Source organism: Enterobacter sp. MGH 37, from assembly GCF_000534515.1.
GTDB classification, from domain to species: Bacteria; Pseudomonadota; Gammaproteobacteria; order Enterobacterales; family Enterobacteriaceae; genus Enterobacter; species Enterobacter kobei.
On sequence record NZ_KI973205.1, the window covers coordinates 2,273,060 to 2,330,730 of the forward strand.

At 55.6% G+C, this 57,671-nt stretch carries 51 protein-coding genes (2 of these 51 running past the window's edge); 25 read left to right on the forward strand and 26 right to left on the reverse strand.

The window, feature by feature from the left end; translation table 11 throughout:
* A protein-coding gene (locus L383_RS12945) for a sensor histidine kinase (RefSeq protein WP_014884544.1) crosses the window boundary here: on the reverse strand, positions 1 to 1,633 show its 5' portion. 53 nt of this gene lie to the left of the window's left edge; only the first 1,633 of its 1,686 coding nucleotides appear in the window; the start codon lies at positions 1,631 to 1,633; its stop codon lies beyond the left edge, outside the window.
* A gap of 217 nt (positions 1,634 to 1,850) precedes the next feature.
* Between L383_RS12945 and mlrA the strand changes: the two genes are divergently transcribed.
* Both mlrA and L383_RS25005 read left to right on the forward strand, forming a co-directional pair.
* Complete coding sequence (mlrA, locus tag L383_RS12940; RefSeq protein ID WP_014884545.1) at positions 1,851 to 2,591, forward strand: HTH-type transcriptional regulator MlrA; 741 nt, start codon at positions 1,851 to 1,853, stop codon at positions 2,589 to 2,591.
* 69 nt (positions 2,592 to 2,660) lie between these two features.
* A complete protein-coding gene (locus L383_RS25005; protein ID WP_010433613.1) occupies positions 2,661 to 2,774 on the forward strand; it encodes a protein YohO in 114 nt (37 codons plus the stop codon).
* Here the strand turns inward: L383_RS25005 and L383_RS12935 are convergent.
* From L383_RS12935 to bglX, 5 genes are all read right to left on the reverse strand, one after another.
* Positions 2,749 to 3,486 carry an ABC transporter permease gene (locus tag L383_RS12935; RefSeq protein ID WP_023330914.1) on the reverse strand — a complete coding sequence of 246 codons (738 nt, stop codon included), beginning with the start codon at positions 3,484 to 3,486 and terminating at the stop codon, positions 2,749 to 2,751. The two genes, L383_RS25005 and L383_RS12935, sit on opposite strands and share 26 nt — an antisense overlap.
* Complete coding sequence (locus L383_RS12930) at positions 3,470 to 4,420, reverse strand: ABC transporter ATP-binding protein (RefSeq protein WP_023330915.1); 951 nt, start codon at positions 4,418 to 4,420, stop codon at positions 3,470 to 3,472. Before L383_RS12930 ends, L383_RS12935 begins: the two co-directional genes overlap by 17 nt.
* The gene (locus L383_RS12925) at positions 4,413 to 5,570 is read right to left on the reverse strand and encodes an ABC transporter permease (RefSeq protein ID WP_014884548.1); all 1,158 of its coding nucleotides are present in this window, start codon (positions 5,568 to 5,570) and stop codon (positions 4,413 to 4,415) included. The genes L383_RS12930 and L383_RS12925 overlap by 8 nt, the downstream gene beginning before the upstream one ends.
* A gap of 12 nt (positions 5,571 to 5,582) precedes the next feature.
* Positions 5,583 to 6,500 carry a glycine betaine ABC transporter substrate-binding protein OsmF gene (locus tag L383_RS12920; RefSeq protein ID WP_014884549.1) on the reverse strand — a complete coding sequence of 306 codons (918 nt, stop codon included), beginning with the start codon at positions 6,498 to 6,500 and terminating at the stop codon, positions 5,583 to 5,585.
* 147 nt (positions 6,501 to 6,647) lie between these two features.
* Positions 6,648 to 8,945 (reverse strand): beta-glucosidase BglX, encoded by a 2,298-nt coding sequence (gene bglX, locus L383_RS12915; RefSeq protein WP_023330916.1) that lies wholly within the window; start codon positions 8,943 to 8,945, stop codon positions 6,648 to 6,650.
* Between the two features lie 187 nt (positions 8,946 to 9,132).
* Between bglX and dld the strand changes: the two genes are divergently transcribed.
* Both dld and L383_RS12905 read left to right on the forward strand, forming a co-directional pair.
* Positions 9,133 to 10,881 carry a D-lactate dehydrogenase gene (gene dld, locus L383_RS12910; RefSeq protein ID WP_023330917.1) on the forward strand — a complete coding sequence of 583 codons (1,749 nt, stop codon included), beginning with the start codon at positions 9,133 to 9,135 and terminating at the stop codon, positions 10,879 to 10,881.
* Positions 10,882 to 10,993: 112 nt separating this feature from the next.
* Complete coding sequence (locus tag L383_RS12905; protein WP_014884551.1) at positions 10,994 to 11,548, forward strand: GNAT family N-acetyltransferase; 555 nt, start codon at positions 10,994 to 10,996, stop codon at positions 11,546 to 11,548.
* 93 nt (positions 11,549 to 11,641) lie between these two features.
* On the opposite strand, the gene pbpG is transcribed toward L383_RS12905, so the two are convergent.
* Together pbpG and L383_RS12895 are read right to left on the reverse strand one after the other, a co-directional pair.
* Complete coding sequence (gene pbpG, locus L383_RS12900; protein ID WP_014884552.1) at positions 11,642 to 12,565, reverse strand: D-alanyl-D-alanine endopeptidase; 924 nt, start codon at positions 12,563 to 12,565, stop codon at positions 11,642 to 11,644.
* A 167-nt stretch (positions 12,566 to 12,732) separates the two neighbouring features.
* Positions 12,733 to 13,320: a Yip1 family protein gene (locus L383_RS12895; RefSeq protein ID WP_014884553.1), complete on the reverse strand. Its 588-nt coding sequence runs from the start codon at positions 13,318 to 13,320 to the stop codon at positions 12,733 to 12,735.
* Between the two features lie 157 nt (positions 13,321 to 13,477).
* Here L383_RS12895 and L383_RS12890 point away from each other — a divergent pair, with 157 nt between their 5' ends.
* Positions 13,478 to 14,050, forward strand: coding sequence for a DedA family protein (locus L383_RS12890; RefSeq protein WP_014884554.1), 573 nt, complete (start codon positions 13,478 to 13,480; stop codon positions 14,048 to 14,050).
* 60 nt (positions 14,051 to 14,110) lie between these two features.
* On the opposite strand, the gene L383_RS12885 is transcribed toward L383_RS12890, so the two are convergent.
* From L383_RS12885 to dusC, 3 genes are all read right to left on the reverse strand, one after another.
* Positions 14,111 to 14,875, reverse strand: coding sequence for an SDR family oxidoreductase (locus tag L383_RS12885; protein WP_023330918.1), 765 nt, complete (start codon positions 14,873 to 14,875; stop codon positions 14,111 to 14,113).
* A 50-nt stretch (positions 14,876 to 14,925) separates the two neighbouring features.
* Positions 14,926 to 16,344 carry a multidrug resistance outer membrane protein MdtQ gene (gene mdtQ, locus L383_RS12880; protein ID WP_023330919.1) on the reverse strand — a complete coding sequence of 473 codons (1,419 nt, stop codon included), beginning with the start codon at positions 16,342 to 16,344 and terminating at the stop codon, positions 14,926 to 14,928.
* Between the two features lie 151 nt (positions 16,345 to 16,495).
* A complete protein-coding gene (dusC, locus tag L383_RS12875) occupies positions 16,496 to 17,428 on the reverse strand; it encodes a tRNA dihydrouridine(16) synthase DusC (protein ID WP_023330920.1) in 933 nt (310 codons plus the stop codon).
* Between the two features lie 168 nt (positions 17,429 to 17,596).
* Here dusC and L383_RS12870 point away from each other — a divergent pair, with 168 nt between their 5' ends.
* From L383_RS12870 to L383_RS12850, 5 genes are all read left to right on the forward strand, one after another.
* Entirely contained in the window at positions 17,597 to 17,992 is a 396-nt protein-coding gene (locus tag L383_RS12870; RefSeq protein WP_014884558.1) for a CidA/LrgA family protein, read from the forward strand.
* Positions 17,989 to 18,684 carry a CidB/LrgB family autolysis modulator gene (locus L383_RS12865; protein ID WP_014884559.1) on the forward strand — a complete coding sequence of 232 codons (696 nt, stop codon included), beginning with the start codon at positions 17,989 to 17,991 and terminating at the stop codon, positions 18,682 to 18,684. The genes L383_RS12870 and L383_RS12865 overlap by 4 nt, the downstream gene beginning before the upstream one ends.
* A 129-nt stretch (positions 18,685 to 18,813) precedes the next feature.
* The gene (gene cdd / locus L383_RS12860) at positions 18,814 to 19,698 is read left to right on the forward strand and encodes a cytidine deaminase (RefSeq protein WP_014884560.1); all 885 of its coding nucleotides are present in this window, start codon (positions 18,814 to 18,816) and stop codon (positions 19,696 to 19,698) included.
* A 127-nt stretch (positions 19,699 to 19,825) separates the two neighbouring features.
* On the forward strand, positions 19,826 to 20,545 hold the full coding sequence (gene sanA / locus L383_RS12855) for an outer membrane permeability protein SanA (RefSeq protein ID WP_014884561.1): 720 nt from the start codon (positions 19,826 to 19,828) through the stop codon (positions 20,543 to 20,545).
* A 120-nt stretch (positions 20,546 to 20,665) separates the two neighbouring features.
* The gene (locus L383_RS12850) at positions 20,666 to 22,054 is read left to right on the forward strand and encodes a glutamine synthetase family protein (protein WP_032629318.1); all 1,389 of its coding nucleotides are present in this window, start codon (positions 20,666 to 20,668) and stop codon (positions 22,052 to 22,054) included.
* 48 nt (positions 22,055 to 22,102) lie between these two features.
* Here the strand turns inward: L383_RS12850 and mglC are convergent, their stop codons facing one another.
* The 7 genes from mglC to L383_RS12815 form a co-directional block, all read right to left on the reverse strand.
* Positions 22,103 to 23,113: a galactose/methyl galactoside ABC transporter permease MglC gene (mglC, locus tag L383_RS12845; RefSeq protein ID WP_013097952.1), complete on the reverse strand. Its 1,011-nt coding sequence runs from the start codon at positions 23,111 to 23,113 to the stop codon at positions 22,103 to 22,105.
* Positions 23,114 to 23,128: 15 nt separating this feature from the next.
* Positions 23,129 to 24,649, reverse strand: a complete 1,521-nt coding sequence (mglA, locus tag L383_RS12840; RefSeq protein WP_014884563.1) for a galactose/methyl galactoside ABC transporter ATP-binding protein MglA — start codon at positions 24,647 to 24,649, stop codon at positions 23,129 to 23,131.
* Positions 24,650 to 24,728: 79 nt separating this feature from the next.
* Positions 24,729 to 25,727, reverse strand: a complete 999-nt coding sequence (mglB, locus tag L383_RS12835) for a galactose/glucose ABC transporter substrate-binding protein MglB (RefSeq protein ID WP_014884564.1) — start codon at positions 25,725 to 25,727, stop codon at positions 24,729 to 24,731.
* Between the two features lie 295 nt (positions 25,728 to 26,022).
* The gene (gene galS, locus L383_RS12830; protein WP_023330922.1) at positions 26,023 to 27,045 is read right to left on the reverse strand and encodes an HTH-type transcriptional regulator GalS; all 1,023 of its coding nucleotides are present in this window, start codon (positions 27,043 to 27,045) and stop codon (positions 26,023 to 26,025) included.
* A gap of 155 nt (positions 27,046 to 27,200) precedes the next feature.
* Complete coding sequence (gene yeiB, locus L383_RS12825; RefSeq protein ID WP_023330923.1) at positions 27,201 to 28,358, reverse strand: DUF418 domain-containing protein YeiB; 1,158 nt, start codon at positions 28,356 to 28,358, stop codon at positions 27,201 to 27,203.
* An 18-nt stretch (positions 28,359 to 28,376) separates the two neighbouring features.
* Positions 28,377 to 29,045 (reverse strand): GTP cyclohydrolase I FolE, encoded by a 669-nt coding sequence (folE, locus tag L383_RS12820; RefSeq protein ID WP_023330924.1) that lies wholly within the window; start codon positions 29,043 to 29,045, stop codon positions 28,377 to 28,379.
* 102 nt (positions 29,046 to 29,147) lie between these two features.
* Entirely contained in the window at positions 29,148 to 30,296 is a 1,149-nt protein-coding gene (locus L383_RS12815; RefSeq protein WP_023330925.1) for a YbfB/YjiJ family MFS transporter, read from the reverse strand.
* A 138-nt stretch (positions 30,297 to 30,434) separates the two neighbouring features.
* On the opposite strand from L383_RS12815, the gene fghA reads away from it, so the two are divergent.
* Both fghA and L383_RS12805 read left to right on the forward strand, forming a co-directional pair.
* Positions 30,435 to 31,262 (forward strand): S-formylglutathione hydrolase, encoded by an 828-nt coding sequence (gene fghA, locus L383_RS12810; protein WP_023330926.1) that lies wholly within the window; start codon positions 30,435 to 30,437, stop codon positions 31,260 to 31,262.
* A 259-nt stretch (positions 31,263 to 31,521) separates the two neighbouring features.
* A complete protein-coding gene (locus L383_RS12805; protein WP_023330927.1) occupies positions 31,522 to 33,507 on the forward strand; it encodes a ligand-gated channel protein in 1,986 nt (661 codons plus the stop codon).
* 54 nt (positions 33,508 to 33,561) lie between these two features.
* On the opposite strand, the gene lysP is transcribed toward L383_RS12805, so the two are convergent.
* Together lysP and yieE are read right to left on the reverse strand one after the other, a co-directional pair.
* Entirely contained in the window at positions 33,562 to 35,031 is a 1,470-nt protein-coding gene (lysP, locus tag L383_RS12800; RefSeq protein ID WP_014884571.1) for a lysine-specific permease, read from the reverse strand.
* A 170-nt stretch (positions 35,032 to 35,201) separates the two neighbouring features.
* Positions 35,202 to 36,068: a DNA-binding transcriptional regulator YeiE gene (yieE, locus tag L383_RS12795; protein ID WP_023330928.1), complete on the reverse strand. Its 867-nt coding sequence runs from the start codon at positions 36,066 to 36,068 to the stop codon at positions 35,202 to 35,204.
* A 97-nt stretch (positions 36,069 to 36,165) separates the two neighbouring features.
* On the opposite strand from yieE, the gene L383_RS12790 reads away from it, so the two are divergent.
* The gene (locus L383_RS12790) at positions 36,166 to 37,212 is read left to right on the forward strand and encodes a YeiH family protein (protein WP_014884573.1); all 1,047 of its coding nucleotides are present in this window, start codon (positions 36,166 to 36,168) and stop codon (positions 37,210 to 37,212) included.
* Between the two features lie 64 nt (positions 37,213 to 37,276).
* The gene (nfo, locus tag L383_RS12785; protein ID WP_014884574.1) at positions 37,277 to 38,134 is read left to right on the forward strand and encodes a deoxyribonuclease IV; all 858 of its coding nucleotides are present in this window, start codon (positions 37,277 to 37,279) and stop codon (positions 38,132 to 38,134) included.
* A 45-nt stretch (positions 38,135 to 38,179) separates the two neighbouring features.
* Here the strand turns inward: nfo and fruA are convergent, their stop codons facing one another.
* The 3 genes from fruA to fruB are packed head-to-tail and all read right to left on the reverse strand — an operon-like array spanning position 38,180 to position 41,956.
* Positions 38,180 to 39,871: a PTS fructose transporter subunit IIBC gene (gene fruA, locus L383_RS12780; protein ID WP_023330929.1), complete on the reverse strand. Its 1,692-nt coding sequence runs from the start codon at positions 39,869 to 39,871 to the stop codon at positions 38,180 to 38,182.
* Between the two features lie 16 nt (positions 39,872 to 39,887).
* Positions 39,888 to 40,826: a 1-phosphofructokinase gene (gene fruK, locus L383_RS12775; RefSeq protein ID WP_008500936.1), complete on the reverse strand. Its 939-nt coding sequence runs from the start codon at positions 40,824 to 40,826 to the stop codon at positions 39,888 to 39,890.
* Positions 40,826 to 41,956, reverse strand: coding sequence for a fused PTS fructose transporter subunit IIA/HPr protein (fruB, locus tag L383_RS12770; RefSeq protein WP_023330930.1), 1,131 nt, complete (start codon positions 41,954 to 41,956; stop codon positions 40,826 to 40,828). The genes fruK and fruB overlap by 1 nt, the downstream gene beginning before the upstream one ends.
* Positions 41,957 to 42,317: 361 nt before the next feature.
* Here fruB and setB point away from each other — a divergent pair, with 361 nt between their 5' ends.
* Positions 42,318 to 43,499 (forward strand): sugar efflux transporter SetB, encoded by a 1,182-nt coding sequence (gene setB / locus L383_RS12765; RefSeq protein WP_023330931.1) that lies wholly within the window; start codon positions 42,318 to 42,320, stop codon positions 43,497 to 43,499.
* Here the strand turns inward: setB and L383_RS12760 are convergent.
* Positions 43,496 to 43,750, reverse strand: coding sequence for a YkgJ family cysteine cluster protein (locus L383_RS12760; protein ID WP_023330932.1), 255 nt, complete (start codon positions 43,748 to 43,750; stop codon positions 43,496 to 43,498). The two genes, setB and L383_RS12760, sit on opposite strands and share 4 nt — an antisense overlap.
* 161 nt (positions 43,751 to 43,911) lie before the next feature.
* On the opposite strand from L383_RS12760, the gene yeiP reads away from it, so the two are divergent.
* Complete coding sequence (gene yeiP, locus L383_RS12755; RefSeq protein ID WP_014884579.1) at positions 43,912 to 44,484, forward strand: elongation factor P-like protein YeiP; 573 nt, start codon at positions 43,912 to 43,914, stop codon at positions 44,482 to 44,484.
* 116 nt (positions 44,485 to 44,600) lie between these two features.
* On the opposite strand, the gene uxuA is transcribed toward yeiP, so the two are convergent.
* On the reverse strand, positions 44,601 to 45,791 hold the full coding sequence (gene uxuA, locus L383_RS12750) for a mannonate dehydratase (RefSeq protein ID WP_014884580.1): 1,191 nt from the start codon (positions 45,789 to 45,791) through the stop codon (positions 44,601 to 44,603).
* A gap of 205 nt (positions 45,792 to 45,996) precedes the next feature.
* On the opposite strand from uxuA, the gene L383_RS12745 reads away from it, so the two are divergent.
* From L383_RS12745 to yejF, 9 genes are all read left to right on the forward strand, one after another.
* Positions 45,997 to 47,463 (forward strand): mannitol dehydrogenase family protein, encoded by a 1,467-nt coding sequence (locus tag L383_RS12745; RefSeq protein ID WP_023330933.1) that lies wholly within the window; start codon positions 45,997 to 45,999, stop codon positions 47,461 to 47,463.
* 123 nt (positions 47,464 to 47,586) lie between these two features.
* On the forward strand, positions 47,587 to 48,573 hold the full coding sequence (locus L383_RS12740) for a CobW family GTP-binding protein (RefSeq protein WP_014884582.1): 987 nt from the start codon (positions 47,587 to 47,589) through the stop codon (positions 48,571 to 48,573).
* A 33-nt stretch (positions 48,574 to 48,606) separates the two neighbouring features.
* Positions 48,607 to 49,320: a phosphatase PAP2 family protein gene (locus L383_RS12735; RefSeq protein WP_014884583.1), complete on the forward strand. Its 714-nt coding sequence runs from the start codon at positions 48,607 to 48,609 to the stop codon at positions 49,318 to 49,320.
* A gap of 415 nt (positions 49,321 to 49,735) precedes the next feature.
* Entirely contained in the window at positions 49,736 to 50,305 is a 570-nt protein-coding gene (gene mepS / locus L383_RS12730; RefSeq protein WP_014884584.1) for a bifunctional murein DD-endopeptidase/murein LD-carboxypeptidase, read from the forward strand.
* Between the two features lie 127 nt (positions 50,306 to 50,432).
* The gene (locus L383_RS12725; RefSeq protein ID WP_023330935.1) at positions 50,433 to 51,989 is read left to right on the forward strand and encodes a cyclic di-GMP phosphodiesterase; all 1,557 of its coding nucleotides are present in this window, start codon (positions 50,433 to 50,435) and stop codon (positions 51,987 to 51,989) included.
* A 74-nt stretch (positions 51,990 to 52,063) separates the two neighbouring features.
* Positions 52,064 to 53,869: an extracellular solute-binding protein gene (locus tag L383_RS12720; RefSeq protein WP_023330936.1), complete on the forward strand. Its 1,806-nt coding sequence runs from the start codon at positions 52,064 to 52,066 to the stop codon at positions 53,867 to 53,869.
* A gap of 9 nt (positions 53,870 to 53,878) precedes the next feature.
* A complete protein-coding gene (locus L383_RS12715) occupies positions 53,879 to 54,973 on the forward strand; it encodes a microcin C ABC transporter permease YejB (RefSeq protein ID WP_023330937.1) in 1,095 nt (364 codons plus the stop codon).
* Positions 54,973 to 55,998, forward strand: coding sequence for an ABC transporter permease (locus L383_RS12710; protein ID WP_014884588.1), 1,026 nt, complete (start codon positions 54,973 to 54,975; stop codon positions 55,996 to 55,998). The genes L383_RS12715 and L383_RS12710 overlap by 1 nt, the downstream gene beginning before the upstream one ends.
* A 1-nt stretch (position 55,999) precedes the next feature.
* Positions 56,000 to 57,589 carry a microcin C ABC transporter ATP-binding protein YejF gene (gene yejF / locus L383_RS12705; RefSeq protein WP_023330938.1) on the forward strand — a complete coding sequence of 530 codons (1,590 nt, stop codon included), beginning with the start codon at positions 56,000 to 56,002 and terminating at the stop codon, positions 57,587 to 57,589.
* 3 nt (positions 57,590 to 57,592) lie between these two features.
* Here the strand turns inward: yejF and L383_RS12700 are convergent, their stop codons facing one another.
* A protein-coding gene (locus L383_RS12700; RefSeq protein ID WP_014884590.1) for a YejG family protein crosses the window boundary here: on the reverse strand, positions 57,593 to 57,671 show its end. 266 nt of this gene lie beyond the right edge of the window; only the last 79 of its 345 coding nucleotides appear in the window; its start codon lies beyond the right edge, outside the window — the gene reads right to left on this strand; it ends in the stop codon at positions 57,593 to 57,595.

Sequence of the window (57,671 nt, forward strand, 5' to 3'; positions counted from 1 at the left end):
CCGGCTCACAGGCCACGGTAATACCGCAGTCGTCGCCAAAGTGGGCACGCAGACGTTTATCCACCAGGCTCATCCCTAGCCCGCCCGACGTGGAAGGCTGATAAAGCCCGGCATTATCTTCAATATCCAGCACCAGATGATGGTTAAAACGGCTGGCAGCAATCGTGATCTCTCCGATCCCGAGCAGCTGCGAAGTTCCATGTTTGATGGCATTTTCCACGATAGGCTGCAGGGTAAAGGCCGGAAGATGCTGATACGCCAGGTCATCCGGGACGGAAAGCGACACCTGCAGGCGAGACTGGAAACGCGCCTGCTCAATCTGCAGATAGGCGTTCACGTGCTCAATCTCATCGGACAGGGTCACTATCTCTGACGGACGTTTCAGGTTCTTGCGGAAAAAGGTCGACAGAAACTGCACCAGCTGCGCGGCCTGATCGCTGTCGCGGCGGATCACCGCTTTAAGCGTATTCAGGGCATTAAACAGGAAATGCGGATTAACCTGCGCATGCAGGAGCTTAATCTCAGACTGCGTTAAAAGAGCTTTCTGCCGTTCATACTGCCCGGCGAGGATTTGCGCTGACAGCAGCTGAGCGATCCCCTCCCCCAGCGTGCGGTTGATGGAGCTGAACAGGCGGTTTTTCGCCTCATACAGCTTGATGGTGCCCATCACCCGCTGATTTTCACCGCGCAGCGGAATGACGAGCGTGGAGCCCAGCTTACACTGCGGATGCAGCGAGCAGCGATAAGGCACTTCGTTACCATCGGCATACACTACTTCGCCGGTTTCAATGGCCCGCAGCGTATAGGTTGAGGAGATAGGTTTGCCCGGCAGATGGTGATCGTCTCCGGTGCCGGTAAACGCCAGCAGCTTTTCGCGATCGGTGATGGCGACCGCGCCGATATCGAGCTCTTTGTAGAGCACCTGCGCCACCTTCATGCTGTTCTCCTCGTTGAACCCCTGGCGCAGGATCCCTTCGGTCGAGGCGGCAACCTTCAACGCCGTGGCAGAAAAGGCCGAGGTGTACTTCTCAAACATGGCGCGTTTATCAAGCAGAATGCGCATAAACAGCGCCGCGCCGACAGTGTTAGTCACCATCATCGGGGCCGCAATACTGCTGACCAGGTGCAGCGCATCGTCAAAGGGACGGGCAATCAGCAGGATGATCGCCATCTGCGCCATTTCGGCCACAAAGGTGATCGCCCCGGCAGTGAGCGGGCTAAAAACTTTATCCGGGCGGCCACGCTTGATCATGTAGCTGTGTACCAGGCCGCCAAGCAGCCCTTCCACGATCGTAGAGATCATACAGCTGAGCGCCGTCATCCCACCCATGGAATAACGATGCAGCCCGCCGGTTAACCCCACAAGGCCACCGACGACGGGGCCGCCAAGCAGCCCGCCCATCACCGCGCCGATCGCGCGCGTATTGGCGATAGAGTCTTCGATATGAAGACCAAAATAAGTCCCCATTATGCAAAAAATAGAGAAGGTGACGTAGCAGAGCAGCTTATGCGGCAGACGTACGGTGACCTGCATCAGCGGGATAAAAAGACGCGTTTTGCTCATCAGCCAGGCGATGACCAGAAACACGCACATCTGCTGAAGCAACAGCAGCACCAGATTAAACTCGTACATACTCAAAACCGCACACGCTAAAAACGCGTAACATACACTGTTGCAGGTTTGCTTTCTTTGAAGCATCCCAAAAAAGCGCAAAATCGTGTCCGTTATCACACCTTTTTCCGATCATCGCGCATCCTTCGCATTATTTGTTCAAAAATCAATCAATCCTTCCTGGTTCGGCAAAGTGGGTCTACAGTTAAGCTGGGAACGCGTAAGCCAGGGGGCAAATATGGCGCTTTACACGATAGGTGAAGTGGCACTCCTTTGTGATATCAATCCCGTTACCCTACGGGCGTGGCAGCGACGGTATGGATTGCTTAAACCGCAGAGAACGGACGGCGGACATCGCCTGTTCAACGATGCCGATATCGACCGAATCCGCGAAATTAAAAGCTGGATAGACAACGGCGTGCAGGTCGGTAAAGTGAAGTCCTTGCTGAGCCACGACGACCCGGACACGCAGCACCTCTGGCGCGAACAGCAGGAAACCCTGCTGCGGCTCCTGCAGGCGGGTAATGTGCAGCGCCTGCGCGCATGGATCAAAGAGCAGGGCCGCGATTATCCGGCACAGACGCTCATCGCCCATCTTTTCATTCCGCTCCGTCGACGCCTGCAATGTCAGCAGTCCACCCTGCAGGCGCTGCTCAGCATGCTCGACGGTGTGCTGATTAACTACATTGCCGTCTGCCTCGCCTCGGCGAAGAACAAGGCCGGAAAAGATGCGCTGGTGGTCGGCTGGAACGTGCACGACACCACCCGCCTGTGGCTGGAAGCGTGGATTGCCACCCAACAGGGCTGGCGCGTGGATGTCCTTGCGCACTCGCTGGCGCAGCTTAAGCCTGAGTTTTTCGACGGCCAGACTCTGCTGGTCTGGTGTGGCGAAGTGCCGTCCGCCACGCAGCAACAGCTGCTGACGGAATGGCGTGAGAATGGGTATCCGGTTTATTCCCTTGGCCCGGATGAGCCATAACGGCATTTAATGGTTCATTAACAGCCGCGCTTCACCGTATAATTGTTCCGTTAACAACAGGAGCACATGATGAAGGCAACCAAACTGGCCGTGATTACCCTTTTTGTCCTGATGGCCGTAAGCGGTATCGGCGGCGTAATGCTGGCAGGGTACTCGTTTATTGTTCGTGGCGGTGTCGGCTGAGGTACATCGCCAGCCGCTCAAAAAGGCGATCGACGACGATAGCCGCCAGCGCGACCAGCACCGCCCCCTGCACAATATAAGCCGTGTTAAACCCGCTTAAGCCGATAATGATCGGCGTTCCCAGCGTATTGGCCCCCACCGTAGACGCAATGGTCGCCGTCCCGATGTTAATAATCACCGACGTGCGGATCCCGGCAATGATAACCGGTGCTGCAAGCGGCAGTTCCACCTTGCGCAGCCGCTGCCAGCGACTCATCCCCATCCCTTCTGCCACGCTTAACACCGATGCCGGGACAGCCGCAATACCCGCCAGCGTGCCCTGCAGAATGGGCAACACCCCGTATAAAATCAGCGCGATAAGCGCAGGCTGCTGACCAAATCCCATGACAGGCACCGCAATGGCCAGCACCGCCACCGGCGGAAACGTCTGTCCAATAGCCGCGATGGTTTCCACCAGGGGACGAAACTCCCGCCCGGCAGGCCGGGTCACCGCGATACCCGCGCCGGTGCCCAGCACAATCGCGACAGTGCTGGAGAGCGCCACCAGCCAGAGATGCGCCACGGCGAGATTAATAAAGCTCTCCTGCTGGTACACCGGGCGCGGCAGCCCAGGGAAAAGTGCGCTGAACAGTACCGCGCTGTGAGGCATCAAAAACAGTAAGGCGACAAACAGCGCTACCAGCCAGAGGAGCGGATCACGCAGAGCCTTCACGCGTCACCTCCCCGGCCAGCAGATCGCGAAAATGTAAGCTTCCGCACGGTTCCCCCCGGGCATCCGAAACGGGTAGCACTTCACACTGGCGCGCCACAAACGCGGAGAGGGCATCCCGCAGGGTCATTTGCGTCTGTAGCGGTTCACCGGCGAGCGACGTATCCTGTCGACGCATATAGTCACTGACCGTTCGCAGGGAGAGCAACCTGACGCCCAGCTCGCTACGGCCAAAAAACTCACGCACAAAGTCGTTCTTCGGGCTGGTCAGCAGCGCGAGCGGCGCGCCCTGCTGCACCACTTCGCCGTGATCCATAAGGACCAGATGGTCAGCCAGACGCAGAGCTTCATCAATATCGTGCGTCACGAGGACAATCGTCCTTCCGAGAATGCGGTGAATACGGGTCATTTCAGTCTGCAGCGCCCCGCGCGTCACCGGATCCAGCGCACCAAAGGGTTCGTCCATCAGCAACACCTGCGGATTGGCCGCCAGCGCGCGCGCCACGCCCACTCGCTGCTGCTGCCCACCGGAAAGCTGGTGCGGATAGCGGTCGCGCAAGGCAGGCTCTAACCCCAGCAGAGACATCAGTTCCTCCACCCGGTCAGCCGTTTTAGCCCGCGACCATTTCTCCAGCTGCAGCACGGTGGCAATGTTTTGCGCCACCGTCCAGTGGGGAAACAGTCCGATGGACTGAATGGCATAGCCCATCCGACGGCGCAACTCCAGCACCGGCAGACTGCGGATCTCTTCCCCGGCAAAGCGGATCAGCCCACTGTCATGCTCGACCAGACGGTTGATCATCTTCAGCGTGGTGGATTTTCCCGACCCTGACGTACCAATCAGCACGGAAAACGCGCCTTCGGCAAAGTTCAGGTTGAGATGGCTCGCCGCCGGGCGACCCGCAAAGGTTTTACTGACATCATGAAATTCAATCATTGGCGCTTCTCCTGAGCAGCGCGAGCCATAAGGCAAACAGCGCGTCGACAACCACCGCCAGCGCAATCGTGGGCACCACGCCCAGCAACACCAAATCGAGAGCACTGCTCAGCAGCCCCTGGAACACCAGCGCACCAAAGCCACCCGCGCCAATCAGCGCGGCGATCACCGCCATGCCCACGGTCTGAACGGCAACTACCCGCAGGCTACGCAGCAGCAGGGGTAGCGCCAGCGGGAGCTGTATCTTCCAGAAACACTGCCGCGCGCTCATCCCCATGGCATGGGCGCTTTCCAGCACATCCGGCGCGACCTGGCTTAACCCCGCGACCACGCCGCGCACCAGCGGCAACAGTGCATAGAGCACCAGCGCGATAAGCGCCGGGGTTAATCCCGTTCCGGCGATGCCTGCCGCGCCCAGCACCGGAAACGACTTCACCAGCCCGGCCAGCGGGGCAATCAGCAGGCCAAACAGCGCAACGGAAGGAATCGTCTGGATGACGTTGAGCACGGCAAAAATGCTGCCCTGGCGGGAAGGATGGCGGTAACACCACATGCCCAGCGAAATCCCGAGCAGAAGCGCCGGAAGGAGCGTGCCGAAGAGGATCGTCAGGTGTTGCGCCAGGGCATCATCAAATACCTCCTGGCGGTTGGCGTACTCTTTTAACAGCGAGAGATTGTTCAGCTCCCCGCTGAACAGCAGGAACAAGGGTATACACCAAATCTGCGCATTCAGTACCCAGCGCCAGACGGCACTGGAGATGAGTCGACGAATCGCATCGCTGCAGGCCAGCAAACAGAGCGCCAGCCACAGCCAGAGGCCGCTGCCTATAGAGGTCCTCGCCAGTGGACTTTCCGCCGACGCCATATGCGTCGCCGCCAGTCCGGCACTCCAGAACAGGAGAATAAACAGCCCTTCGGAGAGGAGCAGCGTCAGCCACTGCGCCGGGCGTCCCTGACAGAGCGACAGGATCACCCAGGCGCCCAGCGACGCCGCCAGCCACCCCGGCGTAAACGACCAGACCTGCCAGAGCGCTTTTCCCTCCCCCGACATCAGGCGGTTAGGGGCGACATTCACAAACGGTAACGCGACCGCCGCGATGGCCGTGCAGGCCAACAGCAGCAGTACGCGGTTATGACATTTTATTGGCACAGCCCTTTCCCGTTACTTCACAAGCCCTTGTTGTTTCAGGAAGTCGGCGGCCACTTTTTTGGCATCCAGTCCCTCGACGGCAATGCTGGCATTCAGCTGCTGCAGCGTTTTTTCATCCAGCTTTTCGAAGACCGGCTTGAGCCAGTCGGCAATCTCCGGATGGGCTTTCAGCACCGCCTCACGCACAACTGGGGTCGGGGCGTAAATCGGCTGAACGCCTTTAGGATCGGTCAGGGTCTGCAGGCCGAGCGCCGCCACCGGGCCATCGGTACCGTAGGCCATGGCCGCATTAACACCCGAGGTTTGCTGCGCTGCGGCTTTGATGGTCACCGCAGTATCCCCGCCCGCCAGAGAGAGCAGCTGCGCCTGGTCGAGTTTGAAACCGTAGGCTTTTTCGAACGCGGGCAGCGCGTCAGGACGCTCGATAAACTCTGCGGACGCCGCAAGCTTAAAATCACCCTTCTCTTTCAGGTAGCGGCTAAGATCCGTCAGTGAGGTCAGCTTACCTTTCTCCGCCACATCTTTGCGCACAGCGATGGTCCAGGTATTGTTGGCCGGAGCCGGGGTCAGCCAGACAAGTTTGTTCTGTTCCGCGTCGAGTTTTTTGACTTTCTCATACCCGGCTTTGGCGTTTTTCCATGCCGGATCGTTTTCATCTTTAAAGAAGAATGCCCCGTTGCCGGTGTATTCCGGGTAGATATCCAGTTCGCCGGAGGTAATCGCCCCGCGCACCACGGGCGTGGTGCCGAGCTGGACTTTATTGACGGTTTTCAGACCGTGGCTTTCCAGCACCTGCAAAATAATATTCCCGAGCAGCGCGCCTTCGGTATCGATCTTGGAACCCACTTTTACCGGCTCCGCCGCCTGTAACGGCACACTCAGCGCCGCCAGTAATGCCGCCGATCCCAACATCCCCTTAATAATCGTCATTCCGCTATCCTCATTTTTTTGCTGCCTTTTTCAGAGGCTTGAGAGAAAAGCGTAGCTTAAAACGGCAGAATTAACCGTCAAAATGCCTTTTTAGCATAAGGTAAGATGCATCCCCCGCAGGACGGGGGGATGCAAAGGCAGGAAAGGTTACAGCAGTTCGAACTCGCCTTTATTCACGCGAGCGGAGTCCACCCCGATAAACACGTTAAATTTGCCGGGTTCCGCATCATATTTCATCTGCTGGTTCCAGAACTTCAGCGCATCCACGTCAATCGGGAAGCTGATGGTTTTGGTTTTACCCGGTTTCAGGTCAACCTTTTCGAAACCACGCAGCTGCTTCACGGGACGACTCATCGACGCAGTGACATCCTGCACGTACATCTGAATCACCGTTGCCCCTTCGCGCTTGCCGGTGTTGGTCACCTCGACGCTGGCGGTAACTTTGCCATCACGCTTCAGGGTCGGGGCCGACATTTTCACCTCGGAGACCTTGAAGGTGGTGTAGCTCAGACCATAACCAAACGGATACAGCGGGCCGTTGGCTTCATCGAAGTAACGTGACGTGTACTTGTTCGGCTTGTCGGCGTTGTACGGGCGACCGGTGTTCAGGTGGCTGTAATAAACCGGGATCTGCCCGACGGAGCGCGGGAAGGACATCGGCAGCTTGCCGGACGGGTTGTAATCGCCAAACAGCACGTCGGCGATAGCGTTACCGCCTTCGGTACCGGCGAACCAGGTTTCCAGAATGGCATCTGCCTGCTGGTCTTCTTTCACCAGCGCCAGCGGACGACCGTTCATCAGCACCAGCACCAGCGGCTTGCCGGTGGCTTTCAGGGCGGCAATCAGATCGCGCTGACTCTGCGGAATAGTGATATCGGTACGGCTGGAAGCTTCATGCGCCATCCCCTGCGCTTCGCCCACGACCGCGACAACAACGTCCGACTGCTTAGCCGCGTTTACCGCTTCGTCGATCATCTCTTTCGGCGTGCGCGGATCGACCTTCACCGCTTCCTCGTACTGGTTGAGGAAGGTGACGATGTCTTTATCATTGGTGACGTTTGCCCCTTTGGCGTACACCACTTTGGCGTTTTCACCGACGGCGCTCTTGATACCGGTCAGCACGGTCACGGACTGATCGGCGACGCCTGCCGCAGACCAGCTGCCCATCACGTCGCGTTTGCTGTCAGCCAGTGGGCCCACCACGGCAATGGTGCCGGACTTTTTCAGCGGCAGCGTGTCGAGGCGGTTCTTCAGCAGCACCAGGCTTTCGCGCGCCACATCACGCGCTTCTTTGCGGTGCAGGCGGCTTTCAGCATTGGTGTCCGCCGGGTCGGAATCCTTTGGCCCCAGGTGGCTGTAAGGATCGTTAAACAACCCCATGTCATATTTCACGTTCAGCACGTGGCGCGTGGCATCGTCCAGCTCCGCCATCGTCACCTTGCCGCTCTTCACCAGCCCCGGCAGGTATTTGCTGTAGTATTCATCGCTCATGCTCATGTTAATGCCAGACTTCAGCGCCACGCGCACGGCGTCTTCCGGGTCGGATGCAGTGCCGTGTTTGATCAGCTCTTTAATCGCGCCGTGGTCAGACACGGTGATGCCCTTAAAGCCCCACTGGTCACGCAGCACGTCTTTCAGCAGCCACGAATCGGAGGTCGCCGGCGTGCCGTTCAGCGAGTTAAGCGCCACCATCACCGCGCCGCTGCCTGCATCCAGCCCTGCCTTGTACGGCGGCATATAGTCGTTGAACAGGCGCTGCGGGCTCATGTCGACAGTGTTGTACTCTTTACCGCCCTCCACTGCGCCATAGGCCGCGAAGTGTTTGACGCTGGTCATCACCGAATAGCGGTCTGCCGGGCTTTTGCCCTGCATCGCTTCCACCATGGTTTTGCCCATCGTGGCGGTTAAATACGTATCTTCACCGAAGCCTTCCGATGCACGGCCCCAGCGCGGATCGCGCGAGACATCGACCATCGGAGCCCAGGTCATGTTCAGGCCGTCATCCGCCGCTTCATAAGCCGACACGCGACCGACGGTTTTCACCGCATCGAGGTTAAAGGAGGAGGCCAGGCCGAGACTGATAGGGAAGACGGTGCGCTGGCCGTGTACCACGTCATAGGCGAAGAAGAGAGGGATCTTCAGGCGGCTAAGCGCCATTACCTGATCCTGCATTTTGCGGATATCCTGGCGGGTGACGGTGTTAAAGATGGCGCCCACCTGGCTTTCTTTGATCATCTCCCGGATGGCCTCTTTCGGGTTATCCGGGCCGACGCTTATCAGACGCAGCTGGCCGATCTTCTCATCAACCGTCATCTTTTTAAGCAGTTCCGTGACAAATGCGTCCCGGGCTTCAGGCGTAAGCGGGTGATTGCCAAACAACTCATCTGCCAGCGCAGGCTGCAGCGCCAGGCTGACGGCGACACCTAAAGAACATATCCATCTCATGTCGTTACTCTCTCATCATTAACCGCCGGAAGAAGGCCACCGGTCCGGGCGAAAAGCGCAGTGTGCCATAAACCCTCTTTTGCTTGCAGGGTTATTCTCTGATTTTTCTCATGAATAGTAGACCGCGAAACTGTTAATCGCGCTATGCTTTACAGCGAGAAATTTGCCCCACCACAAGGAGTGGAAGATGTCTTCTGTTCGAACTGACGATAACAAAACATTCATTAACGAACTGTCGCGCCTGGTTGGCTCCTCTCACCTGCTCACCGACCCGGCTAAAACCGCCCGCTACCGTAAGGGTTTCCGCTCCGGTCAGGGCGAGGCGCTGGCGGTGGTCTTTCCGGGCACGCTGCTGGAACTGTGGCGCGTGCTGAGCGCCTGCGTTGCCGCCGACAAGATTATATTAATGCAGGCGGCCAACACCGGCCTGACCGAAGGTTCTACGCCGAACGGCAACGATTACGATCGTGACATCGTGATTATCAGCACTCTGCGCCTCGACAAGCTGCATCTGCTGGATAAAGGCGAGCAGGTACTCGCCTTCCCTGGTACCACTCTTTACTCGCTGGAAAAAGCGCTTAAGCCGCTGGGACGCGAACCGCATTCGGTGATCGGCTCCTCGTGCATTGGCGCCTCGGTCGTCGGTGGGATCTGCAATAACTCCGGCGGCTCGCTGGTGCAGCGCGGCCCGGCTTACACCGAGATGTCGCTGTTTGCCCGTATCAATGAAGACGGCAAGCTGACGCTGGTGAACCATCTGGGTATCGACCTGGGCGTCACGGCGGAACAGATCCTCAGCAAGCTCGACGACGATCGCGTGAAGGATGAAGACGTTCAGCACGATGGCCGCCACGCGCACGACCATGACTACATTACCCGCGTGCGCGATATTGAAGCCGATACGCCGGCGCGCTATAACGCCGACCCGGACCGTCTGTTTGAGTCCTCCGGCTGTGCGGGCAAGCTTGCCGTTTTCGCGGTGCGTCTCGACACCTTCCCGGCAGAGAAAAAGCAGCAGGTGTTTTATATCGGCACCAACCAGCCTGAAGTGTTAACCGAAATCCGTCGTCATATTCTGGGCGAATTCACCCACCTGCCGGTGGCGGGCGAATATATGCATCGGGACATTTACGACATTGCCGAGCGTTACGGCAAAGATACGTTCCTGATGATCGACAAGCTCGGCACCGACAAAATGCCGTTCTTCTTCACCATGAAGGGCCGCACCGATGCGATGCTGGAGAAAGTGTCGCTGTTCAAACCTCACTTCACCGACCGCTTTATGCAGAAGCTGGGCAACGTTTTCCCGGCGCATTTGCCGGAGCGAATGAAAACCTGGCGTGATAAGTACGAACATCATCTGCTGCTGAAAATGGCCGGGGACGGGATTGCCGAAGCGCAGGCCTGGCTCACCGACTTCTTCAAAACCGCCGAAGGGGATTTCTTCGCCTGTACCCCTGAAGAGGGCAGCAAAGCCTTCCTGCACCGTTTTGCCGCGGCGGGAGCCGCTATCCGTTACCAGGCAGTACACTCTGACGAGGTGGAAGATATCCTGGCGCTGGATATTGCCCTGCGCCGTAACGACACCGAGTGGTTTGAGCATTTGCCGCCGGAAATTGACAGCAAGCTGGTGCATAAGCTCTATTACGGCCATTTTATGTGCTATGTCTTCCATCAGGATTACATTGTCAAAAAAGGGGTTGATGCCCACGAACTGAAAGAGCAGATGCTCGCCCTTCTTCACGAGCGTGGCGCACAATATCCTGCGGAACACAACGTCGGGCATCTTTATAAAGCTCCTGACGCACTTAAGCAGTTTTATCGCGAGAATGACCCTACAAACAGCATGAACCCCGGCATTGGTAAAACAACGCGGAAGAAATACTGGAAAGAGAGCCCAGACGCGGAGCAGCACTTAACGCAAGCGTCTGATTAATTCCTACAGCCAAATTTGAGAGATTGTTTAGCGCTTGTTAATCGTAATAGAGTAACGGTCTGTCGCCGGAGAAACGTTTCTCCGGCATGCGATCACGAGGAGCAGGCACATCATGTCGGCTGTTGACGTTTTATCCGAAACCGAACTGGAAGTGCGCGACGCCCTTCCCGATGATGTGCATGCCATCACCGCAATTTATGCCTGGCATGTGCTTCACGGACGCGCGTCCTTTGAAGAAGTCCCCCCGACTATCGACGAAATGCGCCAGCGTATGAAAAGCGTGGCTGAGAACGGTTTACCGTGGCTCATCGCGCTGTATCGCGGCATCGTGGTGGGTTACTGCTATGCCAGTCCTTACCGACCGCGACACGCCTACCGCTATACCCTGGAAGAGTCGATTTACGTGGACGCCAGCACCACCGGCCGCGGTTTTGGCACAGCATTAATGGATGCGCTTATCGCACGCTGCGAACAAGGCCCGTGGCGGCAGATGATTGCCGTAGTGGGAGATGGCAATAACAACGCCGGTTCGTTGCGGCTGCATAAAAAGCATGGCTTCGAGATTGTCGGTCAGCTGCGCAGCGTGGGATACAAGAAAGGCGACTGGCGGGATACGGTGATTATGCAGCGCCCGCTCAACGACGGGGACTGGACGCTGCCGGAATAAAAGCAAAACGGTAACCTGGGTTACCGTTTTTAGTGTGTTCTCCCTCTCCCTGTGGGAGAGGGTTGGGGTGAGGGCATCAGCGCGCAGAGGTACCTAATCGTTCTGCGCCGTCGCCATCTGCTCCGCTTTCTGCTTTTTATACGTCAAAGCCGCGGCCGGTACAGGCTGCACTTTCCCGGTCTCAATCCAGGTCCGCAGGCGGCTCGCATCCGCAAAGTGAGTATATTTCCCGAAGGCATCCATCACCACCAGCGCCACCGGCTTACCGTTAAACACGGTGCGCATCACCAGACAGTGTCCTGCCGCGTTGGTGAATCCGGTTTTCGTTAGCTGAATATTCCAGTTATCCCGGTAAACCAGATGGTTAGTGTTGCGGAACGGCAGCGTATAGGCCGGGTTGGCAAAGGTCGCCATCTCTTCACGGGTCGTGCTGAGCTGGCCAATCAGCGGATACTGCTTGCTGGCAATCAGCAGTTTCGTCAGATCGCGTGCCGTCGAGACGTTGTTAATCGACAGACCCGTCGGTTCAACATAGTGCGTATTGTTCATCCCCAGCGCTTTGGCTTTGGCGTTCATCGCGCGAATAAACGCGTCGTAACCGCCAGGATAGTGGTGTGCCAGGCTCGCGGCCGCACGGTTTTCGGATGACATCAGCGCCAGCAGCAGCATGTTTTTACGGCTGATTTCGCTGTTCAGGCGCACGCGAGAGTAGATCCCTTTCATCTCTGGCGTGTGGCTGATATCCACTTTCAGTTTTTCGTCCAGCGGCAGATGGGCATCAAGCACCACCATCGCGGTCATTAATTTGGTTATTGAAGCGATCGGGCGCACCAGGTCCGGATGGCTGGCGTAAATCACCTTATTGGTGTTGAGGTCGACAATCATCGCGCTGCCGGATGCAATTTGCGGCTGGGCAGCAGCAGTGGTCACCGCGGGCGTTTTAGCGACGGCTGGCACAGCAGCGGACGCCCCCAGCAACAGCGCCAGGCTAAGTAAAGAGACTCGGAATTTCAGCATGGTGAGACTTCTGATAATTATTCACGCACGTAATGACGTACACCGCCTGCGTCGACGGATAAACGCAGGCTGGCTTCGGCATCATAGCCGTCACAGTGCTTTGTCGCCAGCGGATAATCGTGAACAGATGCTGCATTGCTGGCATTTACGCCAGCAATGCAGTGAGCTTAGAAGAGACGGTATCCATAACCCCAAAGAATAACCGTCAGTGCCAGTAACGCCTCCAGCACCAGCACACCGATAGCCAGTGTTGAGCTGGAGAAGCTCAGCCCCTCTTCTTTGTTGATATTCAGGAAGGTTGGAACTCCCAGATACAGCAGATAACCTGTGTAACAGAGAGCAATCGTACCGATCAGTGCGCACAACCAGACCAGTGGATACAGTGCAACAATACCGCTTAAGAACAGCGGGGTCGCGACGTATCCAGCGAAGACCATACAGCGCGCCAGCGATGGACGTTGCGGATAGTTACGTGCCATCCAGTGAATGACACGCCCCATGACCGCCACGCCCGCCAGCATCAGGCCATAAAAGAGAATGGCAAGATAAAGCCCGGTAAACCAGGAAAGCTGAACCACGGTGCCGTCACCGAAATTCCAGCCGATTTGTGTTGTGCCAATAAACGCGCATATTACCGGCACCGCGGCCATCAGCAGCACATGGTGGGTGTAATGATGCGAGACCGTTTCGTTCTCACTTTTGATGACATGCATTTCACGATCGGGATGGGAGAAAAGTCCCCAGACATGGTTCATAGCGCCCCCTTGTTGTCGGCCCGTCAGCGATACCTTAAGTATAATGCAGGCTTTAGATTATTTTATGTACAGTGGGAAATTTCCGTTGATTTCCCCGCTGTTGATTCATGGGGTATATGATTAAACCAGGTACGCTGAGGGAGATAACATTTACGTAATGGATATTAACGCACTCATTGAACAATATGGCTATGCCGCGCTGGTCATTGGTAGCGTGGCAGAAGGTGAAACCATCACGCTGTTAGGCGGCGTCGCCGCGCATCAGGGCTTACTGAAATTTCCGCTGGTCGTCGCTGCGGTCGCGCTGGGCGGCATGATTGGCGATCAGCTACTCTACTTTCTGGGTCTGCGCTTTGGTCCGACGCTTCTCAAGCGTTTCGCTAAACACAAAAAGAAAATTAACCGCGCGCAGCGCCTGATCCAGCGCCACCCTTACCTGTTCGTCATAGGCACCCGTTTTATGTACGGCTTCAGGATAATCGGGCCGATACTGATTGGCGCCAGCCGTCTGCCGCCGAAAATTTTCCTGCCGCTGAATATTCTTGGCGCCGTTGCCTGGGCGCTGATCTTTACGACGCTCGGTTACGTGGGAGGCGAGGTGATAGGTCCGTGGCTGCATAATCTCGACCAGCATCTGAAGCACTGGGCATGGTTGCTTGTCGTGGTTGTGGCGGTGATTGGCGTCAGGCTGTGGCTGAAACATCGGGAAAAGGCGCGGGATGAGGCGTAGCCGGATGCGGCCTGATGCCCTGCCCCTTACCCTCTCCCACAGGGAGAGGGCAAAAAGTAGCTATCCCTCCGGCTTAAACTGCGGATTCGCCAGCATAAAACCCCCGTCAACGATAAACGATTGCCCGGTGGTATAGCTGGCGTCGCTGTCGCACAGCCACGCCACCAGGCTGGCGATTTCTCTCGTATGCCCGGGGCGCGCCAGTGGGATTTCCGGCATTGAGCCTTCTTTCACTTCGCTGTCGTCCATATCGTTCATGGGTGTGGCAATGGCACCCGGCGCGACGGCGTTCACCAGAATGTTGTGCTTAACCAGTTCTATCGCCATGGATTTGGTCAGGCCGCCGAGCGCATGTTTCGCAGCGGTGTAGGCGCTGGCCTCCGGCAGCGGCGTGTGCTCATGCACCGAGGTAATGTTGACAATTCGCCCTCCTTCCCCCTGCTTCACCATCTGCCGTGCCGCAATCTGCGAACAGAGAAACGCACCGTCCACGTCGACGGTGAAGATGTTCCGCCAGTCGTCAAACGGCATCTCCAGGAAGGGCACTTTGGTCATCGCCCCGGCATTGTTAACCAGCACGTCCAGCCGACCGAAACGCGCAATCAGCACGTCAATGGCTTCAGCACCTTCCGGGAGCGTGCTTAAATCGAGATGGACAGCCTCTGCTCGCTGCCCCTTCGCTTCCACTTCACGGCAGGTTTCCAGCGCACCTTTTTCATCAGAATGCCAGGTAATGCCAATATCAAACCCGCGCTCTGCCAGCATCAGGGCCGTGGTTTTACCAATCCCGGAATCCGATGCGGTAACAATCGCTACTCTGGTCATACTCACCTCCTGAAAAACAGCAAAGAGATAAGTATAGATAACGCCTCTTTTTAGCCGTGATGATAGCCGCCCCCCAGCGCCGACGTTAGTTGCAGCGTGGCGTCGATATACTGTCCTTTCAGCATGACCGTCTCAAGGTGTTCTTTAAGCGCCGGGATTCTGGCTTCGCTGACCCGCGACCCCGCAATGATACCTGCCCTAAAACGAGCCTGCGCCAGCGCCACTACACGTGCCGCGTCTTTTTCGACCTGCTGCTGGTGACGGTTTTTTGCCGTCAGGGTTTCGACTTCGCTGGCCGTACGCGCCACCTGATTCACCGCCTCCACCACCGCTTTGTTGTAGTTCGCGACAGAGAGGTTATTCTGCGCCTGGGCACTATCCAGATTGGCGTTCAGCCTGCCGCTGTCGAAAATCGGCAGGGTCAAACCGGCGGTCACGCCCATCTGCTGAGCGGAAGAGCGGAACAGATCGCTGAGGTGCAGGGCATCCTGCTGTAAGAAGGCCATCAGATTCACGTCAGGATAGAACGCGGCTCTGGCGGCCTCCACCTCGCTCAGGGAGGCTTCGATATACCAGTGCGCCTCCTGAAGATCCGGGCGGCGCGCCAGCAGTTCATATCCCAGCGTTGAAGGGAGCGAGGCTTCTGTCGCAGGCAACGCATGGCGCGTAAGGGCTATGGCCGATGTACCGGTCAACGCAGTCAGTCGCGCCTCAATGGCCTTCATTTTGCCCTTCACGTCCGCTAACTGTTCATCCGTTTTGCTGGCATAAATATCGGTTTCGACGCCCTCCACCGAGGAGGTAATACCTTGCTGATACAGTTCGCGATCGGCATCGATAATATTTTTCTGCTCCTGCTTAATTTGGGAAAGGACATCTCCGGCAGCAGCCTGGGTCTGCCACGCCCAGTAAAGGCGCGCAACGCTGCTGGCAAGCAGCTGGCGAGTCTGCTCCAGCTCCGCTTTTTGCGCATTCACTTTACCGATACGCGCGGCAATCCGGGCGCGATTTTTCCCCCACAGATCCAGATCCCACCCCGCCGTGAGGCCAAAAGTGCCATTGGTGTACCATGGGCCGGTCGTTCCCGCCGCCGGATCGGTCAGCGCGAACGGGCCCATCAGGCCTTCTGCCGACATTTTCTGCCGTTCAACATCCGCAGAAAAATCCAGTTGTGGGCCATCGGCAGCAATAGCGGCCTTCGCCTGTGCTTCCGCGAGCGTAATACGTTGCCGGGCAATTTGCATATCCGGGGCATCCGCTATCGCTTTCGCGATAAGCGTATTTAGCTGCGGGTCGTTATACTCTTTCCACCATTCGTTTTTCGGCCAGTCCGCATGGTTAAGTCGGGTATTTACAGATGCAGCTGTCGCCTGCGTTTTTATTGGCGCTACCGTGGAATGTTCCGGTGCGCACGCAACCAGCATAAAAACAAGGGGAGCACTCAGAGATAAAATAAGAAAACGTTTCATTACGCCATGCACTCAAAAAATAAAGGCGCAACTTACGCTTGATGACTTTCCGTTTTTTAGTAACGCGTGGCAATCCGCAAATTGTTATACATTTACATAATCAGCAAAATATTCACCCAGTGAATTATTTAAATTTAAATATTACCGCTAGTTATTTTGACTGAATGACCCGCGCAATTTCAGCCGACGTCTGGAGCGTGCGGATCGCCTGAAATAACCCCAGCGCTTCGCTGTATTCTTTACGTAAATAGCTCAGCCACTGCTTGATGCGCGCGACGTGATACAAACCGGTATCACCCTGCTTTTCCAGACGGCTGTATTTTTGCAGCAGCGTCACCACGTCAGCCCATGGCATACGCGGTTCGTTATATTTCACGACGCGACTGAGGTTGGGCACGTTCAGCGCACCGCGGCCAATCATCACCGCATTGCAGCCCGTCTCTTTCAGGCATGCCTGCGCGCTTTCATAATCCCAGATTTCGCCGTTGGCGATCACCGGGATAGTGAGCCGTTTGCGGATCTCGCCAATCGCCTGCCAGTTAATACGCTCAGCTTTATAACCATCTTCCTTGGTGCGGCCATGCACCACCAGCTCGGTAGCCCCAGCCTGCTGCACCGCATCGGCAATTTCAAACTGCTTATCTCCGCTGTCCCAGCCCAGACGAACTTTCACGGTGACCGGCAGATGCGAGGGTACCGCCTCGCGCATGGCTTTTGCGCCGCGATAAATCAGCTCAGGATCCTTGAGTAGCGTTGCCCCGCCGCCGCTGCCGTTGACCAGCTTTGACGGACAGCCGCAGTTGAGATCGACGCCATACGAACCCAGCGCCACGGCCCTGGCGGCGTTTTCCGCCAGCCATTCAGGATACTGGCCTAACAGCTGGATCCGCACCAGCGTACCGGAAGGCGTCCGGCTCTGGCGGTGCAGTTCAGGACAGAGACGATAGAATGACTTTTCTGGCAGCAACATATCGACCACGCGCAAAAACTCCGTCACGCAGAGATCGTAATCGTTCACCTCGGTAAGCAGCTCGCGCACAAGAGAGTCGAGCACGCCTTCCATCGGGGCCAGTAAAACACGCATTCTGAGTACCTGTGAAAAAAGACGCGCTATAGTAGCTGCTCTGTATGTATGTGGAAAGCCCGGCGTTCCATTCCGGAATGTCTGGTATGCTCAAAATTCATGATGTGATCCGTGGCACATTTTCAGGTTTAATTGTATGATGAATGCGTTTCATCAAGGACTATCACCATGAGCAAATCATTGAACATTATCTGGCAATATCTGCGCGCATTCGTCCTGATTTACGCCTGCCTGTATGCTGGGATTTTTATCGCGTCGCTGCTGCCTATCACCATTCCTGGCAGCATTATCGGCATGCTGATCCTCTTTGTTTTACTGGCGCTGCAAATTCTGCCCGCAAAGTGGGTTAACCCCGGCTGTTTCGTCCTCATCCGCTATATGGCGCTGCTTTTCGTGCCCATCGGCGTCGGGGTCATGCAGTATTTTGATTTGCTCAAAGCCCAGTTCGGCCCGATTGTGGTCTCCTGCGCGGTTAGCACGCTGGTGGTTTTCCTTGTTGTGAGCTGGAGTTCACATCTGGTACATGGCGAACGTAACGTCATCGGGGAGAAAACAAAAAAATGATGGCTAATATCTGGTGGTCTCTGCCGTTAACCCTGCTGGTCTTCTTCGCCGCGCGCAAACTTGCCGCACGCTTCAAAATGCCGCTGCTCAACCCCCTGCTGGTGGCGATGGTGGTAATTATTCCTTTCCTGCTGCTCACCGGCATCCCTTACGAACGTTACTTTGCCGGCAGCAAAATCTTAAACGACCTGTTGCAGCCCGCCGTTGTGGCCCTCGCCTTTCCTTTATATGAGCAGCTGCACCAGATCCGCGCCCGCTGGAAATCCATCATTACTATCTGTTTTGTGGGCAGCCTGGTGGCGATGATCACCGGTACGTCGGTGGCGCTATTGATGGGCGCTTCGCCACAAATTGCGGCCTCTATTCTGCCTAAATCGGTGACCACACCTATCGCAATGGCGGTAGGCGGCAGCCTCGGCGGGATCCCGGCCATCAGCGCGATGTGCGTCATTTTCGTCGGTATTCTCGGCGCGGTGTTTGGTCACACCCTCCTGAACGCGATGCGGATCCATACTAAAGCGGCGCGGGGATTGTCGATGGGCACCGCCTCGCACGCCCTGGGTACCGCCCGCTGCGCGGAGCTGGACTATCAGGAAGGGGCTTTTAGCTCCCTGGCGCTGGTGATCTGCGGGATTATCACCTCCCTGCTCGCCCCGTTTATTTTCCCATTGATTCTGGCGGTGATGGGCTAAAATTTGCGATGCGTCGCGCAAATTTCATTTTGATTTCATAAGTTGCATACATAATGAGAAGTGGATCACATATAAAGCCCCAGCGGCTCCGTAAACTACCGATCCATTAACCTTTATGAGGCAAACGCCATGCACCCACGTTTTCAAGCTGCCTTCGCTCAGCTTGCAGAGAATTTGCAATCAGCCCTTGCTCCCGTCCTGGCAGATGCACATTTCCCCGCCCTGCTGACGGCAGAGCAGGTCACCATGCTGAAACAAGCAGCGGGACTGGATGAAGACGCGCTGGCTTTCGCACTGCTGCCCCTGGCTGCCGCCTGCGCGCGTGCCGATCTCTCCCACTTCAACGTCGGCGCTATTGCGCGCGGCGTCAGCGGAACCTGGTACTTCGGTGGAAACATGGAGTTCCTGGGCGCAACCATGCAGCAAACCGTTCATGCGGAGCAAAGCGCCATCAGCCACGCCTGGTTGCGCGGTGAAAAGGCCCTGAGCGCCATCACCGTGAACTACACGCCGTGCGGCCACTGCCGTCAGTTTATGAACGAGCTGAACAGCGGGCTGCAACTGCGCATCAACCTGCCGGGACGTGCGCCACACACGCTGGGCGATTACCTGCCGGATGCCTTCGGCCCGAAAGATCTGGACATTAAAACGCTGCTGATGGACGAGCAGGATCATGGTTTCGCCCTGTCCGGCGATGACCTGAGCGAAGCGGCCATTCGTGCGGCTAACAAGAGCCACACTCCGTACAGTAACGCCCCAAGCGGCGTGGCGCTGCAGTGCCGCGATGGCCGTATCTTCACCGGCAGCTATGCGGAAAACGCCGCGTTTAACCCAACGCTGCCGCCGCTGCAGGGTGCGCTCAACCTGCTGAGCCTGAACGGCTACGACTACCCCGACATTCAGCGCGCAATTCTGGCCGAAAAGGCCGATGCGCCACTGATTCAGTGGGATGCTACCGCTGCGACGCTCAAGGCGTTAGGCTGCACGACGATCGACCGCGTACTGCTGGCATAAATCCTTCCGGCGGACTGAAATGTCCGCCACATTGCTGAAAAACCCCTCAGTTGAGTCGCTGTTTCTTGCGCTAACCAGACGGGTAAAGTAGCCTGAGTGAACTTTCATCCACGAACGAGCCATCTCCATGTTAAAGCGCGTTTTTTACAGCCTGTCTGTCCTGGTCGGCATACTGCTGTTGATCGTGCTGGGTCTCGACCGCTGGATGAGCTGGAAAACCGCCCCTTACATCTTTGATGACCTGCAGGATCTGCCCTATCGCCAGGTAGGCGTGGTGCTCGGCACCGCCAAGTACTACCGAACCGGGGTGATCAACCAGTATTATCGTTACCGAATTCAGGGCGCGCTGAACGCTTACAACAGCGGCAAGGTGAACTATCTGCTGTTAAGCGGTGATAACGCGCTGCAAAGTTATAACGAACCGGTGACGATGCGTAAGGACCTGATTGCCGCAGGCGTGGATCCTGCCGACATCGTGCTCGACTACGCAGGCTTCCGCACCCTCGACTCCATCGTGCGCACCCGCAAAGTGTTCGACACCAACGACTTCATCATCATCACCCAGCGTTTCCACTGCGAGCGCGCGCTGTTTATTGCGCTGCATATGGGTATTCAGGCGCAGTGCTACGCGGTGCCGTCGCCTAAAGATATGCTGAGCGTGCGCGTGCGCGAATTTGGCGCGCGTTTTGGCGCATTGGCGGACCTCTACATTTTCAAACGTGAACCGCGCTTTTTAGGCCCGCTGGTGCCGATTCCGGCGATGCATGAAGTACCGGAAGACGCGCAGGGTTACCCGGCTGTGACGCCGGAGCAACTGCTTGATATGCAGAAGAAAGAGAAAAAATAGCCCGCCTTTATACTTTCTTTACGCCGGGCCTGCTGCTTTTTATCCCCCGTTTACGCCGCCCCATTTAAGCTGAGTTCACTGCCGCTACGGCTTCATTGAAGAACGACTATGAACTCGATAATAAATGCGTTTTTCCTCAAAAGTATCCGTCCGTATTTTAGCTTTCCCGGTTTATCACTCCCCGGCGCACTCAACTCAGGTCTGTGGCTTGATGAAAAAATTGATGCCCTGCAGCACAACATTTCCGTGGAAGTGGCGGATTATCTGGAGCGTTACCCGCAGACAAAACATGTTGACGTTTACCTCAACGATATCAACGGCATTATGCGCGGCAAGCGTCTCTCGGTAGAGAGCATGTTGAATCTGGAAAAAGGCTGCTACTTTCCCCTCTCTGTCTACTCGATGGATCAGAAAGGGAAAATAGCCGCCCTGCTGAATGATGAACCGGATCGACTCTGCATTCCTGTCGCCGGTTCCCTGCGCCCCTCAGCACAAGATCCGCACCACAACGCGCAGATCCTGCTGACGATGAAAGACAGCGACGACGCCCCCTGCCCGCTTGAGCCGCGCGTGATACTGCAGAACGTGCTGGCCCGCTTCCACCAGCACGGGCTGTTCCCGGTGATTGCCCCGGAAATTGAGTTCTACCTGACGGGGCAGGATCCTCATGAGCCGCAGAATCAGGGCTGCTTTCATATGGATACTTCGGCAGAACATACGGCGCTGTTTGACGAACTGGAACAGCTGGCACACCTTCAGCGCATCCCGCTGACAGGGATCGTCGCGGAAGCCGAGTCCGGGCAGTTCGAGTTAAACCTGAAGCATAGCCACCGCGTCGTTGAGGTCTGCGATAACGTACTGGCCCTGCGCCGCCTGACCCGCTACGTTGCCGAAAAGCACGGCCTGCAGGCCAATTTTATGGCCAAGCCTTTCAGCCAGCAGTCCGGCAGCGGTTTGCATTTTCATTTCAGCATGAACAATAGTCGGGGCGAAAACGTCTTCGCTTCACCAGTGAATGCGCTTAACAGCATGATGCGTTTATGTATCGCAGGTCAGCTGGCGCTAATGCCCGCCTCCATTGCCATTCTGGCGCCGGGCGTCAACGCGTTTCGCCGCCTGCGTAAAAACCTGACGGAACCCGTCTTTAACTCCTGGGGCTATAACACCCGCTCCGCCGCATTGCGCATTCCCTGCTCGGATGACAGCAACCGTCGTATTGAGTACCGACTGGCCGGAGCTGATGCCAATCCGTATCTGGTCGCCGCAACTATCCTCACCGGCATGCTGTACGGGCTGGAAAATATCGAGGAGGACGGTTTACCTGAACCTCAGCATGATGAACCCGCACTGCCGCTGTTTCAGCAGGAGGCGATTGAGACATTTTCCCGCTGTCAGTATCTCACCGACAGCCTGGGAGACGCTTTTTCTGAACAGTGTGTGGCCTGCAAGCTTTCAGAGCTCGACTGGTTTGAAAGCATTGTAACCCGCGAAGAGTCACGTCTTGCGTAGGACAAAAAAAGCCCGCTCGGTGAGCGGGCCAGGTAAAGCACGTGACGATTACTTCTTACGTGCGTACTTCAGTGAATCCAGCGCAACAGCGAAGATAATAATCGCGCCTTTAATGATGTACTGCCAGTACGGGTTCACGCCGATGTAGGTCAGGCCGTAGTTGATCACGGTGAAGATGATCACACCGGTGACCACACCGAGTACGGTACCCACGCCGCCGCTGAAGGAGACGCCGCCGACCACACAGGCTGCAATCGCATCCAGTTCGTACATAAAGCCGAGGTTGTTGGTTGCAGAACCGATACGACCCGCTTCCAGCATCCCACCGAAGGCGTAGAACACCCCGGACAGGGCATAGATCATCAGCAGGTTCAGGGCCACGTTGACGCCGGAAACTTTCGCCGCTTCCGGGTTACCGCCGATAGCAAAGATGTTTTTACCAAAGCGCGTTTTGTTCCACAGGATCCAGACGAACGCCACCGCGATCAGCGCATAGAAGGTGATATACGACAGGCGGAAACTGCCCAGCGCGATAAACCCTTGCGTGAAGGTTGAGAAGCCGCTGTCAAAGCCCGATATAGGAGACGCGCCCACGAAGTCGTAGTAGAGGGAGTTGATACCGTAAACGATGATCATCGTACCCAGCGTGGTGATAAATGGCGTCACGTTCAGGTAAGCGATGATGATACCGTTGATCAGACCAATCACCGCGCCGATGGCGCAGACAATCAGTATCACCACGAAAATCGGCATGGTCGCCATTTCCGGGAAGACCTTGTTGGCGTTTTCCATCGACTGCAGCAGGGTTGCCGCAATAACCGCCGCCAGGCCGACCTGACGACCGGCAGAAAGGTCAGTACCCTGGGTGACGATAAGGCCCGCCACGCCCAGCGCAATGATAATACGCACGGAAGACTGGGTCAGAATGTTACTCAGGTTCAGCAGACTTAAGAACGTAGGGTCCTGGAAAATGATAATGGCCAGCAGGACTAAAAGAACAACGTAAATTCCGCCTTCTTTCAGGTAAGTGAGAAAACTTTTTTTATTTAACGCACTCATGAGGAGCCCCTGATCTTAAAGGTGCAAAGACGCAAGACGCAAAATTTCGTTTTGCGTTGTCGTTTTGGTGTCAACAATACCGGCAACGAGACCATTGCTCATAACCAGAATACGGTCTGTGATCCCTAACAGTTCCGGCATTTCGGAAGAAATAATAATGATCCCTTTATTCTTTTTCGCCAGCTCGGCAATCAGCTGATAAATTTCAAACTTCGCGCCGACGTCAATGCCACGGGTAGGTTCATCCAGCATCAGAATTTCTGGCTGGGTTAATAACCAACGTCCGATAATGACTTTTTGCTGGTTACCCCCCGAAAGCGAACCAATTTGCGTGCGGTGACCAGGCGTCTTCACACGCATGGAGTCAATCACCCACTGGGTATCGCTCTTCATGCGGGAGTTATCCAGCAGTCCGACTTTATTTTTGTAATTACGAATATTAGAAATTAACGAGTTAAAGTTAATATCCAGATAAGCATAAATACCCGTCGAACGACGTTCTTCCGTTACCAGCGCAAAACCGTTATTAATGGCTTCGTTGGCATTGTGGTTGTTAATTTTCTTTCCGTGCAGCGTAATGGTGCCCTGGGCCTTCTCACGGATACCAAACAAGGTTTCCACAATGTCGGTTCGCTTTGCCCCCACCAGACCGGCAATCCCCAGGATTTCGCCTTTGTGCAGATCGAAGGAGACATCGCGGATGGACGGCTGACGCAGCGAGGTGAGATTGCGCACTTCAAGAATCACTTCACCCGGCTTGTTCTCTTTGTCCGGGAAGCGCTGGTTAAGGGAGCGGCCAACCATCATGGCGATGATCTTGTCCATATCCAGCCCTTCCAGCGGCTGCGTGGCAATCCACTGGCCGTCGCGCAGGATGGTAATCTCATCGCACAGCTGGAAGATCTCTTCCATTTTGTGAGAGATGTAGACAATACCGCAGCCGCGTTCTTTCAGCTTACGAATAATGGTAAAAAGGTGATTAACCTCTTTTTCCGTTAATGACGATGTCGGTTCGTCCATGATGACGATTTTCGCATCATAGGAGAACGCTTTGGCAATTTCGATCATCTGCATTTGTGAGACGGATAAGGTTCCCACGCGAGCGCGCGGATCGATATCAATATCCAGCTCATCAAAAATCGCTTTGGTGTCACGATACATTTTGTCCTGATCGACAAAGACACCTTTGGTTGGATAACGCCCCAACCACATGTTATCCATAACGGAACGTTGCAGTACCAGGTTTAATTCCTGGTGAACCATCGAGATACCGTTTTCCAGTGCTTCTTTCGCTGAATGGAAATCGATCTCTTTCCCCTGAAAAAGAATGCTGCCAGAATCTTTTTGATAGATCCCAAAAAGACATTTTAATAATGTTGATTTACCCGCACCGTTCTCCCCCATTAATGCATGAATAGAGTGAGGACGGACTTTTAAATTAACATTATCGAGTGCCTTAACACCGGGAAATGACTTGTTAATACCGTTCATTTCCAACAAGTATTCACCGGTTGACTGAGTAGTTGTGCTGACCATAATTATACCTTGTTGGCCTCGCATATCGCGTTATAAAAGGGCGCAACGAATTGCGCCCAGTGGAGACAGGTTAACTCACTTATTTACCGATAAACTCAGCCAGGTTGGACTGGTCTACGCCCACGTAAGGTACGCGAACGATTTTGTTGTCAATTTTCCAGCTGGTGCCATCTGCCGCGCCTTTACCGTCAGCGAGGTTTTTCGCCAGATCGAAGGTGGCTTTCGCCTGGTTATTGGCATCGTTCAGAACGGTACCGGCCATCGCGCCAGATTTAACCAGCGCCAGCGCTTCTGGCAGGGCATCCACACCGAATACCGGAATGGACGATTTATTGTGGGCTTTCAGCGCTTCTACCGCACCCATTGCCATCGCATCGTTGTTGGCAATAACCACTTCGATTTTGTTCGCGTTAGGGCCGGACAGCCAGGCATCCATCTTATCTTTCGCCTGGGCGGTATCCCACATCGCGGTATCTAATGCCAGCTGCTGGGTTTTCAGGCCCTTATCATTCAGCTCTTTGATAACGTAAGTCGTACGCGCTTCAGCATCCGGGTGACCAGGTTCGCCTTTCAGCAGAACGAACTGGATCTGACCGTCTTTGTTCAGGTCCCAGTTCGGGTTCGCTGCCCAGTGTTTCGCGATCAGATCGCCCTGAATAATGCCGGACTCTTTGGAGTCAGTACCGACGTAATACGCTTTGTCATAGCTATCCAGCGCTTTACGGGAAGGTTCTTTGTTGAAGAAGACGATTGGCACATTCTGGCCGCGCGCTTTTTCAATTACCGTGCCTGCTGCAGCCGGGTCAACCAGGTTGATCGCCAGGGCTTTCACGCCTTTCGCCAGCAGAACGTCGATCTGGTCGTTCTGTTTGGACTGGTCATTCTGGGAGTCATTCATCAGCAGCTGTACGTCTGGCGCTGCTTTCGCATCTTTCTCGATAGCTTTACGTACAACAGACATGAAGTTGTCGTCGTATTTATAAATCGTCACACCAATACGGGTATCTGCAGCGTGCGCTGCTGCACCAAAAAGCATGCTTGCCATTACAGCAGACAGGGTCAACACCTTCTTATTCATGGTATCTCCGGTTTTTTTTATGCAGGGTAGTTCTGGTGAATAACGAGCGGCAGGCAGATGTTAATAAAACGTTACTGACAGCCGACGTTCACTTATAAAATTTCTCTCTTCCGTGGTCGGTAACGCTCCAGAAATGCGTTTTATTCGTTGTTTGCGGCACATTGGCTACTGTTAAAGTGAATAGTCACCGTTACATAGCGTTTCAGCTGCTAAAACGCTGACATCATAGTCAGCGCCTTGTTAAGATACTGTGAATTTACTCACAGATTGAAAACGGTTACATCACCTCATGTAATCAGTTAGTGATCGGAGCCACAATTTGCCGCGACGCGACGGAATGTCGACGCACCAGGGTTGGCATGAAGCAATGCGTCGCCCCAGGATCCAGCAGCCCTGCGGCTCCCTGTAACGCCAGTTCAGTGGCCAGTTTTGCCATAGAAGCAATGGGATAGCGCACCGTGGTCAGCTGCGGGTCGGTGTAACGGGCGATCGGAATGTCGTCAAAGCCAATCAACGACAAATGCTGCGGCACCGCAATGCCGTTATCTTTCAGTGCCGTCAACGCGCCTGCTGCCATGCTGTCGTTATACGCAAACACCGCAGAAAGCTGCAGATTGCGGCCCAGTAGCTCCACCATTGCCGCCTCACCGCCCTGCATGTCAGGCGTACCGGTGCCGATCCAGCTCTCTGATGCGGTAATGCCCTGTTCTTTCAGGGCGTTTTGCCAGCCCTCACGCCGGTACGCGTCATCTTCAATTTGATGGCTGGAGGCAAGATAACCGATCCGCTGATGGCCGTTATTGATAAGCATTTTGGTGGCCATCATGGCGCCGCTGACGTTATCCAGCCCAACACAGCGGTGGGCATAGCCCGGCACAATCCGGTTAATCAGCACCATGCCCGGTATCTGTTCCATAAACCCGGCAAGCTCTTCATCACTTAAGGCTTTGGAGTGAACAATCAGGGCGTTACAGCGCTGGCGAATCAGTACTTCGATGGCATGACGCTCTTTCTCCGCCTCATGATAGCTGTTGCCAATCAGCACATATTTTTGATGCTGCTGGGCAACCACATCGACCGCTTTCACCAGCGCACCGAAAAAGGCGTCTGAGACATCCATCACCACCACGCCGATGGTATCGCTGACCTGCGTGGCAAGCGCCTGCGCGTTGGCATTTGGCCGGTACCCGAGCTGGGTCACGGCTTTCATTACGGTTTCACGGGTTTCAGGGCTCACCAGCGCACTGTTGTTCAGCACGCGGGAGACAGTAGCCACAGAAACGCCCGCCAGACGGGCGACATCACGAATGGTGATCATATTCACCATCCTTCAAAGGATTGCAGCAACTCACAGACACCCCCTGTGTTTAGCAAGGTGGCTATTTTGGCAGCGAGAGAAAAGGGACTACGTGAAGAAGCTCACAGTCATGAAAACGCTTACATCCGTTTTGTTAATGATTGTGATCCAGATCGTTATCTGGATGTATTACTCAATGATACCCCTGAAGCATGTGCGGTTAACTGATGCCACACCCACTCCAGCGGCCCCTGACGGAAATAACGCAGCCAGATAAGGGAAAACGCCAGATTAACCGCCCAGATTGGAATAACAAACGCCAGCAGCCCGAGGCGGTCGAATTTCATAAACAGGCCAAAGCGATAGAAAATCGTGGTGCATATCAACGTTTGCAGGAGGTAATTGCTTAACGCCATGCGCCCGACGCAGGCGACTGCGCTGACAAGCCACAGGCGAGAAAGCTGCGGCCAGAAGCCATATATTAGCGCCGCGTAGCCGATGGTCTGGAATGGCGCGCTCAGTTCACGCGGTACCTGGAGCAGGAAAGCGCACCAGCGATAATCCCAGTGAATGTGCCACTGTGTCATCACCGCCGGGAGATTTATCAGCACGCCGAGCAGAACCAGCCCCGCCCCGGTGAGACGATAATGACGCAGGCTGAACTCCCCTTTTAGCCAGCCGGTGCGCATCAATGACGCCCCCATCAGCATCATCCCTGCCAGCTGCCAGCCGTATTGCGCCCCCAGCGCAAGAAGGTTATCCCCCAGCATATCCGCCCGGTTGCTAATGGCTTCCGTACCGCCTTTTAGCTTCCAGAACTGCTCGTACTGCAGGTTTGCAGCATCCGGGATCCAGGAACGGTTGGTCGCTTCGCCAGAGATCATCCCCAGCAACAGCAGCACCCCAAGCCCCATGAGATAGAGCATCACGCCGGTGTTAAACAGGCTTTTCACGCTGTGCGCATCACGAATGAGACGCCAGCAGATAAGCCCGACTAACCCATACGCGAGAAGAATATCGCCGTCCCAGAAGAACAGACCGTGGATAAAACCGAGGATCACCAGCAGGGTTAAGCGCGACTGGATCCAGCGGGTGCCGCGTTTAAGCAGAAGCTGTAGTCCTGCGCCAAACAGCAGGGCAAAGAGCGTGAGGAATTTAACCTGGGCAAACAGGTCAAGGATTGCCCAGGTCCAGGCATCGCTTCGGGTGATATCGCCGTACCAGGCGGGATTGAGATAAGCGGCCTTCGGCAGACCGAAGGCGCTAATATTCAGCAGCAGGATACCCAGTATGGCGACGCCGCGAACAAAATCGAGCGTGACGTTTCGCTCCATGGTCCCTGCCCTGTGAGATTAGTTGTGGTGACGCACGGCGCGCAGGAACTCCTGGCGGGTGTTCTGGCTCGATTTAAACAGACCGCCCAGCGAAGTGGTGGTGGTTGCACTGGTCGCATCACGTACGCCGCGGGCTTTCACGCAGTAGTGAACGGCATCGATGGAGACCGCCACGTTATTGGTGCCCAGCAGCGTTTGCAGGGCAATCAGGATCTGCTGCGTCAGACGCTCCTGAACCTGAGGACGCTGCGCGAAGAACTGCACAATACGGTTGATCTTCGACAGGCCAATCACCGTATCTTTCGGAATGTAAGCCACGGTCGCTTTACCGTCGATAGTGACGAAGTGATGTTCGCAGGTGCTGGTCAGCGTGATATCACGTACCGTGACCATCTCGTCCACCTTCATCTTATTTTCGATAACGGTAATTTTCGGGAAGTTGGCGTAATCCAGGCCAGAGAAAATTTCGTCGACGTACATTTTCGCGATGCGCTTAGGCGTCTCCATCAGACTGTCATCGCTCAGATCGAGATTCAGCAGTTGCATGATCTCGGTCATATGCCCGGAAATCAGACTTTTACGGGTTTCATTGTCCATATCCTGAACGGGCGGACGCAATGGCGTTTCGAGACCGCGCGCAAGCAGGGCTTCATGGACCAGGGCAGCTTCTTTACTGAGTGATGACATTTTCTTCTCCTGCAGGTGTGGCGTCTTTCGCCCTCGTTGTGGCAAAAGTATGCGCTCATTGTGCGTGAGGCGACGCACATAATCCAGTATTCACGACGATAATTATTGCAATTGCTGTTGCCTTTCAGCGTGACGATTCCAGACCAGGGCGCCGCCGATGAACAACGCGACGCCCGCCAGCCCCAGCGCAGGCTCCAGCCGGTGGGTTAGCCAGGTCGATAACGCCGACGTCACCGGGCCAATCAACTGCCCGATGGCATACCCGGTGGTGAGCAGTCCCGCCATATAACGCGTGTGGTTCGGTGCCAGCTCTCGGCCGTATAAAAGGGAGAGCTGCACGGCGCAAAGGAACCCGCCACCTACCAGCAGCCCGCCCGTCAGCAAACCGCCGATGCCCGGCAGCAGCCAGGCCGCCAGGACACCCGCGCCCTGAAGCCACAGCACGATAGCCAGCCTGCGGTTAGCCGTGGAGATATGTCGCAAGGCAATGCTGAGCGCAATCCCCACCACGGAGGCGAGACCAAAAATCGGCCAGACAAACTGGGCAAACAGGCTACCAGGAAAGCGCACGGCGGCCATTTGCGATAAAAAGGTCGCCGGAAGGATATAGCCAAATCCCGCCAGGCTGTAGCTCCAGACCAGGCGCTTTAAATCCGCGGTCAGCCGCAACGGCTCAGGCGCAGTCCCCGGGCGATGAAGCTGGCCCGCACGCGGCAGATAGCGTGCCACCAGCGCAATCAACACGAGCGCCAGCACGCCGTAGATCTGCCACGCCGCACCGGCCGAAAGGGATTTCGCCTGAATATAGACCGCGAGCAGGCCGCTCAGGGCGATACCCGCGCCGGGGCCGGCAAACACCGCAGCACTGAGCCCCGGTTTACCCAGTTGCCCCAGCCGCTCGTTGGTCCAGGCGGCAATGAGTACCATTGACCAGCCACTCATGCAGCCGATCGCAAAGCGCAGCAGGCCGTGTATGACGGCGTTATCCGCCGCCGCGGAGAGCAGCGTCAATGCAACCGCACCCGTAATGCCGAGCCAGAGCCGCGTTTCAACAAAGCGGTGCGCGCGCATGGCATCCCATGCTCCCACCAGATAGCCAAGATAATTCATCGCCGCCACCAGGCCTGCGCTGGTGAGCGTGAGTTGCCCGGCGGCAATCATCAGCGGTACCTGAGGCGTAAAGGCAAAGCGCCCTATCCCCATCGCCACCACCAGAACGACAAACCCACTAAGCGCAATACGCAGCGCCATGATCGCTCCAATTGTTAAAGAAAAGTAAATTTATGATGCAGCATCTTGCCGTTGCGCGAAAGTGAAAGTTGCTCACAGGTAAATGAAAACGCTGTATTATGATGCTAATGAATAGCTATTCTCATTAAGGAGCCTTGCATGGAACTGCTCGAAGAGCACCGTTGTTTTGAAGGTCGACAGCAGCGCTGGCGGCACGACTCCACCACGCTGAACTGCACCATGACGTTCAGCATTTTCCTGCCACCGGCAGAGAATCCGCCTGTTCTGTTCTGGCTTTCTGGCCTGACCTGCAACGACGAAAACTTCACAACCAAAGCCGGTGCGCAGCGTATTGCGGCCGAGCTGGGTATCGCGCTGGTGATGCCCGATACCAGTCCCCGTGGGGACGATGTGGCGGATGATGCAGGATACGACCTGGGTAAAGGCGCCGGGTTTTACCTGAATGCGACCGGGCAGCCGTGGGCGAGTCATTATCGTATGTATGACTACATCCGTGACGAGCTGCCTGCGCTGATTCAGGCCGAATTCGCGGTAAACGATCGCTGCGCCATCAGCGGACACTCCATGGGCGGACACGGGGCGCTAATTATGGCGCTGAAAAACCCCGGGAAATATACCAGCGTCTCTGCGTTCGCGCCGATTGTTAACCCAACGCAGGTACCGTGGGGACAAAAAGCCTTCACCCACTATCTGGGCAAAGATGAAACGAAATGGCAGGAATGGGACAGCTGTGCGCTGATGCTGGCGAGCGACTCAGCGAATGCTATCCCGATGCTTATCGATCAGGGCGATGCGGATCAGTTCCTCGCCGGGCAACTCCAGCCCGCCGTTTTTGCTGAAGCGGCACGCCAGAAGGACTGGCCGCTCACGCTGCGCATTCAGCCAGGATATGACCACAGCTATTACTTTATGGCCTCCTTTATTGAGGATCATCTCCGCTTCCACGCGGCGCATTTGTTCGCGTAATTTTCGCTATTTGCCCGATAGCCTCTCGCCTGTCGGGCTTTTCCCCTTATTGACATAATCCTATCCGCTTGAAACCAGGCTATTTTCTTGCCAACACATCAAACACAAATGATTTCAATTATCATTTGTGTTTACAATTATACATTCTTTTGTACAATTCCAGACTCTTCTCCATCACAAAGAGTTCTTACAAGACAAATACATACAGTTCTCAGGGTTATCCCGATGGAGTTTTTTTCTTTTTATATGGAATGTACAAATGACAATACCACGCGTTAAATTGCTGGCCGCCGCCATTGGCGCCGCCACACTTTCCTCCTTCGTTCACGCAGCCGATCAGGACACCGTTGTCGTCACTGCGACGGGTTTTGAACAAAAAATCCAGAATGCCCCCGCCTCCATCTCGGTGATTTCAAAACAGCAGATTGAAGATAAAGCCTACCGTGATGTCACCGATGCCCTGAAAGACGTCCCGGGCGTCGTCGTTACTGGCGGCGGGAGCAGCAGTGATATCAGTATTCGCGGCATGGCGTCGCAGTACACGCTGTTCCTGGTGAACGGCAAACGCGTGAGTACGCGCAGTACCCGCCCAAACAGCGACAACTCGGGCATTGAACAAGGCTGGCTGCCGCCGCTGGAGTCCATTGAGCGTATCGAGGTTATCCGTGGCCCGATGTCCTCACTTTACGGCTCTGATGCTATGGGTGGAGTCATCAACGTCATTACCAAAAAAGTGTCGAACACCAAAGCCTGGACAGGTTCGTTGCATGGCGATGCAACCTTCCAGGAAAACAATGATTCCGGTGATATCTTTCAGACCAACGCCTACGCTTCAGGTCCCCTGATTGACGGGCTGCTTGGCGCAAAAGTGACGGGGCTTTTGTCACGCCGCGCAGAAGATAAGATTGTGAACGGGTATAACGAGCAGAAAATGCGTAACGGCGGTATTACGTTGAATTTCACGCCGGACGAGCAAAATGATTTCGACCTCGACTTTGCCCGTGAACTTCAGGACAGAAACAGCACGCCGGGGATGTCGAAAGCGACGGAAACCTGCCGTGGAACAACCTGTACGCCAAATACCAAAAGCGAAACCCGCTATGAACATACCACCTACTCATTAACCCACAGCGGTTATTACGACGACTTCAATACCACCAGCTATATCCAACAGGAAGAGACGAATAACCCGGATCGTGAAATGCGCTCGTACAACACCACCTTCAACAACCAGAACCAGATCTTCCTCGCCGATCATACCCTGACTCTCGGCGGGCAATATCGCTATGAGAAACTGCGCGACAACGGCAATCAGCTGGAGGCTGCCGATGGCCTGAACAAACTGACACGCTGGAGTTGGGCACTGTTTGCCGAAGATGAATGGGCAATGACGGAAAGCTTTACGTTAACCGGCGGCCTGCGCATGGACAAAGACCAAAACTATGGTACTAACTGGACGCCACGTGGTTACGGTGTATGGCACCTCGCCGAGCAGTGGACATTGAAAGGCGGGGTTTCTGCGGGCTACCGTGCACCGGACCTGCGTCAGTCGTCTGCCAACTGGGGGCAGGTAACGGGTGGTGGCCGTCTTGACGGTATCATCGTTGGCAACCCGGACCTGAAACCAGAGAAGAGTCTGAGTGAAGAGATCGCCCTGCTCTGGGATAATAACGACAATCTTAATGCCGGTGTGACGCTGTTCAATACCGACTTCAAAGACAAAATTACTGAAGTTCGCCGCTGTAACAGCAGTTCCGATCCCGCCTGTACGATTGGCGATCACAGCTATGATTTCGTGAGCGATCGCGTCAACGTGGACAAAGCCAACATGCGCGGCGTGGAGTCTACCTTCGGCTGGAAAATCACGCGCGATGTGAACTGGACTGCCAACTACACTTATACGGAATCCGAGCAGAAGAGCGGCCAGTTCTCCGGTAAGCCGTTGAACAAAATGCCAAAACATATGTTCAATACCACCCTGGACTGGCAGGCGACACCAGACGTCGGCTTCTGGAGTCGTCTGAACCTACGCGGTAAAACGTCTGAGTATCTGAGCCGTACATCAATGTCCCAGGGTACACCGTCCTATACCCAGGTGGATGTGGGTCTGCGCTACAACGCGAACAAAAACCTGCTTGTGACTGCCGGTGTGTATAACGTGCTCGATAAGCAAATTGATTACGATACGTATGACACCGTGCTTGATGGGCGTCGTTATACCGTTGGCATGACTTACAGCTTCTAACCGCCCCATAAAAAAGCCCGCTCGAATGAGCGGGCTGAAAGAGAGGAATTGCGGTTATTGTTTAAATCGTTCCGGGAATTCCATTTCACTGTAGCGAACGAAGTGTGTTCCTTTCGTCAGTTTGTAACCAAACCAGATGATCAGGAACAGCGGAATACCAATGTAGGTTGCCGTGACGGCGCCCCAGTCGATAGTATCCGCGAGGAACGCTTCATAGTTCTGGCCCAGCGTAATAATCAGACACAGAATGAAGGCGAAAATTGGCCCCAGCGGGAAGAACCCTGAGCGATACGGCAGGTCGTTCAGATCATGACCTTGCATTACGTAACCGCGACGGAAGCGATAGTGGCTGATGGCAATGCCCAGCCAGGCGATAAAGCCCGTCATCCCGGAGGTGTTAAGCAGCCACAGGTAAACCGTCTGGTTGCCGAACATAGAGGTCAGGAAGCACAGACCGGCAATCACCGTGGTGGCATACAGAGCGTTACGTGGCACACCACCGCGAGACAGTTTAGCGAAGATGCGCGGCGCTTTACCGTCGCAGGCCAGGGTGTAAAGCATACGGGTGGACGCGTACATACCGGAGTTCCCCGCAGACAGCACTGCCGTCAGGATCACCGCATTCATTACCGCCGCCGCAGAGAGCAGTCCCGCGTGCTGGAAGACCAGAGTGAACGGGCTGACGCTGATGTCTTTCACATCGTTACGCAGCAGGCTTGGATCGGTATACGGAATGATCAGGCTGATAATCAGGATCGCGAACACGTAGAACAGCAGGATACGCCAGAAGACCTGACGCACCGCGCGCGGAATGTTCTTCTCCGGGTTTTCAGATTCACCGGCCGCAATACCAATCAGCTCAGTGCCCTGGAAAGAGAAGCCGACAATCATCGCAACGCCAATCATGGCCGAGAACCCACCGGCAAACGGCGCATCGCCTATTGTCCAGTTGCTCCAGCCCGCAGGCTCTGCCCCTTTGAAAATACCAACGATCATCGCCACACCGACGACGATAAAGATGATGACGGTTGCCACTTTGATCAAAGAGAACCAGTATTCTGCTTCACCAAACCCGCGTACGGAGATGTAGTTCAGCAGGAAAATGACGACCAGGAACAACGCGCTCCAGATCCAGCCCGGCGTGTCCGGGAACCACCAGGTCATCACCAGCTGTGCGGCGACGAGGTCAACGGCGATGGTAACAGCCCAGTTGTACCAGTAGTTCCAGCCCAGCGCGAAGCCGAAGCCTTCTTCCACGTATTTTTGTCCGTAGGTCGAAAACGAACCGGATACCGGCATGTATGCCGCCAGTTCACCCAGGCTGGTCATCAGGAAATAGACCATCAGGCCAATCAGGATATAAGAGAATAATGCCCCACCCGGGCCGGCTGCCGAAATCGTTGCGCCAGAGGCAACGAAAAGACCTGTACCGATGGAGCCGCCAATGGCGATCATCGTCAGGTGACGCGCCTTGAGTTCACGACGTAGCGTGGGCGCTTCTGTGGTTTTAGTTTCTGAAACCATGTGAAAATGCTGTCCATTCAATAAATGAGGCGCGATTGTAGCAGACGATCGGCGTTCCTTCCGGCAGAAATACTCAGTTATAAGAGAGCTTCATGACGCGGCCAGGATTATAAGTAAAGCATCATTTTTCCCTCCCCCTTTTGGGGAGAGGGCCAGGATGAGGGGCAATTTCACATCTCGCAATAGCGCAGAAAACGCTGCAGCGAACTGGAAAGGTGTTTCTGACGATGATGGATGCACCACAGCGTGCGCACCAGTTTCGGCAATGGAACAGAAATTTCCACCAGCGATCCCGTCTCAAGCTGTTCGGCAATCACGCGTCGGGAAAGGCAGCTGATACCCAGTCCATGACGCACCGCATGCTTAATCGCCTCCGAGTTCCCCAGCTCCATTCCCAGCTGGAAATGCGGCAAATGAGACAGCAGCAGGTAATCGACAATTTCACGCGTGCCGGAACCCTGCTCGCGCAGGATCCACTGAGCCTGCGCCAGGCGCTCCAGCGTCACCTCGCCCTGTAATAAAGAAGAGGCCGGGGAGGCAAACACTACCAGTTCGTCTTCCAGCCAGGGCTCGGCGATGATATCGACGTTGTGGCACGGACCTTCAATGAGACCGATATCCACGCGAAAATCGATCACCGCGTTGATGACGTCCTGGCTGTTACCCACGCTCATCTCCAGCGGCAACGAGGGAAAATCCCGGCGATAGCGGGCAATCACTTCCGGCAGGATGTAGTTACCGATGGTACTGCTGGCAAAAACGCGGATCGCGCCGTTGTCTTCGCGGAACAGCTGTTCAATTTCGATAGCCTGCTCCAGCAGAGCCAGCGCGCGCGGGTAAAGCAGGCGGCCATGCTCATTGACCACCAGACGCTTCCCTACCCTGTCGAAAAGCTGAACGCCTAACTGTCCTTCGAGATCGGTCAACGCCGCGCTAACGGCAGACTGAGAGAGCGCCAGCATTTGTGACGCCTGAGTCGTAGAGCCGCTCTTCAGCACTTCGGCAAACACTTCCAGCTGACGCAATGTAATGTGCATGGTCACTTACCATTTATATAGATTGATTATAAGTATATAATCAATTTTATTTTTAAGCCAGATCGCCGTAACCTTTAGCCAGACAAAGGAGAAGGTTATGTCAGAACTCACCTTACAACATCATCGTACAGTGTGGCACTTCGTGCCGGGTCTCGCGCTCAGCGCCGTCGTCACCGGTGTGGCCTTATGGGGCGGCAGTATACCGGCAGTGGCCGGTGCCGGGTTTAGTGCCTTAACGCTGGCTATTTTGCTCGGCATGGTGGTCGGGAATACCGTCTACCCGCACATCTGGAAATCCTGCGACGGGGGCGTCATTTTCGCCAAACAACATTTATTACGTCTGGGCATTATTCTTTACGGTTTCCGCCTGACCTTTTCGCAGATTGCGGATGTCGGCGTGAGCGGGATTGCCATTGATGTCCTGACCCTTTCGAGCACCTTTATGCTGGCGTGCTTTATCGGCCAGAAGGTGTTTGGCCTGGACAAGCAGACCAGCTGGTTAATTGGCGCAGGCAGCAGCATTTGCGGTGCGGCAGCGGTACTGGCAACGGAACCGGTCGTTAAAGCTGAAGCCAGTAAAGTGACGGTGGCCGTCGCGACGGTGGTCATCTTCGGTACGCTGGCGATCTTCCTTTATCCGGCTATGTATCCGCTGGTGGCGCACTGGTTTAGCCCGGAAACCTACGGCATCTATATCGGTTCGACGATGCACGAGGTGGCACAGGTGGTCGCAGCAGGTCACGCCATCAATCCGGAAGCGGAAAATGCCGCGGTCATCGCCAAAATGCTGCGCGTCATGATGCTGGCCCCGTTCCTGATTTTCCTGGCCGCGCGGGTTAAGCAGCTGGCTCCGGCAGGTGGCAGCGAGAAAAGCAAAATCACCATTCCGTGGTTTGCGATCCTGTTCATCGTGGTCGCTATCTTTAACTCGTTCCACCTGCTGCCAAAAGCGGTCGTGGATATGCTGGTGACGCTGGATACGGTGCTGCTGGCCATGGCGATGGCGGCTCTGGGTGTGACCACGCACGTCAGCGCCCTGAAAAAAGCCGGCGCAAAACCGCTGCTGATGGCGCTGGTGCTCTTTATCTGGCTGATTGTGGGCGGCGGCGCGATTAACCTCGCCGTACATAGCCTGATGGCATAAACCCTCTCGTCGTTCTCCTGTTAACCCGTTATGATAAGCGTTTCGGGTTAACAGGAGTCTTTTTATGAAATATGTTGGAGCGCACGTCAGCGCTGCAGGTGGCCTTGCAAACGCCGCCATTCGCGCCGCCGAAATCGAGGCAACCGCTTTCGCCCTGTTCACCAAAAATCAGCGCCAGTGGCGCGCCGCACCGCTCACCACCGACGTGATTGATGATTTCAAAGCCGCCTGTGAAAAATACCACTACGGGCCGGGCCAGATCCTTCCCCACGACAGCTATCTGATTAACCTCGGTCATCCGGTTCAGGAAGCGCTGGATAAATCCCGCGAGGCGTTCCTTGATGAAGTGCAGCGCTGTGAACAGCTGGGGTTGACGCTGCTGAACTTCCATCCGGGTAGCCATCTGATGCAGATCGACGAAGACGCCTGTCTGGCGCGTATTGCTGAGTCCATCAACATCACCCTGGAGAAAACCAACGGCGTGACCGCGGTGATCGAAAACACCGCCGGTCAGGGCAGCAATCTCGGTTTTAAGTTCGAACATCTGGCGGCGATCATCGACGGCGTGGAAGATAAATCCCGCGTGGGCGTGTGCATTGATACCTGTCACGCGTTTGCGGCTGGTTACGATCTGCGTACAACCGAGGCAACGAAAAACACGTTCGATGAGTTTGAGCGCATCGTTGGCTTCAAGTACCTGCGCGGTATGCACCTCAACGATGCGAAGAGCGCCTTTGGTAGCCGGGTTGACCGCCACCACAGCCTGGGCGAAGGCAATATCGGTCACGATGCATTTCGCTTTATTATGCAGGATGCCCGTTTCGACGGTATCCCCATGGTGCTGGAAACCATCAATCCGGATATCTGGGCGGAAGAGATCGCGTGGCTCAAGGCACAGCAGACCGCTGAACAGGCGGCATAAAAAAAGCCGGGTTGCTTCGCACCCGGCTTTTTTGTTGCTTATCGCTTACGCTGCTTTTGCAACCCCTTCCGCTTCCGGACGTTTCAGCACCGCGTAAGAGAGACCCGCCACCAGCGTACCGGCAATGATTGCCAGCAGGTAACCCAGTACCGGGGTGATTGCGCCAGGGATCAGCAGGACGAACAGACCACCATGTGGTGCCATCAGCTTCGCGCCAATCGCCATGGAGATGGCCCCCGTCACCGCACCGCCCACGATACAGCATGGCAGCACACGCATTGGATCACGCGCCGCGAACGGGATTGCACCTTCGGTGATGAAGCACAGACCCAGCACCAGCGCCGCTTTACCACCTTCCTGCTGCGCTTTGTCGAACTTACGACGGGCGATAATGGTCGCCAGGCCGAGCGCCAGAGGTGGCACCATACCGGCCGCCATGATCGCCGCCATCGGCGCGTAGGTCTGGGTACTCAGCAGGCCAACGCCAAACGCGTATGCCGCTTTGTTCACCGGACCGCCCATATCGGTACACATCATACCGCCGAGGATTGCGCCCAGCAGAACCGCGTTCGCCGTACCCATGGTTTGCAGCCAGTGGGTCAGACCCGTCAGGATGCCCGCTACCGGTTTACCGATGAGGTAAATCATCGCCAGACCCACCACCAGGCTGGAAATCAGCGGGATGATGAGAATCGGTTTCAGCGCTTCCATACTCTGCGGCAGCTTCAGCTTCGAGCTGATCAGCTTCGCGACGTAACCGGCCAGGAAGCCGGCAATGATACCGCCGATAAAGCCGGAACCGGTGCTGACGGCCAGCATACCGCCGATAAGACCCGGCGTCAGACCAGGACGATCAGCGATGGAGAAAGCGATAAAGCCTGCCAGAACCGGCACCATCAGCGCGAACGCTGACCCCCCGCCGATCTGCATCAGCGCAGCCGCAAGCGTACCTTCTTCTTTAAATGCTGTAATACCAAACGCAAACGAGAGCGCGATACACAGACCACCCGCCACCACCATCGGCAGCATGTAAGACACACCCGTCAGCAGGTGACGGTAGGCCCCCGCAGACTCTTTCTTCCCTTCGGTGGCGGTTTTAGCCGCACCGGTAGCCTGGTAAGGTTTGGCTTCCGCCAGCGCTTTATCAAATTCCTGAGCGGTCTTTTTCAGCGCCAGGCCGGTTGAGGTGCGGTACATCGGCTTACCGGCAAACTTCGCCAGATCGACTTCGATATCGGCCGCCACAATCACCAGATCGGCTTCCGCCACTTCTTCCGGGGTGATGGCGTTACCGGCACCCACGGAGCCACGGGTTTCGACTTTTACCCACCAGCCGCGTTTTTTCGCTTCGGTTTCAATGGCTTCAGCCGCCATAAAGGTATGCGCTACCCCGGTTGGACACGCCGTTACCGCCACAATGCGTTTCGGCCCGGCGGCTGTAGCCGCGGTCGGTGCTGTCGCGACAGGTGCGCTGTAAACCGACGCGTGGCCTTTCGCTTCACTCAGGAACAGTTCTGGATGTGCCACCGCGCGATTAATATCGCCCAGCCACACTTTTTTGCCGTTCAGCGAACTGTCCGCAGGGATTTTATCACCCAGAACAATCGCCAGTTCAGCATCACCCGGGTTATCAATGATGTCCAGGTGTGCTTTTTGTGCCGCCGCGCCCAGCAGGGTCTTCGCCATATAGGCGCGAGCCTGTCCGAGACCGGAGTCAATGATCAGCAGCGTTTTCATTATTCCTCTCCTGCTGTTAGTTAAAAGGTTTTAAGTCAACGCGCGCCATCATCGCGGCTAACTGGGTACGATCGGTAATACCGACATTGCTCTGGCTCACGGCCAGGGCTGCAACGGCGGTGGCAAGACGTAACGTATGTTCACTGGATTCACGCATCAGCAGGCCGTAAATCAGGCCGCCAACCATCGAATCCCCAGCGCCAACGGTACTCACAACTTCCATTGACGGCGGTTTGGCAATCCATTCGCCAGAAGCGTTAACCCACAACGCGCCTTCTGCACCCAGCGAGATCACGACGTGAGCGATACCCTGCTCACGCAGCGCATGGGCTGCATCAATCACATCTTTTAATTCTGGCAGCTTACGGCCAGCCCAAATCTCCAGTTCGCGGCGATTCGGCTTCACCAGCCATGGAGACGCTTTCAGACCCGCAACCAGTGCGTCACGGCTGCTGTCGAAAATAATGCATGGGCACTGGCTACGCAGGCGCGTCATCCAGTCGGTAAACGCTTCCGGGCTCACGCCGGACGGCAGGCTGCCGCTGACGCACACCATGTCGAACTGACCGAGCCAGGTGAGGGAGTCGTTAACAAAGCGCTCCCAGTCTGACGGGGTGACTTCGAAGCCAGAGAAGTTCAGGTCGGTCACTTCACCGTCTTTCTCCGTCAGCTTGACGTTGATACGGGTACGGCCCTGAACGACCTGGAAGCGGTTAGCAATGCCCAGCTCGCTGAACAGCTGCTGGAAACCGTCCTGGTTATCTTTACCGAGGAATCCACCCACGGTGACATCGATACCGAGATCCTTGAGCACTTTCGCGACGTTAATCCCTTTGCCCGCAGCATGCAGGCCAGTGGTACGCACGAGGTTTACTTCGCCGCGCTCAATCTCCGGGCAAAACCCCACCAGGTCATATGCCGGGTTCAGCGTAATAGTCGCAACACGTCTGCTCATTATGCGCCCTCCCCCAGACCTGCCGCGATGGCGTCGCCAATCGCTTTCAGCGCCTGTTCAGCATCAGCACCCTGCGCGGTGAAACGCAGACGGTGACCTTTCTTCACGCCCAGCGCGACCACTTTCATCAGACTACGGCCGTTGGCCGGTTTGCCCGTGCCATCAAGGTTAGCCACGGTGATCTCACTTTCGAATTGTTTAATGGTATTCACCAGCATGGTGCCTGGACGGGCGTGCAGGCCGTGTTCGTTACGTACCACGAACTCAGCGGTCAGCAGGTCATCCGTCAGCGCGTCATCACTGGTCAGCAGAGCCAGCACGGTGGCAGCATCCGCGTTCAGCAGTTTTTCAGCTTTGTTATTCAGCAGCAGATCGCCCAGACGCTTCAGCACCGACACTGGCTGCTCATCGTTCATCGCCACGGTGACCAGCATGGCGGCAGGCTCACCCTCAACGTCAAACGCTGTGGCTGCACGGCTCACCGCGATAGCACTGCGCAGGTTGCCTTCAGCACTGTCGTTCAGCCAGATACCCTGGCCAAGATTCAACGGTTTGTCGTTAATCACACGCGTCACAAAGGTGGCATCAGCCGCCCCGGCTTCTTTAAGACGACCCGCGTTCAGCGCCTGCAGCGTGACCAGATCCGAAGCCACAACATCCAGCGTCAGCGTGTCATTATCCAGTTTCAGCGCTTCACTCTGTTTTTCACCCATCAGCAAGGCACGCAGCTCTTCAGCGGTTGTCGCTGACTTCAGCTGTTCTGCCACGGCGTCATCGCTCAGGACATGCGTTAGCTGACGCAGCAGGCCCAAATGTTCGTCGCTGCTGGCCGCAATGCCGATAGCCACATACGCTACCTGACCTTCGCCCCAGAGCACGCCCTGCGGGAACTGATAAACCTTCACGCCGGTTTTCAGCACCTGGTCGCGGGTGTCTGTTGTACCGTGCGGAATGGCAATCCCATTACCGAGGAAGGTGGAGGTCTGCTGCTCGCGCGCCAGCATACCGTTTACGTAGCCGTCCGCGACGTTGCCTGCCTGCACAAGGGCAGCGGCAACCTGACGAATAGCCTCTTCTTTATCCCCGGCCTGAGCGCCCGGGTGAATATCCTGAACAGATAACTGGAACATGGTTCTCCTCTCCTGCTGAAAGTGAATCGTTTCAGCTTACATGAGAAAAAATACGCTAGCCTGCTCCGTTTGCTAAAACAAGATAGCGCTGAAACGTTTCAAAAAGTCTTGCGCTTTCTGCAATGTCTTGCAAGAAAAGTCGTATTTCCGATCTCAGAATTTAGAGATGCAGCACATTTCTTCCGCATTCAGCTGAATTTTGCTGAAGTTCAGCAAATCAATTTCAGCTAAGTTCAGCCAGCAGGGTGAGAAGTTGAAATGCCATTTTGATTTTTCGTGGCATCATTGACCTCGTCCACTGTTTATTTTTTAGCTAACGGCGTAAACTCCGCCCCTCTCTGTTACTCGCTAATTATAAAACATGCATAACACCCCTGCGGCCACCTCGCCGAAGCCCTTCGATTTGACGTCAACGGCGTTCCTGATTGTTGCCTTCTTCACGGGCATTGCTGGCGCGTTGCAAACCCCAACGCTGAGCTTATTCCTGACCAACGAGGTTCACGCCCGTCCTGCGATGGTTGGCTTCTTTTTTACCGGGAGCGCCATTATCGGCATCCTGGTAAGCCAGTTCCTGGCGGGCCGTTCCGACCGAAAAGGCGATCGTAAAAGCCTGATCGTTTTCTGCTGCCTGATGGGCGTCCTGGCCTGCGTTTTGTTTGCCTGGAACCGTAGCTACTTCATTTTATTGTTCGTGGGGGTTTTTCTGAGCAGCTTTGGCTCAACCGCCAACCCGCAGCTGTTTGCCCTCGCCCGCGAGCATGCTGACCATACCGGGCGTGAAGCGGTGATGTTCAGCTCGGTCCTGCGTGCTCAGGTGTCGCTGGCGTGGGTGATTGGCCCGCCGCTGGCTTACGCGCTGGCGATGGGGTTTGGCTTTACGGTGATGTACCTGAGCGCGGCGGTCGCATTTGTGGCGTGCGGTGCGATGGTGTGGTGCTTCCTGCCGTCAATGCGCAAAGAACCCAAAGTGGTGACAGGCGTTCTGGAGGCCCCGCGCCGTAATCGTCGCGATGCCCTGCTGCTGTTTATTATCTGCACGCTGATGTGGGGCACCAACAGCCTGTATATCATTAACATGCCGCTGTTTATTATTGATGAACTGCATCTGCCGGAGAAACTGGCCGGCATAATGATGGGCACCGCTGCCGGTCTGGAGATCCCGACCATGCTGATAGCGGGCTATTACGCGAAGCGTTTCGGAAAACGTTTTTTGATGCGCATCGCGGCCGTCGCCGGGCTGCTGTTCTACGTTGGTATGCTGACGGTCCATACGCCGGGGCTGCTGCTGGCTTTACAGCTGCTGAACGCCATCTATATCGGGATTCTGGCGGGGATTGGCATGCTCTACTTCCAGGATCTAATGCCGGGCCAGGCAGGCTCAGCGACCACCCTTTATACTAATACCACGCGCGTGGGCTGGATTATTGCAGGCTCCATGGCCGGGATCGTTGCTGAGATCTGGAACTACCACACGGTGTTCTGGATTGCGCTGGTGATGTGTACGCTGACCATTGGCTGTCTGGCGAGAATCAAAGACGTTTAAGGCGCGGTGAGCGCTTCCAGCTCAAGCAGATAGAGCATCGCCTGCGCACGCGAACTGCCGCACATCTCGACCCCAGGCTGCAGCCCGGAGCAGACCTTCGGGCGCAGGGGCGAACCAAAGATCATACACAGGTTGGATTCAGAGAGCTGAACACAGCGGGTATTGGCGGGCTTGCCCTCCGGCATTCCGGGTATCGGGCTTGAAATGGACGGAGCGGTACAGCACGCGCCGCAATCTGGACGACAATCCATACATGCTCTCTCAGTGACGAAGCCCGTGCAGTCGGGCATCGGGCGCACAGTAACACCTTTTGTGCGTTGATAGCAAAAGCCACGAATTCCGCTTGCCTGAAAGGCCGCGCACGAGTAATTTGGCGCGATATTTTTTACCTCCCGTAAACAGGATTATTGCAATGCCAAGAGCGAACGAAATTAAGAAAGGTATGGTACTGAATTACAACGGCAAACTGCTGATTGTGAAAGACATCGACATTCAGGCTCCCAGCGCCCGTGGTGCTGCCACGCTGTACAAAATGCGTTTTGCCGATGTGCGTACCGGCCTGAAAGTGGAAGAGCGCTTTAAAGGTGACGATATTGTCGATACCGTGACCCTGACCCGTCGCTATGTTGATTTCTCTTACGTCGACGGCAACGAGTACGTGTTCATGGATAAAGAAGATTACACCCCGTATATCTTCACCAAAGATCAGATTGAAGAAGAGCTGCTGTTCATCCCTGAAGGTGGTATGCCTGACATGCAGGTTCTGACCTGGGATGGCGTGCTGCTGGCGCTGGAACTGCCTCAGACCGTCGATCTGGAAATCGTTGAGACGGCACCTGGCATCAAGGGCGCATCCGCAAGTGCCCGCAACAAACCTGCCACTCTGACCACCGGTCTGGTTGTGCAGGTGCCGGAATACCTCTCCGCAGGCGAGAAAATCCGCATCCATATCGAAGAAAAACGCTATATGGGTCGCGCTGACTGATCGCGGCGTTTGTCGGGTGGCGGCTTCGCCTTACCCGACCTACAAAAACACAAAAACCGGCTCTCAGGCCGGTTTTTTTGTAGGCCCGTAAGCGTAGCGCCACCGGGCAACAGAACTTAAAGAAGCTCCGGGTATTTCGTCATCTTCAGCGCCAGCTCAACGCCGCGCACTTCCGCCATCCCTTTCAGTCGGCCTATCGCCGAATAGCCTGGGTTGGTTTTCTTGCGCAGATCGTCCAGCATCTGGTGCCCGTGGTCCGGGCGGAACGGAATAGGACGGACATCGCCAGCCTGCTTACGACGCGCCTCTTCTGCCAGGATGGCATCGACCACCGCGACCATATTAACGTCTCCGCCCAGGTGCGCGGCTTCGTGGAAGGTCTTAGGATTATCCTCCCGGCAGGTCGCGCGCAAATGCGTGAAGTGAATGCGATCGCCAAAGGCTTCAATCATCTGCACCAGGTCGTTATCCGCGCGAACACCGTAGGAACCCGTACACATGGTAAAGCCGTTATAGATGCTGTTGACCGTCTCTTTCAGCCACTGCATATCTTCGATAGTGGAAACGATGCGCGGCAGACCGAGGATAGGACGCGGTGGATCGTCCGGATGCACGGCCAGACGCACGCCGACTTCTTCCGCAACCGGTACGATAGCGCGCAGGAAATAAGCCATGTTTTCACGCAGCTGGTTCTTATCAATATCGCCGTATTCCGCCAGACGCGCGCGGAACTGGTCCAGCGTGTACCCCTCTTCTGCGCCCGGCAGGCCCGCAATGATGTTGCGGGTCAGCTTTTCAATATCCGCTGCACTCGCGTCATTAAACCATTGAAGCGCCTGCTGCTGCTCTTCAGCGGTGTAATCCGCGTCGGCGCCAGGGCGTTTCAGGATGTGCAGCTCAAATGCCGCAAAGGCAATCTGGTCGAAACGCAGCGCTTTTGAGCCGTCCGGCATCGGGTATTCCAGATCGGTCCGCGTCCAGTCCAGAATAGGCATGAAGTTATAGCAAACCGTATCAATGCCGCAGGCCGCCAGGTTGCGAATGCTCTGCTGGTAGTTCGCAATCCAGGTCTGGTAATCCCCGGAATGGGTTTTGATATCTTCGTGGACCGGAATGCTCTCCACGACAGACCAGGTTAATCCCTTCTCCGCCAGCAGCGCCTGGCGTTGTTGAATTTCCTCAACCGGCCAGACCTGGCCGTTAGGAATGTGATGCAGCGCCGTCACGACACCCGTTGCGCCAGCCTGACGCACATCATCAAGAGAAACCGGATCGTTCGGCCCGTACCAACGCCAGGTTTGTTCCATTGCCTCACCCTCTAAAGTTGTTATACCAATATGTGTTACTGCAATGACGACTACCATACATGTTTAGCGTGCAGGGTCAACATACCGCCACACGTTGATTGATCTAACTCACAGAACGGGGATATTTACGGCTCACCAATTTTATTTGCTGTCATATAACTTTACACTGGCATTGTTAATTAATGGTTAATCAGGTGTGTATTTCATGAAGACAATTGCCTCCACCTCGCTTCCTGCCCATGTTCAGCAACCTCGCTACGATCGCAAGCAATTACGCTCCCGGATCGTCCATTTTGGCTTTGGCGCATTTCACCGCGCGCACCAGGCGCTGTTAACAAACCGGGTGTTGAATGAAAAAGGCGGCGACTGGGGGATTTGTGAAATTAGCCTCTTTAGCGGCGATGTGCTGATGGGCCAGCTACGCGGGCAGGATCATCTGTTTACCGTGCTGGAGAAAGGTGCTGAAGGAAATCAGCCAATCATTGTCGGCGCCGTTCATGAATGCCTGAATGCAAAGCTTGACTCCCTGTCCGCCATTATTGAGAAATTTTGTGAGCCCCAGGTGGCGATTGTATCGCTCACCATCACCGAGAAAGGCTACTGCATCGATCCCGCGACCGGTAAGCTGGATCGACAAAACGCGCGGATCCAGCGCGACCTGGACAACCCCGCCGAACCGCATTCTGCGCCTGGGATCCTGGTCGAGGCGCTACATCGCCGCCGCGAGCGAGGTTTGCCAGCGTTTACCGTGCTTTCCTGTGACAATATTCCTGACAATGGCCACGTGGTGAAAAATGCCGTGCTTGGCATAGCGCAGAAACGTTCCCCGGCGCTGGCGGAGTGGATCGAAGGCCACGTGAGTTTTCCGGGCACGATGGTCGACAGAATTGTTCCCGCGGCGACGGAGGCCTCGCTTGCAGAAATCGCCGATGCGCTCGGCGTCGACGATCCGTGTGCCATCAGCTGCGAGCCGTTTATTCAGTGGGTGGTGGAAGATAATTTTGTTGCCGGGCGTCCGGAGTGGGAAGTGGCAGGTGTCCAGATGGTGCAGGACGTTCTGCCGTGGGAGCAGATGAAATTACGCATGCTCAACGGCAGCCACTCTTTCCTGGCGTATCTGGGATACCTTGCCGGGTACGCGCATATTAATGAATGTATGGAGGATGCCGCCTTCCGTGAAGCCGCCCGGCGGTTAATGCTGGAGGAGCAGGCGCCTACGCTGCGTATAAAGGATGTGGACCTGACCGCCTATGCCGACAGCCTGATTGCGCGCTTCGCCAACCCGGCGCTGCAACACCGGACCTGGCAGATTGCGATGGACGGTAGCCAGAAACTGCCGCAACGGATGCTGGATGGCATCCGCATCCACCTTGAGCGAAATACCGACTGGCCTCTTCTGGCACTGGGCGTTGCCGGCTGGATACGGTACGTCAGCGGTACCGACGAACGCGGCAATGCGATTGATGTTCGCGATCCCCTCAGCGATAAAATTCGCGCGATTGTCGGGGCCAGCCACGACGCTGACCGCGTTAACGCGCTGCTGGGGCTGAGCGAGGTCTTTGGCCACGATCTCCCCCAGAATAGCGTATTTGTTGAGGCGGTAAGCGAGGCATACGCGCGCATCACCCGCCGCGGCGCCCGTCAGGCTGTTATAGAAACGTTAAATATTTAACGATTATTGCGCTTAACGCGAACGGACGTCGCCGCCGTTCGCCCTTCCCCTTCTCATTGGGTACGTTTTTCGCCAGGATAAGAGAATAGTGTTATAGCATCACAATTCTCGACTGGAGTGCATGTGACCAAAACGAACCTCATCACCGGTTTTCTCGGCAGCGGTAAAACCACCTCAATTCTCCATCTGCTGGCGAATAAAGATCCTGCAGAAAAATGGGCCGTACTGGTCAATGAATTTGGCGAAGTGGGCATTGATGGTGCGCTGCTGTCAGAGAGTGGCGCAATGATTAAAGAGATCCCCGGCGGGTGCATGTGCTGCGTCAATGGCCTGCCGATGCAGGTCGGGCTCAATACGCTGCTGCGTCAGGGTAAACCGGACCGCCTGCTGATTGAGCCTACCGGTCTGGGCCATCCGAAGCAGATCCTCGATTTGCTGACCGCACCGGTCTACGAGCCGTGGATCGATCTGCGCGCCACCCTGTGCCTGCTCGACCCGCGTCTGCTGCTTGATGAAAAAGCGGTGGCCAATGAGAACTTCCGCGATCAGCTCGCCTCGGCGGACGTTATTGTCGCTAATAAAGAAGATCGCGCCACGGCGGAAAGCCAGGCCGCGCTTGAGGCGTGGTGGCAACATTTCGGCGGCAATCGTACCCGCGTGCAGACCACCCAGGGAAAAATCGATAGCGCCCTGCTCGACCTGCCTCGCCAGAATCTGGCGGAACTTCCGGCCAGCGCAGAGCATGCTCATCACCATCCCGTTAAACAGGGACTGGCGGCGCTTAGCCTGCCAGAGCACCAGCGCTGGCGGCGTAATCTGAATAGCGGCCAGGGATATCAGGCCTGCGGATGGATTTTCGATGCCGATACGGTTTTCGACACCATAGGCATCCTTGAGTGGGCCAGACTTGCGCCGGTTGATCGCGTAAAAGGCATTATGCGCACGCCAGACGGGCTGGTGCGGATCAACCGCCAGGGCGAGGATTTCTTTATCGAAACGCAAAACGTCGCGCCGCCGGATAGCCGAATAGAGTTAATTAGTGCGGTTAACGCCGACTGGAATGCCCTGCAGTCCAGCCTGTTGAAGCTTCGTTTAAGTTCAGGCGGCTAACGTTGCCCCAGTTTTCACTCTATGCTGAACATTATGACAACTCGATTTCCCCTGATATTACTGCTTAATGTCGCCGGTCTGGCGCTCTTTTTCTCCTGGTATATCCCGGCGAATCACGGTTTCTGGTTCCCGCTGGATTCAGGCCTGTTTCATTTCTTCAACCAGGCGCTGGTGAAGAGCGATGCGTTTCTGTGGCTGGTGGCGATCACCAACAACCGCGCCTTCGACGGCATTTCCTTGCTGGCGATGGGTGGTCTGATGCTCTCTTTCTGGCTCAAAGAGGATGGCACAGGGCGTCGCCGTATCCTGATTATCGGTCTGGTGATGCTTCTGGCTGCGGTGGTTATTAATCAGCTGGCGCAACATCTGATGCCGGTAAAACGCGCCAGCCCGTCGCTCTCTTTCCCGAATATTTACCGCGTCAGCGAATTGCTGCATATTCCAACGAAAGATGCGTCGAAAGACAGTTTTCCGGGCGATCACGGCATGATGCTGCTTATTTTTTCGGGTTTCATGCTGCGCTATTTCGGCAAGAAGGCATTCACTATTGCCCTGCTTATTGTGGTGATATTTGCCTTCCCGCGCGTGATGATTGGCGCTCACTGGCTGACGGATATTGTCGTGGGTTCTCTTTCAGCAGTGCTGATTGGTCTGCCGTGGGTGCTGATGACCCCCTTGAGCGATCGCCTGATTGCCGTTTTTGATCGCTATCTCCCGCGCAGAAAGCAACAAGTATTAAACAAATAACTACCGTTTTTTAACGTTAACCGTCAGGGATCATTGCGATCCCTGATAGATCACGCCCCCCGATCCTTTCACGCTGTCATATTCTCGTCATCGTATTCATGATAAAAATGAAGCAATTGCGCGATAACGCTGCGGTTCTGTCGCTATTTTGAGCAATTGCCCATTTTTACTTTCTGTATCACAATTTCTTATAAAAAAAACGTTTTTTTTACTCGCAATACCCCAGGCAATCGGTTAATCTCGAACTCGTTTTGCCCCATAGGGATAATTATTTCGATGGTGAATAATTTTGTGCGCTGTGCCACAAATGTCATCAGAAACAATTGTCTCATTGTGTACAGATAATTAGTCTCGTCACGTTTGGCATTTTTATAACGATATTTGTCGTTAAGGACTTCAAGGGAAAATAAACAAAATGGTCAAATCTCAACCGTTTCTGAGATATATCTTACGGGGGATCCCGGCGATAGCAGTCGCGGTACTGTTATCTGCATGTAGTACATCGAACACCGCAAAGAATATGCATCCTGAGACGCGTGTTGTGGGAACGGAAGATTCCTCTTCACTGCAAGCTTCTCAGGATGAATTTGAAAATATGGTACGTAATCTGGACGTGAAGTCCCGTATTATGGACCAGTATGCTGACTGGAAAGGCGTGCGTTATCGTCTTGGCGGCAATACTAAAAAAGGTATTGACTGTTCCAGTTTTGTACAACGTACGTTCCGTGAGCAATTTGGATTAGATCTTCCGCGTTCAACCTACGAACAGCAGGAGATGGGCAAGTCAATTTCCCGCACCAAACTGCGCACCGGTGACTTAGTTCTGTTCCGTGCTGGTTCAACAGGTCGACACGTTGGCATCTACATTGGTAATGACCAGTTTGTACATGCCTCCACCAGCAGCGGCGTCACCATCTCCAGCATGAACGAACCGTACTGGAAGAAGCGCTACAACGAAGCGCGCCGCGTACTGACACGCAGTTAATATCATGATTGTATCGCTGGTTATCCCTTGGCTGGCGATATAATAAAAAAAAGCACTGCTTAGGCGGTGCTTTTTTTTGCCCGTTACACTGAATATAATCAGCGGCAATTCAGGAATCACGACGTTTATGCTCACCCGCTACTTCGCCAGTCATCGCAAGATACTGTTTTTCAGCATTATTACCGGCCTGATCGCGGCTATCCTACTGGGCTCATTGCAATTTTTCTGGAGCTACCATAAGCGGGAAATCCGATTCGATACGCTAATTAAGGATGTGAGCATCTACATGGAGAACTATTTCGAGGAGCTGAAAACCTCGATCGACGTACTCCAGCCGCTCACGCTGAATAATTGCCAGGACGTTAACGCGGAGCTTACCTCGCGCGCGGCCTTCAGCATCAACGTGCGCGCCTTTCTGCTGGTCAGAAACAAAATGGCGTTCTGCTCGTCAGCCACAGGGCCGATGAATACGCCGATGGAGGAGCTGATACCCGAACTGCACATCAACAAGCAGATTGATATCGCACTGCTGCCCGGCACGCCCATGCTGCCCAACAGACCCGCCATTGCCATCTGGTATCGTAATCCGTTAGTGAAGGACGGCGGCGTATTCACCTCGGTGAATCTCAACCTGACGCCGTACCTGCTTTATACCGCGCGCCAGGAAGAGTTTGCCGGCATCGCGATTATCATCGGCGACAATGCATTATCCACCGCCTCAAGCACCCTCGTCAGGGCGCGTGATTTACATCAAACGCCTGCGCGCATCGCGACGCTCACTGAGGTCCCTCTGACCATCAAACTGTACGCCAGGGAGTGGACGAGCGACGAGATCCTCTTCGCCCTGTTCTTCGGACTGTTATGCGGGATTGCGGCAGGGTCGCTTAACTTCTACATCCTCACCCTGCGTCTCAACCCGGGCAAAGAAATTCTGAGCGCCATCAAGCGCGGTCAGTTTTATGTGGTTTATCAGCCAGTGGTGGATACGGATGCACTTCAGATGCGGGGCGTTGAAGTGCTGATGCGCTGGAAACACCCGACCATGGGTGAGATCCCACCGGACGCCTTTATCAATTTTGCCGAAGCGCAAAAGCTGATTGTCCCGCTGACGCTGCATCTGTTTGACCTCATCATTCGCGATGCGCCGGTGTTACAAACCGTGCTGCCGCCGGGCGCAAAACTGGGGATCAATATCGCGCCGGGGCATCTGCATGCGGAAAGCTTCAAAGATGATATGCGCACCTTCAAAAGCTTACTGCCGCCAGATTACTTCCAGATCGTGCTGGAGATCACCGAGCGCGACATGCTTAACCATCGGGAAGCCAGCAGCCTCTTCGAATGGCTACATAACGAAGGATTCGAAATCGCCATTGATGATTTCGGTACCGGCCACAGTGCGCTGATCTATCTTGAACATTTCACCATGGACTACCTGAAAATCGACCGTGGGTTTGTCAACGCAATTGGCACCGAAACCGTCACCTCTCCGGTGCTGGATGCTGTGCTGACGCTGGCAAGAAAGCTGAATATGTTAACCGTTGCGGAAGGGGTGGAAACGCCGGAACAGGCTGCCTGGCTGCGTGAGCATGGCGTCCACTTCCTGCAGGGATACTGGATTAGCCGTCCTATGCCGCTGGAACAGTTCCGCACCTGGCAAAATAAGGTGTCGTCTCAGGCCGAATAATTTCACATTGCCTGTGACGTCACTTATTATTCAGCTTAACTGAGCCGGTCTGTAAAAAAGGGAGCCGCCGCGAGATGTTTATGCGCTTCATGTTGCTTTTGTTGGTATTAGCAAGCCTGTCGAGCCAGGCGCAAACCATCAAAGAAAACATCGCGTTCGCCGTGATTGGCGAGCCAAAGTACGCGGTCAATTTTACGCACTTCGATTACGTCAATCCTGCCGCCCCCAAAGGCGGAAAGGTCACGCTCTCCGCCACGGGAACATTTGACAACTTTAACCGCTTCGCCCTGCGTGGCGTCGCGGCGGCGCGAACGGAATCCCTTTACGATACGCTTTTTGTGACCTCCGATGATGAACCCGGCAGCTACTATCCGCTGATTGCTGATAATGTCCGCTACGCGGATAACTTCGCCTGGGCCGAAATTTCGCTCAACCCCCGGGCCCGTTTTCACGATGGCACGCCGGTTAAGGCCAGCGATGTGGCCTTTACGTTTCATAAATTTATGACCGAAGGCGTACCCCAGTTCCGCATTGTGTATAAAGGCGCAACGGTGCGCGCCATTGCCCCCCTGACCGTGCGCATTGAGCTGAGCGAGCCGAATAAAGAGAATATGCTCAGCCTGTTTTCGCTGCCGGTTATGCCTGAATCGTTCTGGAAAAAGCATAAGCTCAGCGACCCGCTCTCCACGCCGCCGCTGGCCGGCGGCCCCTACCGCATCACCGACTGGCGCATGGGGCAGTACGTGGTCTATTCCCGGGTGAAAGATTACTGGGCGGCAAACCTGCCGGTAAACCGTGGGCGCTGGAATTTCGATACCCTTCGCTATGATTACTACCTTGACGATAATGTCGCATTTGAAGCGTTCAAAGCGGGCGCCTTCGATTTACGCGTGGAGAGCAGCGCGAAAAACTGGGCGACCCGTTATATCGGCAAGAATTTCGCGAAAGGCTATATCGTTAAAGACGAGCAGAAAAACGAATCCGCCCAGGACACGCGCTGGCTGGCGTTTAATATTCAGCGTCCGGTATTCGCTGACCGCCGCGTTCGGGAAGCGATTTCCCTGGCCTTTGATTTTGAATGGATGAACAAAGCGCTGTTTTACGGGGCTTACAGCCGTGCGAACAGCTATTTCCAGAATACGGAATATGCCGCGCGTGATTATCCGAAAGCCGACGAACTGGTTCTGCTGGCCCCGCTGAAGGCGGAAGTGCCGCCGGAGGTGTTTACCACGGTCTTTCAGCCCCCGGCCTCAAACGGTGACGGCTACGACCGCGACAACCTGCTTAAGGCCAGCAAGCTGCTGGATGAGGCGGGCTGGCACCTTAAAAATCAAAAGCGCGTGGATGCCAAAACGGGTAAGCCTCTCAGCTTTGAGCTGCTGCTCTCATCCGGGGGCAACGATCAGTGGGTACTGCCGTTTAAGCACAACCTGGAGCGACTGGGGATTACCATGAACATTCGCCAGGTCGATAACGCGCAGATCACCAACCGCATGCGCAACCGTGATTACGACATGATGCAGCGTCTGTGGCCGGCTCAGCCGTGGCCGAGCTCGGACCTGCAAATTTCCTGGGCTTCCAGCTACATCGACTCCTCATACAATGCGCCAGGCGTAAAAAGCCCGGCGATTGATGCGCTGATTGCGAAAATTGTGGCGGCGCAGGGCGATAAAGAAAAACTCCTGCCGCTCGGCCGTGCCCTCGACAGGGTCTTAACCTGGAACTACTACATGCTGCCCATGTGGTATATGGGCGAAGACCGTCTGGCACGCTGGGATAAATTCTCCGTACCTGCCGTGCGCCCTGTCTACTCGCTGGGCTTTGACACCTGGTGGTATGACGTCAATAAAGCCGCCAGACTGCCCGCTGAGCGGCGATAAGGAATCATCATGGGTGCCTATCTGATTCGCCGTCTGCTGCTGGTCATCCCCACGCTGTGGGCCATCATCACCATTAACTTTTTTATCGTGCAAATCGCCCCCGGCGGCCCGGTCGATCAGGCGATTGCTGCTATTGAGTTTGGTAACAGCGGCGGCATGCCCGGCGGCGGCGGAGAAGGCATGGGCGCGAGCCATGCGCGTACCGGCGTGGGGAATATCAGTGAAAGCCACTATCGCGGCGGGCGCGGGCTTGATCCTGAGGTGATCGCCGAGATCACCCACCGCTACGGCTTCGATAAGCCGATTCACGAGCGCTATTTCAAAATGCTCTGGGATTATATGCGCTTTGATTTTGGCGATAGCCTGTTTCGCAGTGCGTCAGTGTTAACGTTGATCAAGCAAAGCCTGCCGGTTTCGGTCACGCTGGGGCTGTGGGGAACGCTGATTATCTACCTGGTCTCTATCCCGCTCGGGATCCGTAAAGCGGTTTACAGCGGCAGCCGCTTCGATATCTGGAGCAGCACCTTCATCATCATCGGCTATGCCATCCCGGCGTTCCTGTTTGCCGTCCTGCTGATCGTCTTCTTTGCCGGGGGCAGCTATTTCGACATCTTCCCGCTACGAGGTTTAGTCTCCGCCGATTTCAGCACGCTGCCGTGGTATCAGAAAATCACCGACTATCTCTGGCATATCACGCTGCCGGTTCTGGCCACGGTGATCGGTGGGTTTGCCGCTCTGACCATGCTGACCAAAAACGCGTTTCTCGATGAAATCCGCAAGCAGTATGTTGTCACGGCCCGCGCCAAAGGGGTCAGCGAGAAGCAGATTATGTGGAAACACGTCTTCCGCAACGCCATGCTGCTGGTGATTGCCGGATTTCCCGCCACGTTCATCAGTATGTTTTTTACCGGCTCACTGTTGATAGAGGTGATGTTCTCGCTCAACGGTCTGGGGCTGCTGGGCTATGAGGCCACCGTGTCGCGTGATTATCCGGTGATGTTTGGCACACTCTATATTTTCACCCTGATTGGCCTGCTGCTGAATATCGTCAGCGATATCAGCTATACGCTGGTCGATCCCCGAATTGATTTTGAGGGCCGCTGATGCCGCGTTTAAGCCCCGTCAACCAGGCCCGCTGGGCCCGTTTTCGCCACAACCGTCGCGGCTACTGGTCGCTGTGGATTTTTGCCGTCCTGTTTGTCCTGAGCATGTGTTCGGAGCTTATCGCCAACGACAAACCGCTGCTGGTGCATTTTAACGACCGCTGGTATGTGCCGGTGCTGGCTAACTACAGTGAAAGCGACTTTGGTGGCCCGTTTGCAACACCGGCGGAGTATCAGGATCCGTGGCTGCGCCAGCAGATTGAGCAGCACGGCTGGGCCCTCTGGGCGCCGGTGCGTTTTGGTGCGAACAGCATAAACTTTGCCACCACGACCCCCTTCCCTTCCCCGCCCTCGACGCAAAACTGGCTGGGGACGGACGCTAACGGTGGTGATGTGCTGGCACGCATTCTCTATGGCACACGGATTTCAATTCTCTTTGGGCTGATGCTGACACTCTTCTCCAGCGTGATGGGCGTGGTGGCGGGTGCCGTTCAGGGCTACTACGGCGGGAAAATTGACCTGTGGGGCCAGCGTATCATCGAAGTCTGGTCCGGTATGCCAACGCTATTTTTGATCATCCTGCTGTCCAGCGTGGTACAGCCGAACTTCTGGTGGCTGCTCGGCATCACCGTTCTGTTCGGCTGGATGGCGCTGGTGGGTGTCGTGCGGGCGGAGTTCCTGCGCACCCGTAATTTCGACTATATTCGCGCCGCGCAGGCGCTTGGGGTGAGCGACCGGGGGATCATCTTCCGCCATATGCTGCCTAATGCCGTCGTGGCCACGCTCACCTTCCTGCCGTTTATTCTGTGTAGCTCCATTACCACCCTCACCTCGCTGGATTTTCTGGGCTTTGGCCTGCCGTTGGGCTCACCGTCGCTCGGCGAACTGCTGCTGCAGGGCAAGAATAACCTTCAGGCACCGTGGTTAGGCATCACCGCCTTTCTTTCCGTGGCCGTGCTGCTTTCGCTGCTGATTTTTATTGGCGAAGCCGTGCGCGATGCCTTTGACCCCAATAAGGCGGTATAAGATGACCCAGCCTCTTCTCAGTATTGATAACCTGTCGATTGCTTTCTCGAAACAGGGTGAGACGCGCACCGTGGTCACCGATTTGTCGCTGCAGATCCAGCGAGGTGAAACGCTGGCCCTGGTGGGGGAATCCGGTTCAGGTAAGAGTGTTTCAGCGCTCTCTATCCTGCGGCTGCTGCCTTCACCACCGGCGAGCTATCCGCAGGGGGATATTCTTTTTCACGGCAGTTCACTGCTTCATGCCGACGAACATACCCTGCGCGGTATTCGCGGCAATAAAATTGCCATGATCTTCCAGGAGCCCATGGTCTCTCTCAACCCCCTGCATACCCTGGAGAAACAGCTCTATGAAGTCTTGTCTCTGCACCGGGGCATGCGCAAAGAGGCTGCGCGGGGGGAAATACTGGATTGTCTTGAACGGACGGGCATACGCAATGCGGCCAAACGGCTGAATGATTTTCCGCATCAGCTCTCCGGCGGTGAACGCCAGCGAGTGATGATTGCTATGGCTCTGCTCACCCGGCCCGAACTGTTAATTGCCGACGAGCCGACGACGGCGCTGGACGTGACGGTACAGGCGCAAATATTGACGCTGCTGCGGGAGCTGCGCGACGAGCTGAACATGAGCCTGCTTTTTATCACGCACAACCTGAGTATTGTGAAAAAGCTGGCGGACAGCGTCGCGGTCATGCAAAACGGCCGATGCGTTGAACAGAATAGCGCATCCACGCTGCTAAACGCGCCACAGCACCCTTATACGCAGCGTCTGCTCAACAGCGAACCTTCCGGCGACCCGGTTCCGCTCACGGCGGACAGCACTCCGCTGCTGCGCGTTGAGGATTTGTCCGTCTCCTTCCCGATCCGCAAAGGCATTCTGCGGCGTATCATCGACCCAAACCCGGTCCTCAAAAATATCCGCTTCTCGCTGCGTCCCGGTGAATCCCTGGGGCTGGTGGGTGAATCCGGTTCGGGTAAAAGCACCACCGGTCTGGCACTGCTGCGCTTAATTGCCTCTCAGGGCGAGATCCTTTTTGACGACATGCCGCTGCACCGCTGGAACCGCCGCCAGATGTTGCCGGTGCGCCCGCGTATGCAGGTGGTGTTTCAGGATCCCAACTCCTCACTTAACCCGCGGCTCAGCGTATTGCAGATTGTCGAAGAGGGTTTGCGCGTTCACCAGCCCGGCCTGAACGCGCAGCAGCGTGAGCAGGAGGTCATACTGGCGATGGCCGAAGTGGGCTTAGATCCCGATACCCGTCACCGTTATCCGGCGGAATTTTCCGGCGGGCAGCGCCAGCGTATCGCCATCGCCCGTGCGCTGATCCTGAAACCGGAGCTGATTATTCTGGATGAACCCACCTCCTCTCTGGACAGAACCGTCCAGGCGCAGATTCTGGCATTGCTGAAAGGGCTACAGGAAAAGCATCGGCTGGCCTATATCTTCATCAGCCACGATCTGCAGGTGGTACGGGCGCTATGCCATCAGGTGATTGTTTTGCGACAGGGTGAGGTGGTCGAACAGGGGGAATGCCAGCGCGTATTTACTGCGCCAACGCAGAGCTACACGCGCCAGCTGCTGGCAGCAGACTAGCGCTCAGAACGGGTACTGGCCGGAAAAAGGCTCAGCAATCGCAACACCAAAGTTTTTCAGACGGCAGGTGGCGGCAAATTCA

Excerpts from the sequence above, each read along its gene's own strand:
- mlrA (WP_014884545.1), top strand. The coding sequence starts at position 1,851 with ATGGCGCTTTACACGATAGGTGAAGTGGCACTCCTTTGTGATATCAAT.
- L383_RS25005 (WP_010433613.1), top strand. The coding sequence starts at position 2,661 with ATGAAGGCAACCAAACTGGCCGTGATTACCCTTTTTGTCCTGATGGCC.
- L383_RS12930 (WP_023330915.1), bottom strand. The coding sequence starts at position 4,420 with ATGATTGAATTTCATGATGTCAGTAAAACCTTTGCGGGTCGCCCGGCG.
- L383_RS12920 (WP_014884549.1), bottom strand. The coding sequence starts at position 6,500 with ATGACGATTATTAAGGGGATGTTGGGATCGGCGGCATTACTGGCGGCG.
- bglX (WP_023330916.1), bottom strand. The coding sequence starts at position 8,945 with ATGAGATGGATATGTTCTTTAGGTGTCGCCGTCAGCCTGGCGCTGCAG.
- dld (WP_023330917.1), top strand. The coding sequence starts at position 9,133 with ATGTCTTCTGTTCGAACTGACGATAACAAAACATTCATTAACGAACTG.
- L383_RS12905 (WP_014884551.1), top strand. The coding sequence starts at position 10,994 with ATGTCGGCTGTTGACGTTTTATCCGAAACCGAACTGGAAGTGCGCGAC.
- pbpG (WP_014884552.1), bottom strand. The coding sequence starts at position 12,565 with ATGCTGAAATTCCGAGTCTCTTTACTTAGCCTGGCGCTGTTGCTGGGG.
- L383_RS12895 (WP_014884553.1), bottom strand. The coding sequence starts at position 13,320 with ATGAACCATGTCTGGGGACTTTTCTCCCATCCCGATCGTGAAATGCAT.
- L383_RS12890 (WP_014884554.1), top strand. The coding sequence starts at position 13,478 with ATGGATATTAACGCACTCATTGAACAATATGGCTATGCCGCGCTGGTC.
- L383_RS12885 (WP_023330918.1), bottom strand. The coding sequence starts at position 14,875 with ATGACCAGAGTAGCGATTGTTACCGCATCGGATTCCGGGATTGGTAAA.
- mdtQ (WP_023330919.1), bottom strand. The coding sequence starts at position 16,344 with ATGAAACGTTTTCTTATTTTATCTCTGAGTGCTCCCCTTGTTTTTATG.
- dusC (WP_023330920.1), bottom strand. The coding sequence starts at position 17,428 with ATGCGTGTTTTACTGGCCCCGATGGAAGGCGTGCTCGACTCTCTTGTG.
- L383_RS12870 (WP_014884558.1), top strand. The coding sequence starts at position 17,597 with ATGAGCAAATCATTGAACATTATCTGGCAATATCTGCGCGCATTCGTC.
- L383_RS12865 (WP_014884559.1), top strand. The coding sequence starts at position 17,989 with ATGATGGCTAATATCTGGTGGTCTCTGCCGTTAACCCTGCTGGTCTTC.
- cdd (WP_014884560.1), top strand. The coding sequence starts at position 18,814 with ATGCACCCACGTTTTCAAGCTGCCTTCGCTCAGCTTGCAGAGAATTTG.
- sanA (WP_014884561.1), top strand. The coding sequence starts at position 19,826 with ATGTTAAAGCGCGTTTTTTACAGCCTGTCTGTCCTGGTCGGCATACTG.
- mglC (WP_013097952.1), bottom strand. The coding sequence starts at position 23,113 with ATGAGTGCGTTAAATAAAAAAAGTTTTCTCACTTACCTGAAAGAAGGC.
- mglA (WP_014884563.1), bottom strand. The coding sequence starts at position 24,649 with ATGGTCAGCACAACTACTCAGTCAACCGGTGAATACTTGTTGGAAATG.
- mglB (WP_014884564.1), bottom strand. The coding sequence starts at position 25,727 with ATGAATAAGAAGGTGTTGACCCTGTCTGCTGTAATGGCAAGCATGCTT.
- galS (WP_023330922.1), bottom strand. The coding sequence starts at position 27,045 with ATGATCACCATTCGTGATGTCGCCCGTCTGGCGGGCGTTTCTGTGGCT.
- yeiB (WP_023330923.1), bottom strand. The coding sequence starts at position 28,358 with ATGGAGCGAAACGTCACGCTCGATTTTGTTCGCGGCGTCGCCATACTG.
- folE (WP_023330924.1), bottom strand. The coding sequence starts at position 29,045 with ATGTCATCACTCAGTAAAGAAGCTGCCCTGGTCCATGAAGCCCTGCTT.
- L383_RS12815 (WP_023330925.1), bottom strand. The coding sequence starts at position 30,296 with ATGGCGCTGCGTATTGCGCTTAGTGGGTTTGTCGTTCTGGTGGTGGCG.
- fghA (WP_023330926.1), top strand. The coding sequence starts at position 30,435 with ATGGAACTGCTCGAAGAGCACCGTTGTTTTGAAGGTCGACAGCAGCGC.
- L383_RS12805 (WP_023330927.1), top strand. The coding sequence starts at position 31,522 with ATGACAATACCACGCGTTAAATTGCTGGCCGCCGCCATTGGCGCCGCC.
- lysP (WP_014884571.1), bottom strand. The coding sequence starts at position 35,031 with ATGGTTTCAGAAACTAAAACCACAGAAGCGCCCACGCTACGTCGTGAA.
- yieE (WP_023330928.1), bottom strand. The coding sequence starts at position 36,068 with ATGCACATTACATTGCGTCAGCTGGAAGTGTTTGCCGAAGTGCTGAAG.
- L383_RS12790 (WP_014884573.1), top strand. The coding sequence starts at position 36,166 with ATGTCAGAACTCACCTTACAACATCATCGTACAGTGTGGCACTTCGTG.
- nfo (WP_014884574.1), top strand. The coding sequence starts at position 37,277 with ATGAAATATGTTGGAGCGCACGTCAGCGCTGCAGGTGGCCTTGCAAAC.
- fruA (WP_023330929.1), bottom strand. The coding sequence starts at position 39,871 with ATGAAAACGCTGCTGATCATTGACTCCGGTCTCGGACAGGCTCGCGCC.
- fruK (WP_008500936.1), bottom strand. The coding sequence starts at position 40,826 with ATGAGCAGACGTGTTGCGACTATTACGCTGAACCCGGCATATGACCTG.
- fruB (WP_023330930.1), bottom strand. The coding sequence starts at position 41,956 with ATGTTCCAGTTATCTGTTCAGGATATTCACCCGGGCGCTCAGGCCGGG.
- setB (WP_023330931.1), top strand. The coding sequence starts at position 42,318 with ATGCATAACACCCCTGCGGCCACCTCGCCGAAGCCCTTCGATTTGACG.
- L383_RS12760 (WP_023330932.1), bottom strand. The coding sequence starts at position 43,750 with ATGGATTGTCGTCCAGATTGCGGCGCGTGCTGTACCGCTCCGTCCATT.
- yeiP (WP_014884579.1), top strand. The coding sequence starts at position 43,912 with ATGCCAAGAGCGAACGAAATTAAGAAAGGTATGGTACTGAATTACAAC.
- uxuA (WP_014884580.1), bottom strand. The coding sequence starts at position 45,791 with ATGGAACAAACCTGGCGTTGGTACGGGCCGAACGATCCGGTTTCTCTT.
- L383_RS12745 (WP_023330933.1), top strand. The coding sequence starts at position 45,997 with ATGAAGACAATTGCCTCCACCTCGCTTCCTGCCCATGTTCAGCAACCT.
- L383_RS12735 (WP_014884583.1), top strand. The coding sequence starts at position 48,607 with ATGACAACTCGATTTCCCCTGATATTACTGCTTAATGTCGCCGGTCTG.
- mepS (WP_014884584.1), top strand. The coding sequence starts at position 49,736 with ATGGTCAAATCTCAACCGTTTCTGAGATATATCTTACGGGGGATCCCG.
- L383_RS12725 (WP_023330935.1), top strand. The coding sequence starts at position 50,433 with ATGCTCACCCGCTACTTCGCCAGTCATCGCAAGATACTGTTTTTCAGC.
- L383_RS12720 (WP_023330936.1), top strand. The coding sequence starts at position 52,064 with ATGTTTATGCGCTTCATGTTGCTTTTGTTGGTATTAGCAAGCCTGTCG.
- L383_RS12715 (WP_023330937.1), top strand. The coding sequence starts at position 53,879 with ATGGGTGCCTATCTGATTCGCCGTCTGCTGCTGGTCATCCCCACGCTG.
- L383_RS12710 (WP_014884588.1), top strand. The coding sequence starts at position 54,973 with ATGCCGCGTTTAAGCCCCGTCAACCAGGCCCGCTGGGCCCGTTTTCGC.
- yejF (WP_023330938.1), top strand. The coding sequence starts at position 56,000 with ATGACCCAGCCTCTTCTCAGTATTGATAACCTGTCGATTGCTTTCTCG.